Here is a 57,671-nt window from a genome sequence, read left to right as displayed (position 1 = left end):
GGGGAAAACCTTTGACCATCTGGTTGGCCATGGCAAAGCCCATTCCCAGTCCGATGCCCTCTCCCGCGGTTCCCCCGGGGTTTTCCGCCGCGCTCTCCATGGCGTTGGCCGACTGGTATTGCATGTAGCGGTCCAGGTTGCCGATCACGCCCATGCTGCTGCGTTTGTCGATGGCTTCTTCCACTTCCGGGGGAAACGAGATGTTTTCAACCAGGAACTTGGTCAATTCAATGCCGTATTCCTCAAATTCCGCGGCGATCTTTTTATGGACCAGGGCCGACAATTCATCGTACTGGGTGGCCAGATCGAAAGCGGGGATGGCGCTTTCCGCCAGCAGGTCGGAAAACCGCGTGATAATGATGTTTTTCAATTGCTCGGTGATTTCATCGGAGGTGAAGCGGCTTTCCGTGCCCGCCACCTGGCGGATCAGGTCGGCCGGGTCCTTGACGCGCAGGGCGTAGTTGCCGAAAGCCCGCAGGCGGATGGGGCCGAATTCCGGATCCCGCATCATGATCGGATTGCTGGTGCCCCATTTGCGGTCTGTATACTGCCGGGTGTTGGCGAAATAGACTTCCGCCTTGAACGGGCTGTGAAAACCGTATTTCCAGCCCTTCAACGTGGTCAGGATGGGCATGTTCTGGGTTTCCAGGGTGTAGGTTCCCGGTGAGAACAAATCGGCGATTTGTCCTTCGTTGACGAACACGGCTATCTGGGATTCCCGGACTACCAGCTTGGCGCCGTACTTGATTTCGTTTTCGTACCGTTCAAAGCGGTACAACAGGGTGTCCGGAGAGTCATCCAGCCACTGAACAATGTCAATGAACTCCCCGCGGATCTTCTTAATCAGGCCCATGGTCTTCTCCCTTAGTGCATTCTCGTTTTCCGGCACCATTCTGCCAAAAGGGAACCGCAAAGTCAATCGCTTTCTTGATCCCCCGGAAGGGGTGTGGTATAAGGCGGAATAATGGTGCAATCCCGTTTAATCCAACCGGTTTCTTTGGGCGTGATCAGCATTCAGATTCCTTCGTTTCCCGTATACCTGCTCCGCTTCGATCGCTCAGTGCTTGTCGACAGCGGCATTACCACCGGTGTCTCCACCCTGAGTACAGCATTACAGGAGCTGCTTCCCGAAACGGACTTGGACACTTTGCTGTTGACCCATTCCCATTGGGACCACGCGGGCGGAGCCTTTGAACTGCAACCGCAAATGAATTTTTCGGTAAAAGCTTCCCATCGCGCCGTGGAGTTGCTGCAGAAGCCGCGGGTGCGTGAATTTATCCACCACTTGAACCGCGAACACGCACTCCAGAACGGAGCCGAGCCTCCGGCGCCCTACGAACCGCTCAAAAGGCTCGAGGCGTTGAAAGAGAACGACCGCCTGGACCTGGATGACAAACACTGGATACAGGTGTATGAAACGCCGGGACATACCCGTTGTTCGCTGGCGTTTCTGCTGTATCCGGAAAAGGTCCTTTTCCCCGGCGATGCCGTGGGTGTCGTGGAACGCGACGGTTCCATCAAGCCCCTGTTTTTGTCTGACTACGGAGCATACGAAGCTTCGCTGGAAAAGCTGGGGCAACTGGATGCGGAATGTCTGTGTTTTGCCCACAACCGGGTGCTGCGGGGCAAAGAGCGGGTAAAGAGCTTTCTGGCCGCGTCCCTGGAGCGCACCCGGCAGGTTCGAGACGTGATCCGGCAGCGCCTGGATGCCGGCATGGAGCGGGAAGAGATCGCCGATGTGCTGTACGCGGAAGAATTTCCCCGGCCCACGGTTATGGGGCCCCGGGAAGCCCTGATTATCAACCTCCGGGCCATGGTCCTGGCGGTAGAGCGGGAAGTTGGGGCTTCGTAGCATGATTCCGTTCCGGAAAAACCCGGCCGAGGGCCGTTGGCACCGGGAGGCCTGATGAGAGCCATCGTCATCGCCGTGGGCAGTGAGTTGCTCAACCAGGAGCGCCTGGATACCAATTCCCTCTACATATCCCGCCGGCTACGCGAAAAGGGAATTCTCACCGATATGAAAATGGTGGTGGGTGACAACCGGGAATACCTCTCCTGGGTTGTGCGCCAGGCATGCAAACGCGCCCAGATCGTGATCACCACCGGTGGATTGGGACCCACCGCGGATGACCTGACCCGGGAAGCCGTGGCTGAAGCCCTGCGCAAAGAGATGATCTTCCGGGAAGAGATCGTGGCGACCATCCGCGAACGTTTCCGCCTGATGGGCATGGCCATGCCCGAAACCAACACGCGCCAGGGGTTTGTGATTGAGGGGGCGGAAGTGTTGCCCAATCCGGTGGGTACGGCCCCCGGATTGTTCCTGGACACTGAACCCTGCCGGGTTCTGCTGTTGCCCGGTCCGCCGGCGGAGCTTCAGCCCATGTTCGATGCCGTGCTCGAGGCGCGCATCGGACCTCTTTCCCGTTTCCACGTCCGCTCCGCTGTCATGCGCATCGCCGGCCTGTCGGAGTCTGAAGCGGATGCGCGCCTGACGGCCGCGCTGGGCCGCGTTGCCAACCTGGATGTCACCATCCTGGCCAGCCCCGGGCTGATTGAGATCCGTCTCATGGGAAGGTCGCGAAAAGATAAGGCCGAAGCGGAAGAAGCGGTGACCATTGCCGCCGAGCGTGTCCGCAACGAATTTGCCCGGCACCTGGTCACCGAAAAAGAGGAATCCTTTGCTGCGGCCATGCTGCGCCGCCTGCGGGAAAAGGGGCTGACCCTGGTCGTGGCGGAGAGTTGTACCGGGGGGAAAATGGCTGATTGCCTGACCGATGTCCCTGGAAGTTCCCGGTCTTTTATGGGCGGGGTGGTGGCGTATGATGACGCCCTGAAGCGGGATTTTCTGGGAGTATCTCAAGCGACCCTGGGCCGGTACGGCGCTGTTTCGGCGGAAACGGCGGCGGAAATGGCCCGGGGCGTACGGGAAAGAACCGGTGCGGATATCGCCGTGTCCATAACCGGGATCGCCGGGCCCGGTGGCGCCACGCCGCAAAAGCCGGTGGGCCTGGTATATTTTCACCTGCATGCCGCTGACGGGGATGTGGGACAGCGGCGGTTGATGACGGGAGACCGCGGGGTGATCAAAGTCCGCAGCGTGCATTACGCCCTCAACATGATTCGGGAGTATCTGGATGGAAGGGCATGATGCCGACCAATTCACGCGGGACCATTTTTTTCGCGGCAAACTGACGGTCCTGCAACCGCGCCGTGGTTACCGCTTTTCCCTGGACGCGCCCATGCTGGCGGGATTCCTGCCGCTGATGCCGACAACCGCCGCCCTTGAGGTGGGCACGGGATGCGGCATCATCTCTTTAATGGGACTGGCGCTGGGGCGTTTCCGCAGCGTGCGGGCGATCGAAGTGCAGCCCCGGTTGTGTGACCTGGCGGTTCGAAACGCAGGCCTGAACGGGTACGACGAACGCATGCAGGTGATCTGCGGGGATTTCCTCTCAATGCGCGACGGGCTCGAACCTCAAGCCCTGGTTTTCTCCAATCCTCCCTATTTTCCCCTGGGACGGGGGCGGTTGAGTGCCGTGGAAGAGGTCCGGGACGCCCGTTTCGAAACGCGCCTCTCCCTGGCTGACTTCATGGAGGCGCTGGCTTCGCTGCTGTCCGGCGAGGGCAAGGCGTGCCTCATTCTTCCGGCCCTGCGGGAAAAGGAACTGATGGACCTGGGAGTACAACTTGGCCTGTTTCCACGTCGACTGCGGCGCGTCCACTCCTTTGCGCATGACAAGCCGGGGCGTTTTCTGGTACAATTGGAACGTCATCGGGGAGACATCGACCTTCTGCCGCCCCTGGTGGTTTTCCGCTCCGAGGGTGAATATTCCCGTGAAATGGAGTCTCTTCTTTCTGGACGTGACTATGATAAACAAGATTCGGGAACTGGCTAAATATCGCCAGTTGATCGTCACCCTGGTCAGCCGCGAGTTGAAAGCGCGCTACCGGGGCACGGTGTTCGGTTTTTTCTGGAGTTTTCTCAACCCGCTATTGCTGCTGGCGGTGTATTCGATTGTGTTCGGGGTGATTCTGCCCACCAGCAGCGGCCGGGTGGAAAACACCATGATTACGGGGATGAACTACTCGATTTTCCTTTTTACCGGCCTGCTGCCCTGGATCTGGTTCAACTCCTCGGTGCTGGAATCGGCCAACGTGTTGTTTATCAACAGCAACCTGATCAAGAAAATCAAGTTCCCCCTGGAAGTATTGCCCATTACCACGGTGCTTACCAACCTGATCCACTTTCTCTTGGGCCTGCCCATCCTGGTGCTGTTCATCCTGTTTTTCGGCAAAGACATGCCCCTGACCTGGTGGGTGTTGTTTCTGCCCGTGGCCGTGCTGGTCCAACTGGTCTTTACGCTGGGCATGAGCTTCCTGGTGGCGGCCCTGACGGTGCATTTCCGCGACCTCAAGGACATTCTTTCCAACCTCTTGACTTTATGGTTTTTTGCCACCCCCATTATCTATCCCTTCATGATCCCGGCCATCCAGCAACACAAACCCCTGGTGATGGTGCTCTCGCTCAATCCCATGACCCACATCATCGAGGCCTATCACTATACCTTTGTGTTTGGTTCGCTGCCCCATTGGAAGAAATTGCCGGTAACACTGCTGGTCGGATTGATACTGCTCTGGGTCGGTTACACCGTGTTCGACAAGTTGCGGGACACATTCGTGGAAGAGGTCTGATCATGAACGCCATCGAGGCCCGCAACATTCACAAGTTCTACCGCCGCTATGCCAACCGCCACAAGTTCCTGACCCTCAAGAGCGCCCTGGTCAACCGTACATTGCTGCAGGAATTGCGCAGCCAGGACCATTTTGAAGCCCTGCGCGGGGTCGATTTCGAAGTCTCGTCCGGCCATACCCTCAGCATTATCGGCGAAAACGGCTCCGGCAAAAGCACCTTGCTGAAAATCCTGTCCGGGATCAGCAAACCCTCGATGGGGGAGATGATCACCCGCGGACGTATTTCCGCCCTGATTGAACTGGGGGCGGGATTCCACCCCGAGATTTCCGGGCGGGAAAACATCTTTATAAACGGCATCATCCTGGGCCTGACCAAGCGCAAAATCCAGGAGAAGTTCGACGAAATCGTGGCGTTCGCGGAGCTGGAGGATTTTATCGACAGCCCGGTAAAAACCTACTCTTCCGGCATGTACATGAGGCTTGGCTTTTCCATCGCCACCCACGTGGATCCGGATATTCTCCTGATCGATGAAGTCCTGGCCGTGGGCGATGCCTCATTCGTACCCAAGTGCCTGGACAAGATCAACGAATTCCGTCGCAAAAACAAGACCATCGTGTTTGTTTCCCACGACCTGGATACGGTGGAGCGGATCAGCGATGAAGTGATCTGGTTGAAGGACGGCCGCATCAGCATGCGCGGTTACCCCAAGCGGGTGGTGGACGCCTACTTGCAATATATCGGTAAAAAGGATGAAAAAAAGGCGGAAGAACGGCACCAGGCGGAGACGGAAGCCGCAGAAGAGCCGACTGCCGGAATCGAAAAGCGCTGGGGATCGGGAGAGGTTGAAATCTCGAATGTGCGCATGCTGGACGCGAAAGGATGTGAAAAATACATCTACGAGGCCGGAGAAGGGTGCGAAGTGGTGTTCGAGGTGACGTCTCCCGAAGCCCAGACCGATTTTGCATTCGGTATCGGCATTTTTGATGCCGGAGGCACCTGCTGTTACGGAACCAATACCGTGATCGAGCGGTTCGTATCCAAGTCATTTCGTGGGCGGGGAAAGGTCCGGGTGAGTATTCCCCGCATCGATCTCGTGAACGGCACCTATTTCCTGGATGTGGCGGTGCACAAGCGTGACGGATATCCGTTTGACTATCACCATTTCCAGTACACCTTCCGCGTGACATCGACCCACCGCGACGTAGGCGTGGTGCGTATTCCCCACCAGTGGAGTTTCAGCGACAACATTCTGCTGAAAACCGGGAATTCTACTCCCCGGATGGAAAATGAAGATCCTGAAAAGCCGTGATGAACTCGCGCGCCGAATAGAGAAGAACGCCGGGGCGCGGGTGGTTTTTACCAACGGAGTTTTTGACCTGTTGCACGGCGGCCACATCGAATTGCTCTGGTTTGCCCGCCGCCAGGGAGACATCCTGGTGGTGGGGGTCAATGACGATGAGTCGGTGCGCCGGCTGAAAGGGCCTTCCCGTCCGGTTTTTCCCCTTGAAGAACGCATGGAGATCCTGGCGGCGCTGAAGCCGGTTTCTTGGGTAGTCCATTTTGCAGAGGATACTCCCCGGGATTTGATCCGATCCATGCCCCGGCTGGATGTCCTGGTCAAGGGCGGAGATTATCCGGCCCGGGAAGTATCGGAATACCGGGAAGTCGAAGCGCGGGGAGGGCGGCTGTTGCTCTTTCCCATCCGCACCCGGAACTCCACCTCGAATATCCTCTCCAAACTGGGCCGCGCATAGAGGGCAGCTCGCGAACCGCCCCTACCCCTGTCGCCTGTCTCTGACTCGTTCCTGTGATGAAGTTCTTGAGGTCCTGGTGATGAGGGATCTTCCGGGTTCTGTGATGAAAATCAAGGAATAACGAATAAGGAAGAACGAATAAAAAAACCGTGATTTTTTCTACCTTCTACGAGTACCGAAAGGGGCCAGTGGCGAGGGGGAGGTGCTAGTGGTGGGCGGACCCTCCCCGCAAAGGCATCCCCGCCCGGGTACTCAACGCGCTCGCTTGTGCCCCTCCCGTGGAAATGGTCATCTTCTCATGCGACTCGGCCACATTCAGCCGAGACCTGGGATTCCTGCTTGAGCGGGGATTTGTCCTGATGGAATGCGCCTTAATCGACAACTTCCCCCAATCGGATCACATGGAGATCGCAGCCCGCCTGCAAGGCCCGATAATTGGAAAAACAGGTCAGGATCGGCGAAAATCCGGCCAGAACACGAACCGTTTGCCGGAAAAAATGAGGTCACGGCCAAAGTAATCCCGATACACACCTTCCTGATCAAAACCCTGGAATTTGCCGTCACTTCCGGCTGAGGCAATCCAGAAGCGCGCCCCGTCGGACCGATAGTAAAGATCATTCCCCCAGGCGTCCTTGATTATCAGGTTCCGAAAATAGGGGGCAAAACGGGGGTAGAGGTGCAAGTCATTTATGGAATCAATCTCCGGGGCGTAACCGTATTCCTCAACATATTGAGCCAGCGCTTTACCCAGTTCGGTAAGGGTGTGCATGGTGATTTTCAACTTGGATGTCAGGCTGGCCCGGCCCAGGTGGCGAGATAGATTTGCCAGCGCGCCATCTCCGTGGATTCGCCCTTCCAGCAAATCGTTATAGGCCTGACGAATCCGTTCTTCCTTTACCGGCAGATCCGCGACATCGATTTGTTGATAGGCTTCCACCAGCGCGGTCTGCATTTCGGCAATGCGCGAATGGTTCCCAAAACGCTGAAGCTCCATCTGAACAAGATGCTCCATGAGCCTCAGAATGCTGACCATTCTGGCCAGAGCGTTTTTCTGTGGATCCTTCAATGCATTTCCGGACCGTCGTGCCGCATCAAGATGGAGGTTTATATCCGGGGTAAGGCGATGAATGCCGGATAAATATTCTTGCATGCGATCCGTCACATCCTCGAGCTTGCCGGCCATCTGAATGCCGTCGATGTATTTTTGAATCAGGATGCTCTGATCTTCGAGCAGGTTCTCTACGCGCTCCACGTCCAGGGTGCGATTGCGACATCCGGCAACCATCAATAACACCGCGGCAGTCCACCAGATCGCACCGCCACGCATCCATTTCATGCAACCTCCCCGGACGGGTTTGTAAATTTTCTCCGCCTCAAAGTCCACGTTATAGCAATTCCTTTGAGAAAAATCAATGCCGGAGGGGAAAAGCGATATACTCACATGATTCAAGCTGAGAGAAAACGGTTACCGCGTTCCGGTTGCCTGGTTCTTTCGATGTGGTTGGCTCCTCATCGGGGTCTGGTTGTGCCGCCAACTCAGAAAATAACTGAATTCCAGACCCATGAACTCATCCAGCTTCAGGGGCAAGCGACGCCCCGCCAGGTATTGATCCAGATCGCTGTAGTATTCAGCCGGTAAACCGTTTTCAAGATTGTTTGCATAACCGGTCATACTTGTCCTCACACACCAAACCTAAAACAGTCTGATGAATTTCTTGTGAAAATCAGGTTAAAGCAACGTGAATTCCGAACTCGGCTTGCGTCTGCGGTTGCAATCCCAAAGCGCCCTGGACTAAAATGCCAGAGGTCAAACCGATGAACAGGTATCCATTGCTGCGCACGAAATTCTTTCTGCGCAGAGATGTGTGGTTTCGCCGCAAGCCATCTCTGCGGATCATCGCCGCACTGTTGTTTCTATCCGGATTGGCGGCGGCCGCTCCCATTGTGTTTACCCCACTCAGTTGCAGACGTTTTGTTCTGCAGTTTTTTCTCGCCGCTGCCTGCTGGCTGTTTGCCATTGTGGTAGATACCGACTCTCCCCTCATCCACCATTCCCGTTTTCTCTGCGACCGGCCTTTGAAACTCTGGACGAAAGTTCACGCCCTGATCCTGATCTTTGCCCTGCTGGTGCCGGCAGGTTTCCAGTTTTACCACGCATTGCACCAAAGGAGCACCAATGCGTTTCGTATTGTGGTGACGGGGTTTACAGGACCCAGCCCGGAACTCTACCCGGTATCCGCCGTTCTGATGGATCACATCAGGCGCGAAACCATTGACCAGCCGAATATCCGCCTCATCCACCTCGACAAACCGATCGCCGAGAACCTGGACGGCGATTCAGCCAGCACCCTGTTGAGGCGGCATCGAGCCGACATGGTTATCTGGGGCTGGTACGGGGCAACAGCAGACGCGGTCGTCGTGGTCATGCACGTACGCCTTGCCGAAAACACCATCCGCACTGCCGCAACAAAGCAACGTCTCCACAAACAGTTGCGGCCGGCTACATGCCCTCTTCCGGGACGTTTCACCCTGCAATCCGACTGGAAACAACATTGCCGTGACCTGGCGCTTTTCACAAGCGGGATCTGCCATTTTCTGCAGCATCGCCCACGCCGGGCCGTCCCGGCATGGAGTACGGCACTGAGGCATTCACCGCCTTCACGCAATGGAATGATCACCCTGTTCCGCGGCAATGCCCTGTTGTCACTGGCGCGGGCTCGTCAAGCGGGAACAGACACCATGGACGCGGTTTCCAGAGCCCCGCAACTTGCGGAAACCTGGAATCAACAGGGTGTTATTGCCGCCCTGCAAAAGGATCACGGGACGGCGCTGCAATGTTTGGATCGGGCAAAAGAAATCGATCCCGCCTGGCCGGAGCCGCTTGTTAACCGAGGCATCGTTCTGGCCGTCAAAGGAAAAATCGATGCCGCCGGCCAATCCTTTGCGGCCGCACTAGAGCGAGATCCGCATCATGTTGATTCGCTGTTTAATCAAGGCGTCATCGTCATGTTCCAGGAAAAATGGCGCACGGCGATACGCTTTTTCACCCGCGCGATTGACAACGAAACAGATGCCGGCGACGCCTGGTATTTCAGGGGTGTCTGCCATTTTCACATCAACAATCCGATCTCGGCGCAAAGGGACCTGACACGCGCCGTACGGCTGAAACCCACCTGGTCCAGCGCATTGCACGATCTCGGAGTGGTGTATGCCCGACAGGGCAACCTTTTCATGGCCATCCGCTCTTTCCACCGCGCGCTGGCCCGACACCCGCGAAGAAGTGATTCACGCCGTCAACTGGCGGCGGCCTTCTACCTGAACCGTGATTTTGCCCGGGCCGCGCAAGAGTACAGCCGAATTCTCAAAGTCGACCCGGGTGATTCAAGCGCCTTGTCCGACCGCGGACGGGCCCGATTCCACATGGGGAACCTGCCGTCCGCGAAGAGTGACTTTTCCCTCCTGATCAAACGCCTTCCCCTCAACCCCGAGCCCCTTATCATGCGCGGCAAAGTCTCTTTGGAAACCAATGATCCCGAAGTCGCGGAAGCGGATTTTACCCGCGCACTGGCATTGGACCCGGGAAAAGTACAGGCCTGGGCTGGACGAGCCATGGCCCGTGCAATGCAGCAGCGTCTTCCGGAAGCTGTTTCCGACCTGAAACACGCCCTGGCACGCGAGCCAGACAATCCCCATTACTGGATGGTCAGTGGTTTGATTCACCGCTGGATGCATCAATACGAGGCGGCGGTCATTCACATCCGCAAAGCGGTTGAACGATCACCCGGTCTACCCGAACCGCTTTTTCAACTGGGATTGACCCATTTCCTGGCCGGGGAAAATCAATCGGCCCTAATGCAATTCAACCGGGTGCTGCAGATCCGACCGGACCATCATGAGGCCGGCCATTTCCGCGGCATCGTACTCCTGGTGTCCGGTCACACCGCGGCCGCAAAAAGGGATTTCCTGCATGCCGTGAACCTGGTTCCGGAAGAGGCGGCCTATCATCTCTCCCTGGCCAACGCCCACCTTATCGCCGGCGAAACGGAAGCAGCCGTAAGGGCGTACCTGGCCGGAGGAAAATTGGTTCCGTATGATCCGATCCCTTTCCTTTTCGCCGCCCAGGCTTTGGAAAATGCGGGAAAACCCCACGCTGCCCTTGAAGTCTACAACCAAATCCTGAATGAGGCGGAGTCTGATGCCCCGCCCCTGTTCCCGGCTTTAAAAAGGCGCATCACGGAACTCCAACGTGAACTGCGGCGCTTGCATGCCGAAAAGCCGGTGGATCAAGGAGATGGCGCACCATGAACCGCCACGACTCGTGGGATCGGAGTGAGCCATCACTCACAACCCCACCGCAATGTCCGTTCAAAGAGCAACGCGCATGAATCCATCCGAGCGAAACAAGCCGCAGCCGGGAAGTCAACCCAACGACCCTTCATCGCGTCCAAACTATGATCACAATACAGAGGAGGTCGCCGGATTGGTTTATCTAGCCAAAGCCGGAAATCACCAGGCTATGAGACAATTGTACAGCATTCATCGCCCGATGGTCCAGGCGTTGATCTGGCGTTTCACCGGTGGCGGTGCGGAAAGTGAAGACTTAATCCAGGAAGCGTTTTTAAGGGCTTTCCGCAATATAGCCTCTTTCCGGGCGGAACGGGCCTCATTCCGCACCTGGTTGTATCGCATCGTATCCAATGCCTGCCTGGATTCCATGCGCCGCCGCAAAACCCGTCGCATCCATATGGAAGAGTTCTATCTGCTTGATTCCGAACAGGTATCTGATCGCTTCGATTCCCCGGAATCCCTGGCCGAAACAGAGCAGAGACGAAAGCTTTTGCGTGCCGCTTTGACCCGCCTGCCGGCCAAGCAACGCATGGCCCTGGTCCTCAAACACTTCAACGGCCTGCCCATCCGCGAAATCGCCGTTATCATGAAATGCACGGAAGGAACGGTTAAACGCCACCTTTACCGCGCTGTCCGGCGGCTGCGCCGGGAGATCACAAGCCCTGGAGATACCGATGAAGTGTAATGCCGTCCGCCGCAGGATGCATTTGTTCTACTACCGTGAGATTTCCGCCAATGAGAGGGAAAGGATCAGCGAACACCTGCGCGATTGTGCACAATGCGCCAAAGCGTACACGCACACCAGACACCTGATGCATGAACTGACACAGGCGCTCATGGAACCCCGCGCCGTCACTGGAGACGCCACCTGGAGGCGGATCCGGGCAAACCTGGAAAAGCCGCTACAAACCCGGCCCATCCACCTGCTGCGTTTGGCGGCCGCTTTTTTGATTTTCGCCATTGGTTTGGGAGCCGGGCTCTGGTTGAACCGCCGGCAGGCTCCCCCGTCAGCGACAACACTGCCTCAAGCGGTCGTGACCCGGAGTGAATGGAACCAGTACCTCGGGGACCTGGAACTCCTGCTCCTGGACACTGGAAACAAGGGACTTCCCGTCACTGTCGCATCCGTACCCGGAAAACAAACACTCGACCGCCTGTTGTTTCAGAACCGTTGCTTGAGTGGAGTTGAACACATCTCCCCGGAAGCGCAACTTATACTGGAAGAAACATCCCTGCTGTTGCAGGAAATCCGTAACCACTCCGCGACATTCCAGTGGGATCCGGAGTGGTTGCCACGAATCATTGCCGAGCGACGCATGTTGGAACGCATCCGCCTGTTGTTATCCGGCGATGGCCCTGATTCCCGTTTGGAGGCTGAACGTGCACCGGTTATCTAGCTTTATCGCCATCTCAATTTTATCTGGATCCGTGCTGGCAACCGCCGTTACGAATCCAGCCACGGAACCGCGGGTTGCATTTGATCTTCGCGGCCGGGTGGAAGACGCCAACGGCGCGGCCGTAACCGGCGCCCGGGTCATACTGCTGAGCGCTTCCGGTTCAGCTGCCAATCCCCGCCAGACGCGGTCAAACACGCTTGGGGAATGGCGGTTTCGCCAGGTCAAACCAGGCAAGTGGAAAATCCAGGCCGTGAATCCCAACGCCTTGTCCGAGATCTACCACCTGACCATATCATGGCAACAAGATAAAAGAGAGTTGATGCCGGTCGTTCTAAAATTGGAGATCAAAGCGCCTGATATCCTGGCTGAAGGCAAAGTCCACCTGTACAACCACCAGTGGGAATCGGCGCAACAGGCGCTTGATTTTTTCATTATGAATTTCATTGAAAGCCCGCTGCTGGAAGAAGCTCTTTTCTGGAATGCCTATGCCTGTTTCCGCCGCTCCAGGAATCAACGGAACGAGGCGTCGGTCATGCGCCGGCGGGCACTGACAATGCTCAGCCGCCTGCTGGAAAATTACGCTGAGGGGCCCTGGTCGGATGATGCCCGTGTCTTGCGTCTGGATCTTTGGTGCGATCAGATCCGCGCCGGTGATCGCAAGCACCTGAAGCACTTGATAAACGCCGCGGATCCTGCATTGGAAAGCGACGCCCACGTTCGCCGTGCCGCCATTGAAATCCTCACCAGCATAAAACCAGGGTTCGCCTGGGAAGCATTGCTGCGGGAATTCGCCGCCACCGAGTCGGCGAAACTGCGGGGAGATCTTCTCGTGCTGATCACGCGTTTCCATTCCAGCCGGGCCGTTCCCGAACTCAAACGCATCGTTCGGGTGGATCCGGATTCCATGGTGAGGGCCAAAGCCGAATACTGGCTGCAAAGGCTGAACCGTTTACCCGGATCCGGCTCAACCGGCCGTGAAGCTACAGATCAACCATGAAAGGGGCTCTGGAGACCATAACCAAGAGAGGTACCATGAACGCAATTTTTCGCCACCGTCGGCTCGATATCCTGTTGTTTTTCTCTCTCATTCTAATGATCACCACCGGCGCCGCTTTCCCTCAGGAACAGATCCGCGAGTATGTCCGGGTCAACCAGCTGGAATTAATCGTACGGGTGATTGATCCCCGGGGAACTCCCTTGTCCGGATTAACGAAAAAGGACTTTGCCATCAGCGAGAACGGTCTTTCCGTCCCCATTACCAGTTGCGTTGAAGTCAAGCGCCGCATCAACAGTGATTCAACCGCAATCGGCCGGTTTCCGCAAACTCCCCGCTTCTTTCTCGTCTACTTCTGGGTCTGGCAGGACAGCGAAGTGTATGCCAAAGCGTTGGACAGCATCTTTGATCAGATCTATCGCGAAGGGGATACCCTGGTGCTTTCCCTGCCCACCACTACCCGCGTGATTCAGCATCGCAATGATATTCCAGCTATCCGCAAAGAGTTCGAACGTGACCTGCAGGAATGGACCCGGCAGCGCTCACGGAGCCTGGAAAGCATTGTCGCCAACCTGAACCGCCTGCTTCGCGATTTAGTCGAGAATGAAAGGCTCATGCGGACGGCGGACAGCGATTGGGGATTCAGGCGCGCTTTCGAAACATTCAGAAACTCGGTTTTGGGTGATTGGCAATTTTTCCGCGGCAGTTTCCTGAATATCCCCAACCGCAATTTCAAGCGTTTGGCCGAACTGATGCACGGCATCAAGCACCAGAAATGGGCCATCGTTTTTCTTCAGCCCCCCACATTCCCCACCATGCACCCCAACGCGCTGATCTGGACCCGGTTTGAAGATCCCGGACAGGCCGAACAACTGAGAAATTTCTCAAATGAGATGATTCGCACCATGAACTCACCCCATGAACCGGAAGTCCAGCTCCAGGCCATTGAACAGGCTTTCCTCCGCTGCAACACCACTTTTCACCTGATTCGCATGGACACCCACAACGATAAAGCGGACGCTTATCCGGATCTGACCTTGAGAGAGGTTTTTTCGGATCGGCAATGGACATTTCAACGCCTGGTTGGGGCCACCGGCGGAAAAATCATCAGCGACAACATCCCCGACCGCGGCCTGCGGCGAGTGGCGGATGCCGAGGATGTTTACTACCGCCTGACTTACCGTCCCGCCCTGGAGGGAAACGAAAATGATAAGGATCAACGCCGCCTGGTCATCACTTCCAGCCGCCCCCGGGTCCGCATCCACCATGTACGCAGCATACGCTTGAGCGAAGTGGAAGAGATCCGCCTGGCAGAATTCCACTGCGATGCCACCCGCCTCAAATTCATACTGACCGGATACGCCGTGCGCCTGGAAGGCGAACATTTGCAATCAGATGTCCGGGTTCGCATCACCGCTGAATCCGGGAAAAAGGAGATCCAGACATTTACGCGTGATTTCAATACTGCTGAACCCTTTCTGCAGGTTTCCATGGCCATCCATTTCCCCCGGTCCGGCCATTACCGGCTCCATTTTCACGCGGAAGATCGATTCACCGGCCACAACGTGGAAGAGAATCAGGTAATCCAGGTCATCCTGCCCGACAAGCGCCTCGTCGAACCTACTGGAGGCGAAAGACCGTGAAAATTGTCCGCTTGCCTGTCCTGTTGGTCATGCTGACCATAATGTCGACGGCACGCGTGCCTGTGACCGACAGCGATCAAATAGAGGAATACGTCCGGGTCAGTCGGATGGAGTTGATTGTTCGCGCCTTAACCCGGGACGGTATCCCCAGGGCCGGCCTGAAAGCAGAGGATTTCACAGTCTTTGAGTACAAAAGACCCGTACCCATAACCAGTTGCACGGAAATCCGCCGGCGCCTGGGTACGGTCGACCTGTCCGGCAACGATGCATTTCAGAAAAAAGCCCCCCGGGTGATACTGGTCTACTTCTGGATCTGGCAGCAAAACGACTCGCTGACCCAATCGTTGAATTACCTGTTTGAACACGTATACCGTGACGGAGACACCGTCATACTGATGCTGCCGACGGTATCCCAAATCATTAACAATCGGGATGAGGCGGCGCAAGCCCTGGGGACATTCAATCAGCATGTCGTGCAATGGACCCGGCGCATTGAGCAGGACATCACCGCCACGGCCCGTCATTTTAAGGCTTTGTGCGATGACTTTGTGCCGAAGTTCCGCAGCCGCCAGGGTTCGGACGAACCCGAATCCCTGACCTTCCAACGCGTATTTAACGAATTCACAAACAGCATTGAGACGGAATGGCGCAGCTTTCAGCAACGCCACCTGGAAGCCGGTCAACGCAGGCTGGGCAATCTGGCCAATGCCCTCAAATCCATGAAAAACGAAAAATGGGCCCTGGTCTTTTTCCAGCAGCCGGTTTTTCCGGCCCTGCACCCCTATGCAAACCTGATGATGCGCTTTGAAAACCCGGATTACGTTAACCAGTTGCGTGGATTCGCCCAGAAAATGATTCGCGCCATGAACAGCCCTCGCAACACCACCACGCAGTTGGCCGATATTGAGCAGGCATTCATCCAGGCCGGGGCCACTTACCAACTGGTAAAAATGGATTCTCGTTCCCGTGGCGTCGACCATTCTCAATACCTGGTCATTCGGGATGTGTTTTCGGACTGGAAATGGGCTTTCGAGCGCATCGCCCGCGCCACCGGAGGCCGGATTGTCAGCGACAACCAGGCCGACCGGGCCCTGGCGCGATTGGTAAACGCGGAAGATGTATATTATCGCATTACGTATGCCCCCCAACGCATGGAAACAGAAAAGGTCCGTGACCTCAGGCAAATCGACGTGCGCATTCAAAATGAAACCCTGGAGGTATTTCACCAGGAACGTCTCCTGCTCAGTGAAATAGACGAAATTAAACTGGTGGATTTCCAGTGCCGCCCCGACCGCCTGAATTTCGTGCTCTCCGGATACGCGGTACGCATGAATAACGGCGTACTTCACTCCTCCGTCCAGGTCTGGCTCACCGCGGAGTCCCTGGGGGGAGGAACCCTTGAATTCGAGCGCCGCTTTTCCGTCCCGGATCCCCTGCTGGATGTGTCGCTGGCATTGAAATTCCCGCGACCCGGTCCCTATCGCATCTACTTCTCGGCCGAAGATCGCCACACCGGACTGTCCGTTTCGCGCAGCCAACGGATTGTCGTGCCCAAATCCCAAGAATAAAAAAAGTTGAAGAGTTGAAAAGCTAAAGAGTTGAAATACCCTTTCGGGCACAAGAGGGAAGAAGTTGAAAGAGTTGGAAAAGGGTGGCAGTTATCAGGAGGGAAAGCAGTTGAGAAGTTGAGGAGAGCCTCTCCCCAATAGCCATTCGCCGGCATTACTTTTCACTTTCCTCCCTCAACTTCCTCAACTTGTTTTTCCTTGACAGTTCTTCCGCCAGTTGATATATCAGATATCAGAATGCCCTCAATAACCGGTTGGATTTTCGACACAAAACGCTTTGCCGTCCACGACGGGCCCGGAATTCGCACCACGGCTTTTTTTCAGGGCTGCCCCCTGCATTGCCCCTGGTGCCACAACCCGGAATCCGTGCCCCTTATCCGTCGCGGCCGGCCCGTACCGCCCGGCGCGCGACAGTTAACGGCCGCTGAACTGATCAGCCGGGTTGAAAGGGACCGGGTCTTTTTCGAGGAATCCGGCGGGGGCGTGACCTTCTCGGGGGGTGACCCCCTTTCTCAGCCCCGCTTCCTCGATGCCCTGCTGGCAGATTGCCGTGAAAGGAGCCTGCACACCGCCCTGGACACCTGCGGACATGCCCCCCCGCAAAAAGCCCTGCCCCTCTTGCTCCGCGCCGACTTGGTTCTTTTTGACATCAAGTTTTTCTTTTCTCGCGACCTGCTTCGCCATTGCGGCGCGACAGACCGTTACATCTTTACCAACCTGGAGCAATTGATGGCCGGCCGTTCCCGCCTGTGGTTGAGGTTTCCCCTGATCCCCGGCTACACGGACACGCCCGATAATCTCAGCGCGCTTAGAGACCGGGTGCGCGCCTGGGCGGATCGCATCGAACGCGTCTCCATCCTGCCTTTTCACCCGGCGGCAGCCCACAAGTACCGGCGCCTGCAAATCAGGAATCCCATGCGCGAGGTTCCAAGTTTGCCCGAAGCGAGTGTTCTGGCCCTTGCGAATCGGCTGAAAGAGGTACATCCGCAAGTACGCATTGGAGGTTGACATGAATGAACGCATCCGCCGCCTGCGCAGACAAAGCCAACGCACACACCCCTGCATTTCTACGGAACGCGCCCGCCTGCTCACAGAGTTTTGCGCCGATCCCATGCACGCGGCAATGCCGGCCGCGGTGCTGCGCGGGTCCGCTTTCCGCCACATCATGGAAAACAAAACCCTTTTTCTGGACAAGGGGGAACTGATTGTGGGGGAACGGGGTCCGTTTCCCCGGGCCACCCCCACCTATCCTGAAATCTGTCTGCACTCTCTTCAAGACCTTGATACACTGCATTCCCGCCCCAAAGTCTCGTTCACGGTGGATAGTGAAACCCGGCGCGTGTACGAGAAACAGATCATCCCGTTCTGGAAGGGGCGCTCGTTGCGCGAACGCATGTTCAAGGAACTTTCTTCTGAATGGCGCCATGCATATGAAGCCGGCGTTTTTACCGAATTCCAGGAACAGCGCGCCCCGGGACATACCGCCGGTGGCGCCCGCATATTTGAAAAAGGCTTTCTGGATATTCTTGGCGAGATCCGCTCCAACCTGGAGCAACTAAACTTCGTCACCGATCCGCGCGCCCTGGAGACCCGTGAGAACCTGCAGGGAATGGAACAGGCGGCGTTGGGAATCATTGCTTTGGGCCAACGCTACGCCGACCTGTTAAAAAAGCAGGCAGAAAAAGAAAGCGATCCGGCGCGCCGCCAGGAATTGCAGACAATGGCCGTCATCTGTTCCCGGGTTCCGGAACAGGCGCCACGAACTTTCTGGGAAGCGTTGCAACACTACTGGTTTGTTCACCTGGGAGTGATCACCGAGTTCAACACCTGGGATTCCTTTAATCCCGGTCGATTGGATCAGCACCTGCTTCCCTTTTTCCGCCGCGACCTGGCGGAAAAGCGCTTGACCCCGGAGCGCGCCAGAGAGTTGCTGTGCGCCTTCTGGATCAAGTTCAACAACCAGCCCGCCCCGCCCAAAGTCGGGGTTACCGCCCAGGAAAGCAACACCTATACCGATTTCTGTTTGATCAACCTGGGAGGGCTGACACGGGATGGAAAAGACGGGGTCAATGAATTGACCTACATGATCTTGGACGTAATCGAGGAAATGCGCATCCTGCAGCCCAGCTCCATGGTGCAGATCAGTTGCAAGAACCCGGATCGATTTGTGCGCCGGGCCCTGAAGATCGTGGCCACCGGTTTCGGCCAGCCCTCCATGTTCAACACCGAGACCATTATCTCTGAACTGTTGCGCCAGGGAAAAAGCCTGGAAGACGCCCGCGAAGGCGGCGCCAGCGGCTGCGTCGAGTCCGGCGCTTTCGGCAGAGAAGCCTATTTCCTGACGGGTTATTTCAACCTTCCCAAGATCCTTGAACTGACCCTGCATAACGGCAGGGATCCGCGCACGGGGATCCAACTCGGGCCGCGGACGGGAAAAGCCGGCGATTTCAGTGATTTCAAGCAGTTGATACAGGCTTTCTCCCGCCAGGTGGCTTTCTTTGCAGACCTGAAAATCCAGGGGAACAACCTGATTGAACAACTCTATGCGCGCAACATGCCGGCGCCGTTTCTATCGCTGGTCATCGAGGATTGCGTAACCCGCGGCCGCGACTATCACAGCGGGGGCGCGCGCTACAACACTTCCTATATCCAGGGCGTGGGCCTGGGCTCCATCACGGATTCCCTGTCCGCGATCCGTCGCCACGTATTCGAGACCGGCGCCGTCACCCTCGAAGAATTGACCTGCATGCTGGAGCGTGACTTCGAGGACCACGAACACTGGCGCCAGCGCCTGCGAGACCAAACCCCGCGCTGGGGCAACGATGACGACGCAGCCGACGGGCTGGCAACCAGAGTGTTTGAAATCTTTTTTGCGGCGGTCGACGGCCGCCCCAACTCCCGAGGCGGGGTTCATCGCATCAACCTGCTGCCCACCACTTCGCACGTCTACTTCGGCAGCATAACCGGGGCCACCGCCGATGGACGCCGGGCCGGAACACCCCTTTCCGAAGGCATTTCACCCGTGCAGGGTGCCGATCGAAACGGACCTACCGCGGTGCTCCGTTCAGCCGCACGCATCGATCACCAGCGCACCGGCGGCACCCTTCTGAACCAGAAGTTTTCCCCGGACCTGATGCAGAACCCCGAGAGCCTGGAAAAGGTTCTCTACCTGGTACGCGCCTATTTCCGCCTGGGAGGACATCACGTCCAGTTCAACGTGGTGGACGCGAATACCCTGCGCGAGGCGCAAAGGGAACCGGAAAAGCACCGCGATCTCATCGTGCGTGTGGCCGGTTACAGCGACTATTTCAACAATCTCGGCCGCGACCTTCAGGATGAAATCATCCAACGCACCGAGTACCAGGGATTCTGAACCATTGTGCCTCATGTCCCCTTCTTTCTCTGCAACTCTCCAACCTTCCAACTTTCCAACTCTCCAACTTCACAGCTCCACCACCACCCCCAGGTGGATCAAGTTGGTTCCCCGCACGCGGAACTCCTTACCCGGTTGCAAACAGGCTATGGTATACTGATTTCATGCCGGAGTCCAGCCCCATTGCAATTGAAGCCCGGATCGACCGTTGGCTCTGGGCCAGCCGCATTTTCAAGTCCCGTTCGCAGGCCACGCAGGCATGCCGCAACGGCCGCGTACAAGTCAACAAGCGCACGGTTAAGGCCAGCCAACCCGTGACTCCGGGCGATGAGGTCGACGTTCGCATGCCGCCCATTACCCGCTGTTGGCGGGTCCTGGCCCCGGCCGTCAAGCGCGTGTCCGCCCGACGGGCCGCGGAATTAGCCGAAGAGATCACCCCGGCCGAGGAGCTCCGGAAACTGGCCGATTTTCGCCGTGATCCCGTGGGCTTCATCGTGGCTGGACGCCCGCCCGGAAGCGGCCGCCCCACCAAGAAAGAGCGTCGCCAGGTGGAGCGGATGCGACGCTGGCAATAGACATCCCCTCTTGATAAAGCGGAACAGGCTTGGTAAAATCTTGCCATGAAAAAAACCTTGATTCTGATCGCCTTGTCGCTGTTGCTGTTTGGTTGCGGCGACCATTCATCTAAAAAGGAACTCCCCAATATCATTTTACTTACCCTCGACACGCTGAGAGCCGACCACCTGCATTGTTACGGCTACGAATACGAAACTTCACCCCACATTAACCGCTTCGCAGCGCAATCAACATTGTTTGAATATGCTTACACCCCCATCCCCAAGACTTCAGCCGCTTTCTGCTCCATGCTGACCGGCCTCCATCCCTTTATCCACAAATGCGCCCCAAACCGCGGTACCGTGAACGCAAAGCTGATTACCCTGGCCGAGGCCCTGAAAGCCAAGGGTTATCATACCGAGGCCGTGGTGGCGAATGCCAACCTGGCCAGGGTTTTCCAATTCGACCAGGGTTTTACCAACTATACCGAAGTCTGGAACGAGGTCGAAACCAAAGAGGAAACAGCCCCCTTCATAACAAAAAGAGTCCTTGATTTTCTGAAAACCCCCCCCGGGAAGCCCTTTTTCATTTGGCTCAACTATATCGACCCACACACTCCCTACATTCCTCCCCAGGAGCACATTCAACCCCGACCACAGGGACGCGATATCCGCGAGGTCAAACCCAGGTTGGTCGCCGGCATGCAGCGGGAAATGAACCAGAAAGGTCATTTTCATGAAGGCCACTTCACCGCCCTCTACGACGGTTCCATTCACTACGTGGACAGCCAGGTCGGCCGCGTCCTGGACCAGATTGAACAATCCGGTTTACTCAAGAACTCAATCATTATTGTCACCGCTGATCACGGCGAAGACCTGGGCGAGAACAATTTTTACTTTAATCACGGGCCCCTGACTTTCAATGCCGCGTCACGGGTTCCCCTCATGATCCGCTGGCCGGGCAAACCACCGCGCCGCGTGCGCAGGGTCGTCAGCATAATGGACATCACACCCACACTGTTTGACGCATTGGACATACCCGCTCCCAAATATCCCATGCAGGGACGCAACCTGTTCACGGACCGCACCCAGCGTCGCTTGAAGCTCTTTGGCCAATTGGGTACTTTCGGCATGGTGGCCGGTCATTTCCACTACATCGAAGTTATGCCACAATTGCAACGCCAGTTGGGATTAGAGCCAAAATACATCTTTAACATCCTCAAAGACCCGTATGAAAAAGAGAACCTCGTCGCCGATTTCAGCAACCTGGCCGAGTCGTTGTCCAAGGAATACAAAGCCTATTTCTCACGTCACGGCTATATGAACAGTGCAAATAAAGCACCCGCCCCCGAATTATCGGAAAAGGAAAAGCGAGACTTAAAAACCCTGGGCTACCTGTAAGCCGGCCAGGCGTTGCCGGGCCGCGGCGGCCAGGGCCGTATGGGGATTGGCGGCAATGCAGGCTTCGTAGCCCCTGCGGGCTTCCTCGCGCCGACCCAGTTCATCCATGACGCGTCCATACACCCAGGCGTCGTAAAACCACCAGAAACGGGCTTCCATATCACCCCGGATTCGTTTCTCGAGGTCCGTGAACGCTTCACTGGCCATGCGCTCCGCCTCGTGCCTGCGATTGTCTTTCAGCGTGTACCAGGCCAGGGACATGGCGGCCAGATGCCGCCGTACTCGTGAATAGGCATTTACATCATGGAAACAGAACTCGCCCCGACCGGATCCGTCTCCGGCCAGCAAATGGGCCCGGCCCTCCAGCAGGCGGTATTCCTCCCAGGTATAGAGCAGAGACATATTCCCGTTGTCGCGGGGAAGGTCCGCGACAATGGCATCGCCGCACATGAGCCCGGTCAGTGAACGCAGCAATGCGGCGTTTCGGGGCTCGTCCTGTTGCATGCGCTGGGAAAACAGCCGAGCGGACTCAAAGTCTCCCTTCTGCAGCAGGCACAGAGCTTTAAAGAAATCCCTCCCCCTGGTCAGTCCCCAGAACCGGTCAAATTTTCGAAATTCCGCCTCGATCAGGTGCAATGCCTCTTCCGGACCTTTTTCAAGAAAGGCGGTTTCCAGCAGTCGCAGGACCGCATCATTGCTTTGCGGATACAGGCCCAGGGCACGGCGCAACAGGCGCCGCCCGCTGGCGTACCGCCCGCGGCGCACTTCCACGTCTCCTCTGTAAAGCGCAATAACCGATTGCAACCAGGGATTTTCAACACCCGACTCAGCGGCGCGTTCCAGGCGTGCGGCCGCTTCTTCCATTTGAGAATGAAGGTCGCAGGCGATCCGGGCTTTCTGGATCTCTGTGTACACATGCCGCAACCTTTCCGGCGGGTCCACAAACACTTGCGCTTCAACACCTGTTCCCAACCGCATGGTACCGTCCTCTTCAATGCGCAATCGGACACCTGAACGATTGACCATTTCGATCGGCCCCTGATGCGGCATTGAACCTTCGTCTTCGTACAGGAAACCCTGGGGAAAATACGCAAGCAGGTTTAGTTGATGCGCGATTTCTATTTTGTCCTCGTTTAAATGGGGAATCAGCCCGATATGTCCTCCACGCGAATCTTTACCAAAGTCAAAGACAATACGGGCAACGAAATCAAGATGCCCCATGCGGTTCGCCCTGCCGGAAAAAAAGAAGCGCCATCTGTGGTTTTCTTCCGGCACAGCGGTCCATTTGCCGATATGGCCGGGAGAATTTATCCAAACCAACCGGCCGTTGGTCAAGAACAAAAATGCGGAGGGAAACATGCCCCTGGCGTGAATCACGCGCGCAATGGTTTCGACTGAACCGTCTCCGTCCAGGTCCCGGGTCTGGAACTCCTCGATGTAACTCCGGGGAATAAAACCGTAATCACCGGCCCGAATAAAGACAGATAGCGGACGGTCCAGTATCACATTGCCCGCGGTATCAATCTGCATCATGCGCGCATCACTCTCGGTGCTTCCCAAAGTGGGTTGGCTGTCCTGATCCATTCCGGCTTCCGCGGAAAAAAACACGGTTACCAGGTGATGGATGGCATGATTGCTGCGAAACAATTGCAAGGGCGGGCGGCATGGCTGCAGCACGGCCCGGTAAATCGAACGGGGGCTGAAATCCTTGGCCCACATGATTGCGCCCCGCTCATCCAGCAGTTTCAGGAGATTGCCCTCGATTCGCACCCGGGCGGGAATGGCGGGCTCACGCGAAGTCCAGAACAAGGCTCCGGCCGCGACTCCCAGCATGAGCAACAAGGCCGCACCGGGAGCCAATTTGCGCAACCAGGTACAAATCACGCGGCGACCGACCCGGGAAGAAGAGAAATAGGCATGCATGGCCGCGGCGTCGCGGAATCTGCCCCCGGGCAACCTGCGCAAAGATCGCTCCAGTCCCAGCCTTACCTGCGTGGGAACCCGCAGTCCCTCCAATCTCAGCGCGACCGGAGTTCTGCCCATGCGGTGGGCCAGAACGGAAAGCGTGTCCATGCCCTCCAGGGGCGAAGAACCACGCAGTACCGTCTGCAGCAACAAACCCAACTGGAACACATCGGAGCGAACACCCACTTCCACACCCTGGAGCTGCTCCGGAGAAAGATAGCGGGGAGTTCCAACCACTTCATTCAAATTGAAACTTCGTTCCGGGTCACCCAAGTCCTTGGCCAATCCGAAATCCAGGATCTTGACTCCCCCGCCTTGAACCAGCATGATGTTGGAGGGCTTGATGTCCCGGTGAACAAAGTGAAGGGCATGCAAGGCCGAGATCCCGGCCAGGATTTCCAGGAAAACCGGCTGGAACGCCTGCCATGACCCGGCTCCCTCACGGTCCAGGCGTTGTTTCAGGGTCTCGCCTTCAACCAGCTCCATAACCAGGAACCAGCGGTCCAGCCAGCGGTCCAGAGAGAAAACCTTGACCACCCGGGGGTCGGCAATGCGCCGTGAAAGGCTGATCTCACGCTTGATGCGCAGCATGCTGTTGCGATCAAGGTTAACGCCCTGGTGAAATACCTTGAGCGCCACTTTTTCATTCAGAATCTCATCAACCGCCTCATACACGGTGGCAAACCCGCCCTTCCCCAGAAAGCGCACCACCCGATAACGCTTGGTGATGCGCGTGCCGGCCGGCAGGGATACAAATTCATGGTCTTCTGCATGGGTACGCCCGGTAAGGACGGATTGAGAGTCATCCTGGCTACGCTTCATGCCGACAAATTGTTTGTTGAATCGGTTACCGTAAGGGCTTTCGCTAAAAGAGTTTCTATTATAGATAGGAGCCGGCCATGAGTCAAGTCGGGCCATGGTAAACCCTCATGTGAAAAACTGTCGGGAGTGAAATGCGACACCAGGCGACTTGGGGCGGCTGAACAGGAGGGGCCCTTTCCAAAAGGAAAACGCTCCCGGAGGGACTCGAACCCCCAGCCTACTGATTAGAAGTCAGTTGCTCTGTCCGTTGAGCTACGGGAGCATTCTCGGGACATCGGGGCGAGAGGATTTGAACCTCCGACCCTCGGTTCCCAAAACCGATACGCTACCAGACTGCGCTACGCCCCGGCAATCCCGAATGTATGAGCTACGGACGGTGGTTCGATGCGATGGCTTACAAGTCCGAAAATTCGCGTTTAAGCCGTTTGCGCATACGTTTCTTGGCCTGGGCTTCTTTCAATCTGCGCTTTTCGCCCGGCTTGAGGTACACGGAATGCTTCTTGATTTCCTTGATAATGGCTTCCTGCTGTACCTTGCGCTTGAAACGCCGCAATGCGCCTTCTACGGACTCGTTGGCATTTACTTCAACATACGCCAAAGGTATCACCTGCCTTATGTGGAAAATTCCGTTGTCAATATACCTGAAAGAGGCAGGTATGTCAAGGCCCATCCTCGGATTCAAGGTGGGCGAGTTTGCGGGTCAGGCGCTGCAGGCGCCGCTCGAGATCCAATTGTTGGACGGCGGACAAATCGCTTGTCTCTAAAGCGTCGCGCACCAGGCCCAGGGCGCGGAGAAAATCCCTTTCCCGATGCTCGTAGTGAATCGACAACTCACGAACGGCCCGCGGGTCTCCCATTTGCCGCAATTCCTCCCATATGGTCAGGGCCTCGTTGTATAGCTTCTTTTTCTTGCGAATTCGCGACAACCGCCTCAAGGCCAGTGCCTGAACATCCAAGCGCTCCGCTGTAGCCCGAATGGTTTCCAGGCGTTCCGCCGCTTTATCGAGGTCGCCGGCATTTTCCAGCAAGCGCGCGCTACCCAGGATTTCGCCTTCATCCCGGGTATGGGAAACATCCTCAAGACATCGCGCGCCCAGGTTCACCAGCATGGCCAATCCCAGAAGGTCCAGGGCGTTGTGTTCCATTACCGCATCCAGAATGGAAAGCTCTCCGGTGCGCAGGAAATCAAAGTACAAGCGGGGGATCTCCGATCCGTCCACATCCTCTTCCCGGCTCAACCCCAGCAGCATATCTCCCAGATACCCCAGCTTGCGGGATGGAAAAGTGTGGCGCCACAGCGTGCGGGCGGGATAAAGAAAATCCAGGTGCGGCAGAGAAAGCAGGGGAAATCTTCGCCTTTGCAGGATGTAACGCGTTTCCATCAGCGGGTAATCAAAACACTTGCCGTTGTACGTCACCCCGGCGATAGGAGACCGTTCCCGCAGAAAATCGTCCACACGCTCCAGGAACTCATTCTCGCGGTTCAAATCGGAGAGCACGAAGATACGGACCTGGAAGCCTCCATTCGCCAGGAAACCGAATCCCAGCATAAAGGCCACTGTACCGGTCCCCCCGGCCAGGCCCGTGGTTTCGGTATCAAAAAAGAGCATGCCTTCAGCATTAATTTTTCTCCAGGCAGAGTCTCCAGCCAGGATTTCCAGCTCCCCGGATCGGACTTTGCGCAAATCACCGATGGTAAACCGGCCCAGCCGGGTTGTATCCGCATAGAAGTACTCCCGTTCCATGAAAGGCGGAATCTCGCGGGGGAAAACCGCGGGGGATTCGAGAGGATGGGCCAGGCAGGCCTTGTCCGGAATGCGGGAACGAATAAGACGGTCCAATTTCTCGCGGGTGGTTAACGCGGGTTCCGATTCCAGCCTCGTCCACTGCTTGCGGATGGATTGATCCAGTCGATCCAGTTTATCTCGCGTTTTCGCCAATGGATAGCCCCCTCCGCAGGGGGTGTCAATCGATCATGTAATTGAGGGGATTGCGGGGTTTCCCGAAAACCCGGATTTCATAATGCAGGTGGGGCGCCGAACTCATCCCCGTGTTGCCAACGTAACCAATAACATCCCCCCGCTTGATCCGTTGGCCCTCGCGAACGTTAAAGGAAGCGAGATGACCATAACGGGTGGTGAACCCGTAACCGTGATCAATGATGATCAAGTTGCCGTAGAAGGAACGTTTCTCCGCGCACAACACCAGGCCGTTTGCCGGGGCGATCACCCTGTTGCCCAGTTGGGTCGCGATGTCCAGGCCATAATGAAAATCCCGTTTGCCCGTGATGGGATGGCGCCGCTGTCCGAAAACGTCGGTCAAATATCCGCGGGTCGGCCATATGGAAGGCGTGGATGCCAAACGCATCTTTTGTTTATCTATCACGCTGCGGACGTACTTCAGGGTGTTTTCCAATTCCCGGGACTTGGTGTTGAGTTGAGTGGCATGCCCAAGGATGTCTTTGCTCCTGGGAACAGTCACAGGCTCTGCGGCGGGAAGGATGGGATCCGTGCGAAACTCCACCGGACCTCCACTACCCACTTCCCGTAAAGCCAATGGAGATTTCAGCCCCGCCGCCACCAGGATCCGGTCCGTGTAGATCTCCATGCGCTGAATACTGAGGTCAAGGGTTTCGACTTTTTTGCCTAAATCGTCAATCAGGCGGTCTTTTTCAACCATATCCACTTTTAACTGACTCAACTCGCGCTGATCCGAAACGGTATTGAGGTAACCAAAGATGGCGAATCCGGATATGGCTAAAAGCGCCAGAACAACCACGGCGGCGTTACGCAGAAAACGTCCCGATACCGAGAACTCCCTGCTGGAAGTGGTCGCTCCGGAAACCACAATAACGGAGTAGACCTTGTCCTTTTTTCGCATACCAATTACACGCAATACAACAAATCAAATCAAAAGTCAACCACTTTACGCCTTATGTCTGCGTTTCCGGGCTCAGTCGCATGCGTTAACTTGACTTTCTGAATCAAACTTGATACACAAAAATCAGGGTCACAGGAGGATGAATGAGCAAATACAGAGTTTTACTGGCTGACAGCAGTTATACCATCCGCCGGATCGTTGAATTATCGTTCTCTGAGGAATCCGATATAGAACTCATCACGTTTGAAAGTGGCACTCCTTTGCGGGAAAAATTACTCGAGTTGACTCCCCATATTGTATTGGTGGACATCCGCCTGCCCGAATTCAACGGTTACCAGGTTTGCAAGTTTGTCAATGGGAGCGAAGCCCTTGCCCACACCCGCGTTTTCCTTTTAAAAGGGGGGTTCGAACCCATCAACGAAGAGCTGCTCAAAGAATTGGAGTATCAGGAAATCATTACCAAACCTTTTGATTCCAACGCTTTGGTGAAAGCGGTCAAAGAGATCCTGGAAGAAGACCGTCCCGAAGCTCCGGCGCCAAGAGAAGAAGCGGACATCTCCGACTCATTTCCCGAAGACCTGCCGGAGATTTCAGGCTTTGAAGAGGAATCCGTCGAAGATATCAGCTTTTCAGATGTCAGTGATGAGGTTTCCTCGGACCAGGCACCCAAGGTGGCACAGAAATCCGACACCTCGGACACCGATGATTTCATACGTGACGAGGTCGTCCCTTCAGAAGAGATTACCCAGGGAGCCCAGCCTGAACGCGATGACTCACTAAGACCTGACGACAACGCGGAAGAGATCCCCAATCCGTTCCAGGAAAACTCGCGGGAAAGCGATATCGACGAATTGCTGGAAAAAGAAATCGAACGCGAACGCCAAACCCATCAAGATGAGCCCGATTTCGGCGCTCCGCAAACGGGCGAGTTCCGTTTCGAGCCCATGGAACCCGCCGACTCTTTGCATAAAGAAGCCGAGGATTCAGAAACCGGGGTTGAGGAAGAAAAGCCGGAGCCATCATCCGTGGACGAATCCGGGGCGGATGCGGAACCACCCTCGCCCCAACAGTCCGGCAGTCCCGATACACTTTCTGAAGCCGAACTTGCCCAGGCATTCGCCGAAGCGCCGGAACCGCGCCAGAGAGACGATATTTTCGCACCGCTTGAGACAACTGAGCCCGAGTCAGAAACTCCGCCCCCGATTCCGGAGCCGGAACCGCCTGCGGAACCGGAGCCAACGACTCCCATTGAAATTGAACCCACTTTTCAATCCGATACGGAAGAACCCACTTACTCAATCGACGCCGACACCGATGCCGAACGCATATTGGACGATTTAGACAAACTATCCGCGCAAACAAAGCCCACAGAAGACACGGCAACCGCAAACAAAGACCAGGATGAGGGAGAATCGGAGCCTCAGACCGGCGCCATTGATCCCCAACAACTCACCCATCGTCTGGAAGACAAGCTGAGTATCGCAGTCAAAGAAATTCTCTGGGAAGTGGTTCCTCCACTGGCCGAAAAGATCATCAAAGCAGAGATCCGCCGTTTGGAATCCGAGGTCGAATCCGGCGAGACCTGATCATCGAGCCGGCAATCGCATGTTCCGCTTCCTGTTGCCGAAGCATTGCGATCATCATGCGCTTGAAAGCCGGTGGGGGAATGTCTGGAGACAAATCGACTCTTCACAACCGGCAACTCGAGAAGATATCAAACCTGGGGACTTGTCGACATGCATTCACAAAGATATCCTCTTAAGACACCGCATTATGCGGGAAATCTCTTTACAGGAAACAGGCGGGGCACCACCCCTCACCAAAGAAATGTACAGCGAAAACGGGCGCAAGTTGCTGGATTTTTCTCTCTTATTGCCCTTTGGCGCTTGCGACGACGCTGATTCAGATTCCCAAGATATGCTGAGGATTTACGGTACGGATGCACTACGCTTTGCCATTGCCATGCAACCGGGATGGCCCCCTGGTCCAAGTCGCCTGCAAGGGGCCCTTACCCTGGCCAACAAATTCTGGAATTGCCTGCGCTTTGCCTGCATGCATTTGCAAGGTGATGAACCCCTGTCACCGGATCTTCGCAGTTCCTCGGACATGGAACGCTGGTTCCTGCAACGGCTCAACACCACCACGGCGCAATTGAACGAGCATTTTGAGCGCAACCAGTTGTCCTCGGCCTGCGCACGACTGCAATACTTGGTCCGGCATGATCTGAGTGGATGGTTCCTGGAATCGATCCGTCTCCACATCGGCAATCCGGCATCACGCCAGTGTGTCCGCTACGTCATGCTGCACATCGCCCACCTGCTTCATCCCCTGATGCCCAATATCACCCAGGAAACATTTTTTCGGCTGTCGACCTCACCACAAAAACTGTTCCTTCAACACCCATTTCCGGAATTCCGCAGTGAGTTGATCTTTCCTCAGGCCACGCGCAGGGTGGAACAGCTCCGCAAACTGGTTCATAGCATTCGCAGCCTCATGGGTCTGCATTTTATCCCCGCCCCCAGTCGCATCACCGTGATATTGACCAGCAACGAGCCGGAAATACAGCGCCTGATTCTTGCCCATGCGGAAGATATCTGCCACCTGGCCGGAATTAGCAACATGAGGTTGGATGATCCCCCTCCCGGCCATGCCATCAGAACCGTTTCACGCTCCTGGTCGATCTCTATTCTCCTGGATGATTCCCGAATTCACGACTCCATTCGGGTTAGCCTGCTAAAAGAGAAAGATGATCTCAGCCGCCGTATTCTTCGCATGCAGCACAAGCTCGGGAATCGAGGCTTTATGGATTCCATTCGCACGGATACGGCCCGACGGTGGAAAACACGCCTGCGGCGAGACCTGCGCCGCAGGGAGCGGGTTATCCGCACCCTCGGCATGTTGACCGCACCCCAGTCCGAAACCATGAGAAAAAGATGAAACCCAAAGTCGCCGGAATCCGATGTGTTCACCTGGCCACATGCCCATCCACGCAGGATTACCTCTCTAATCACCTGGACGAATGGTTGCCAAGGCTTCCTGTTTGCGTCACCGCCGATCACCAGAGCGGGGGACGCGGACGCGAGAACCGTTCTTGGCATTCCCCCCCCGGTCTCGGACTGTACCTGTCGTGGGGATTCCGGCTGCGACAAAAAAAATCATTGCCCTGGGTTCCCCTGGCCGTGGGTGTGGTGGTCGCGGAACTCCTGGAAACCTACTGCGGCAAAAGAACGGTCCGACTCAAATGGCCCAACGATGTGCTCATCAAAGGGCGTAAAGTGGCCGGCATCCTAAGTGAGAGCCGCCTCACCCCGGAAGGCGCCATCTGTATCTGCGGAATCGGCATCAACCTGAACCATTTGGAAACGGATTTCCCCCCGGATCTGGCGCAATCGGCCACATCCATGCGCCTGAGTTGCAACAGATATCCCTCGCCTGAAACGTTGTTGACCCTGACCCTGAACCGCTTGACAGGGGTTGTCGACGACCTTGAAAAGCAAAGGATCCGTGGTTTGCGCGCCCGGGTCCGTCGTTTCACAAGCTGGATGCGATCCGGTAATATGGAATTTCACCAAGGGAAAAATCGCCATCAAGGCCGGTTCAAGGGAATCGCCACGGATGGGGGAATGATCCTGGTGACGAAAAAAGGCAAAAAAATGATTTTTTACAGCGGTGAAGTAGAAATGACTGATCCCGGCAACAATTCAACTACTCACCGTTAAAAATCTTCATCCACTGATCCACTTCCTGATCGGAAAGACGGGTGTCGATGCGTTTCTGGGTTTCTTCCTTTTTTCCCGTTTCCCGGTATTCCCGTTTCAGCTTAAAATAAAACTCAATGGAGTTGACGGTTCTGGCGCCCAACTTGCGGGCAAAGGATTTCAGTTCGCGATCCGAAGTAATCAGTATTACATCACGAAAATCGTTGTACGCATTCAGGATTCGTTTGATTTCATCATCCGCGCTGCGCCCATAACGGGGATACAAAACCAGAAATTTCGGACTGATCTCCTGTCTGTGCGCCGTGCCTTCGGGTTCACCGTCAAAAACCACGATAACCTTGCTCTTGCGGTTTTGTTGAAATTTCAGCAAGACATGCAGGATCTTCTGCCGGGCGCCCTCTTCAGCCAAAGAGATGTCTGGAGAACTGCCGATCAGGTTGTTTCCGTCAATCACATACGGCATGGGTGCAGACTTCAGCCCGGCGGCCAGGTCATGGGCCGCCCACCCAACAAGTGGATGTGAAGATGGAAAACACTCTGTCCCGCTTCCGCGCCCGTATTGATCACATAGCGGAATTGTTTTAACCCAGCAACTTCCGCGGCGGTATTGGCGGTTTGAAAAAGCCGGCCCAGCAATTCGGCGGAAGCCGCGGTGATATCCGCCACATGTCGGCGTGGAACCACCAGGAGGTGGACCGGGGCCTGGGGTGAAATGTCTTTAAAAACCACGGCGTCCGGGTTCTCAATCACAAACTCCGTTCCCATTTCGCTCTTTGCAATGCGACAAAAAAGACAATCATCCATGGTGACTTTCCTCCACGCGAATCAACGCCCCCAAACCGGCAAGTTTCTCCGGCAAGCGCTCATAGCCGCGAAACAACTGCTTGGCATTCCCCACAACCGTCTCACCTGAAGCTATCAGTCCACCCAGTACCAGGGCGGCCGATGCCCGCAGGTCCGTTGCGCGCATGAAACATCCCTTCAGGGGGGTTGAACCGTGAATTTGTGCGGTATCACCGTTTACGGAAATATCCGCTCCCATGCGACACAGTTCAACGGTATGTTGGAAACGGTTGTCGAAAATGTTTTCTTTTACGCGAGACACGCCGGGAACCTGGGTCAACAAAGTGGTCATCTGGGCCTGGAGGTCGGTGGGAAACCCCGGAAACGGAAGGGTTTCCACATCCAAGGGACGAGGCGAGGCCGCCGCACTGACGCGAATACCGTTTTCATCCTGTATCCACGGGATTTGCGCCCGCTCCAATGTGCCCAACAGGCTCATGACATGACCGGGATCTCCGCCTTTCACGGTAATGTCATTCTCTCCCAGGGCTCCGGCGATCAGGTAGGTCCCCATTTCAATGCGATCGGCGATCACGCGGTGAGATGCACCGCAAAGGCGTCCGGTTCCCCGAACCCGCAGGCAACGTCCACCGTCATCGCTCTCGATTCGAGCCCCCATGGAACGCAGCAGGGTGATCAGGTCTTCCACCTCGGGCTCACGGGCGCAGTTACGCAACTGCGTGTCACCTTCAGCCAGTACGGCGGCCATGAGAAGATTTTCCGTTCCCGTAACCGTAACGCCCGGAAAACTGAAGTCGATGCCTTTCAGCCTCTGAGTGCGGCCGACTATATGATCTTTTTCAATACGGATCTCAGCCCCCATGCGCTCCAATCCAATCAGGTGAAAATCGAACTTCCTGTCGCCGATGGGACAACCGCCGGGGAGAGAGACCCTGGCTTCGCCGGCTCTTGCCAACAAAGGGCCAAGTAAGAGAATCGAAGCGCGGCTGGTCCGAACAATTTCCGGGGGAACGAGGCTTGACGCAACAGAGGGAAGGCGGAGCGAAACTTTGCCGGCATCGAATTCGGCTTCTGCCCCCAGACCCTCCAACGCGCGCAGCATGACATGAATGTCCGCCACATCCGGCACGTTATTCAGCATCAAAGCATCTTCGGTCAGCAGCGCGGCGGCGAGTTCCGGCAACGCGGCATTCTTGGCGCCGGCAACAGTCACACTGCCGCGAAGGGGTCTTCCCCCCTGGATTCGGATCAGTTGAGATTGCATGAAAAGCCATTATACCCACAAAAAAACGGTTTTTCAAGGATGAGGAAAACTCAATTAAGGGCGAGTGGCTATTGGCAAGGGGGAAGATAAAAACTGGAGTTCTCATCACTGGACATTTCTATCCCAAATCCTGGTCTCCGGATGCTTGCCTTGTTGACGGGGAGAGCATACAATCATGGTTACCCGGTTTTCAACAAGGAGGAGATCATGAAACGGATTCTGATTGTGAGCATGCTGTTTTTGGCATTACCGGCTTTCCAGGCCTGCGGGGGCAAAAGCAACGACCCCAAAGCCGTGACGGGAGATTACCTGACCGCAACCGAAAATTATGTGGATGAAATGGAGAAATCGGAAAGCGCCAATGACGTGGTTAAAGCCACCAACAACTATACCGACCGCATTGAAGCGCTGGCCCCGCGCATGAAAGCCATGATGGAGGCACATCCGGAATTAAAGGGCATGAAGGGAAATGAACTGCCGGAAAGCTTCGAGATGTTCAAAGAACGGTTCGAGTCCCTGGGCCCGCGCTTCATGGGAGTCATGGGCAAGATGATGCAATACGGCGAAGACACGGCGGTTAAAGAAGCCCAGGAACGTCTGCAAAAAATGATGAGTACCATTGAAAACTGAGCTTTATTAACAAACCGGGACGATTTACAAAACCGTCCCGGTTTTTTTTCCCCTGTCTTGAAGTGCCAGGTGAATACGAATCGCCGTAACCGCCGCCGGCGTAACCCCGGGAATATCCATGGCCTCACCCAAGGTGACGGGCCGGGCATGTTGCAGTTTCTGCCGGATCTCGGTGGACAGGCTTTCAACCGCGGCGTAATTCAAATCCCCGGGGATCGGTTGTGACCTCACCCGCGCCAGGCGCAGGGCTTCTTCTTTCTGGATGTGGATATAACCTTCGTATTTCACAACCGCTTCAATATAGGAGGCATCCGTTAGATTGAAGGGCTTGAGCAGGGGTTCGTTCCACAATGATTCCACCTGCTGGAATCCCATTTCCGGTTGCTTGAGCAATTGGATTAGGCTGCGGCTTTCTCCTTTGAAATGGACGCGGCTGTTCGCCATTTTGCTCACCAGGGCATGCAAGCGCCGCAAGCGCCGGATTTGTTTGCGATAATGGCGTTCCTCCACCAGCCCCAGTTTCCGGGCCAGACCCCCCAAGCGTTCAAAAGCGTTATCTTCGCGCAATTGCAGGCGGTATTCCGCCCGCGAAGTAAACAGGCGGTATGGTTCATCCACCCCTTTGCGCACGATGTCGTCGATCATCACACCGATATAGGCCTGATCCCGCCTCAGCACGACCTCCGGTTCACCACGAATGTAGGCCACGGCGTTGATTCCGGCCAATAAGCCCTGGGCCGCAGCCTCTTCATATCCCGAAGTTCCATTCACCTGGCCGGCAAAAAAAAGTCCGGCAACCCTTCTGGACTCCAGGTTGGGCTTGAGCTCGGTGGGCTGGAGGGAATCGTACTCGATGGCATATGCCGGGCGCATCATTACGGCATGTTCCAGCCCGGGAATTAGAGCAAGAAATTGCCGTTGCACGTCCACGGGCAGACTGGAAGACAATCCGTTTGCATACACTTCCCGGGTATCCACTCCTTCCGGCTCCAGGTAAATGTGGTGCGCATCGCGTTGCGGAAACTTAACGATTTTGTCTTCAATGGACGGGCAGTAGCGGGGACCGATGCCCTTGATTTGACCGGAATAGAGCGGAGAACGATAAAGGTTCTTTCGAATTACGCGGTGAACATCGCGATTGGTGTGGCCCAGGTAACAGACCACCCGATTGCGAACCTTGTGCCGCGTGTGCGCGGAAAAGGGAAGCGGCGGTTCATCTCCGGGCTGGAGAGAAAAAGAACCGTAGTCTATGGAATCCGCGTGCAGGCGCATGGGGGTCCCCGTCTTCAAACGCAGCACCTCGAAACCCATTTCGCGGATTTGCCGCGCCAGGTCCAGGGATGCCGGCTCATTTGCCCGCCCGGCGGAGAACACATTTTCCCCAATGGTAATTTTTCCTTCCAAAAAAGTGCCGGCCGCCACCAACACGGCCCCGCAGTTGATTTCATCCCCTTCCTGCAATCGCACCGCCACCACTTTATTCTTGCGCACCACCAGTTCACGCACGGTTGCCTGGTACAAAGACAGGTTCGGAATACGTTCCAGTCTGCGCCGAACCACTTCCCGGTAGGCATTGCGATCGTTCTGGGTACGGGTCGCCCGCACCGCCGGCCCCCGGCTGCGGTTCAGTACCTTGAAATGGATGCCGGTATCATCGGCGGCCCGTGGCATGATGCCGCCGAACACGTCAATTTCGTGTACCAGATGTCCCTTGGCAATACCCCCAATCGACGGGTTGCAGGACATCTGGCCAATGCTCTCCAATTGCTGGGTGACCAGCACCGTGGAGATTCCCATCCTGGCCGCGGCCGCCGCGGCCTCAACGCCCGCGTGACCGCCGCCGATCACCACCAGGGTTTCAGGCCGTTCCATGGCTATTTACCGATACAAAAGCGGGAGAACACCGCGTTCAGAACATCCGCGGATGTGATTCCACCGGTCAAAAGACCGATGCAGTCCATCGCCTGGCGCAACTCCTCGGCCAGCAACTCCGCTTCGGGTTTTGTGTTTTCCAGACCGCCACAAATCCGGGTTAACCGCTCTTTTAACTCACGCAGCAACTCCCGTTGTCGCGCGGACACGGCAAAGTCGCTCTTTCTGTGGGTCAATCCATGCACGCGGCGCCGCAGGTAATCCCGGATTTCAGGCAAGTCGGGCTCACCCAGTGCACTTGCTTCACAATATTCTTCTCGGGCATAGCGTTTGCGAATCCGCTCCAGGGTACCGGCATCAGCCCGATCCATCTTGGTTGCCACCACCAGCCGGCAGTGCGCGGCGGTCAATGTGTCCACCTCATGGTCCGCCTCGGTCAGCGGCTGCGATGCGTCCACCAGGAAAAGCACAACGTCTCCCGAGTTCAGGCGCTCAACACCGCGGCGGATTCCTCTGGATTCCAGTTCATTCTGAGGCCCGGCGTCCCAGCCGGCCACATCCGTCAAGTCCACTGGGAAACCATCAATGTAGAGGGTGTCGGTTAAAAAATCCCGGGTGGTGCCGGGTTGTGAAGAGACGAGCGCACGATCATGCCCCAGCAGGGCGTTGAAAAGGGTGGATTTCCCCACGTTGACACGCCCGGCGATTACCACCTTCAATCCGCGACTGAGAATCTCGTTGAAGCGGGCATGTTCAAGAATCAAATGGATTTCGTTCAAAGCGGATTTCACTGCGCCCGCATCCACAACCTCCCCGATATGCTGATCTTCGCCAAATTCGATCTCGGTTTCCAGTACCGCCCCCAGTTCCACCAGGTGTGTGCGCAAGCGTTGCATGCGCCGCGACAACGCCCCCTCCATAGAGGAAAACGCCATGCGGGCGCCCTCCACAGTTCGGGAATGGATCAACTCGTTTACGGCTTCCGCCTGCATGAGATCCATGCGTCCACTGCGAAAAGCCCGCAAGGTGAATTCCCCCGGCTGCGCCCGGCGTGCGCCGGCCGCACACAAGGCCGCGATCAACCGATCCACCAGAACCGGGGATCCATGTAACGAAATCTCCACCACATCTTCGCCTGTATAAGACTTTGGCGCAGAAAAAACCGTCACCAAGCCGCGATCCAGAAGCTCTCCGCGGATTTTCAACTCGACCAGGCCGGCATGGCGGACCGGCGGGACCCGGGGCAGACCGGGGGCGCAAGACCGGACCGATGCTAATGCCCGCGGCCCGGAAATCCGTACTACCGCAAGCCCCCCGATCCCCGGCGGCGTGGACAATGCCACGATGGTGTCACTATCCAGCCAGGGATCGACTTCTTGCGTCACTTGGGACGGATGGTGATGATTTTCAGGAAGTTGTCACCGTTGCTGATCGATTCCAGGTCAGCGTACTTGTTGATGGTCATATGCACAATGCGTCGCTCAAAGGGGTTGAGTTCTTTTAGTTCCAACGGTTGTCCGGCGCTCTTTACTTCCCTGGCAAATCGATGGGCCAATTGGGTGAGTTCGCGCTCACGCTGGCGACGGAAGTTCTCGCATTCGCAGAATATCTTTTTCTCTACGGCATCCGAGAAAAGGCGATTCAACAGGTACTGGACGGCATTGAGCAGGTTGCCGTTCTGGTAGAGCATTAAACGGTAATCCCGCCCGGTGAAATGCACCAAGACGTGCCCATCGAACTCCTGGACAGTGAACTTCAGTTGCAGACCCATGGCGTCAAGCATCCGTTGCACAAAACGTTCCAGATTCGGCAACGCCTGTTCTTCCACCGCCCAGGCACGGATGCATATCTCCCGTTTCTGGCGGCCGAAAAAGCGTGTCTTTTCCGTCACGATCTCGTACTTCAGATCCTCTTCAGGCACACCAAGATCAATCGAGGCCTGCAACAAGGCATCTTTCAACGTATGGGCAAAAAACTCCTTTTTTTCACTCATTTCTTTTTCGTTCCTTTCCTGCGTTTTAATGCTTTCTGCTGGTGCTCTTCCTCTTTTTTGCGGGCGTAAATCGACTTGTTGATAAAACGCTGTTGTCCCAGTTGAAGGACGTTCGAAACCGCCCAATACAAGGTCAGGCCGCTGGGAAGATTGGCCACGAAAATGGTAATCACCACCGGCATGATGTACATCATCTTTTTCTGCATACCTTCACCGGTGGATGGCGTCATCTTCTGCAGAATGATCTGGGTGACCCCCATCAAAATCGGCAAAACGTAATACGGATCTTTTAAAGAAAGGTCGCGAATCCATAAGATCCACGGTTCATGTCGCACCGAGATGGATACGGCCAGGAGTCGAAACAATCCCCATAGAATCGGGAGTTGCAACAGCATGGGCAGGCACCCGCCGGCGGGATTGACTTTCTCCTGCTTGTACAACGCCATCATTTCCACATTCATTTTCTGGCGCTGTTCCGGATCCTTGGGATTGCGGTATTTCTTTTTGATGGCCTTGATCTTGGGTTGCAATGTCTGCATCTTGGCCATGGATACACTGGAAGAATAGGTGAGGGGGAAAAGCACGAGCTTGAGGAAAAAAGTAAAGATTACGATGGCCCAACCGTAGTTCGGCACGAAACCGTGGACCAGGTTGATGCCTTTGAGCATGATCTTGGCGATTGATCCAAACCAGCCGTATTCAATAACCTTGTTGGCGTGATAAAACCGGTCGGTTATGCCGGCCAGGATTTCTTCATCCTTGGGCCCCATGTAAACCGGGCCGGGATTGACCACGGTCATGTAGGCGTAAAGAATTGGTTGCTCCTTATCGGATCGATCGCGGATCAGGTTCCAGCGAACCTCCGAATCTTTACTGGAGGTATCAAAAATAGCGGCAAAATAGGTGGTTTCATAGGCCGTCCAATAATAGTGGCCGTTCAACACCCCCTGTGCGGTTTCGATCTTCGGGTTGTCCGTGGTGGGAAGGGCTTTCTCTTTGGCGAACACCACCGAGGTGATGTCGGAACCGTCGTAAGCGCCGATTTTAAGGCCCGCCTGCATGGCACGGTCGGGATCGCGTTCATTTTCCAGGTCCGGGCCGAACACCAGGGGCACGTCCAGTATCTTGCCGTTGCGCACCACCTGAATGTCCAAATCAATCACGAAAGTATCCGGCTGAAACCGGAAGGTTTTGCGCACGAAGATACCGGCAGCGGTTTCCGCAAATTCAAAAACCACTTCATGGCCTTCCGCGCCCACGCGGACCGGCGCCGGGTTGGATACCCGGTATATTTCGTTGTTCAACCGCCGGAACATTTCGTCCCCGGAAAAGGGCTCAAAATGGAAAGGGTAGATACTGAAACGATCCGCGCTACGGGCCACCAGGTCCAGGGGTTTCTTTTCATCATCCATGTAGTTCTTTAACACCAGTGACTTCAGGGCCGCTCCGCGAGAGGTGAATACCGCGGAAAAGAGATCGTTTTCCACGACGACATCTCTTTCCACTCCGCCGCGGATATCCGCCTCAACCTGCGGTAAGGGATTCTTTTCCGGGTCGGTGGGATCCTCTTTCTTTTCCCTGGCGAACAGGGAAGAAACATCACCATTCCTGCGCGCTTCGCGTTCCGCGGGGACGGCGGCGGCGCCGTCAGGGGACGCCTGTGCGGTTTCACCGGGAGCGGCGGACCGGTCCAACTCCACCGGTCCACTTACCGGGGGTTTCGGACCCAGGAAATACTGGTAAACCGAAATCACGATAATCGACAGGGCAATCGCCAGTATCAGTCGTTTTGTATCCATGTTTGACTCACCTCAATTTTCTCGGGAACGGGATCAAACCCGCCGGAATGGAAAGGGTGGCACTTGAGCAAACGAGTCAGGGCCAACCAGGTGCCGTGCAGGGCACCGAATCGCTCAATGGCGCCGGCCGCGTACTCTGAACAAGTCGGCACAAACCGGCAATGCCGCCCCATGACGGGCGACAAGACTCGTTTGTACACTTTCAGAACAGTCAGTAACAGAGCTTTCATTCGCGGTAATTGGCGTTGATCAGGGCGTCGACATAGAGACGCTCAACCTTATCTCTCTCATCACGATTGAACCGCTTCTTGATGACAACCCACAAATCATAGGGAACTTCAAGCAATCCAGCGTGATGCCGAAACAACTCCTTCATGACGCGTTTTGTATAATTGCGTTGTACCGCGGTACCCACCCGTCGGTTTACCGATACGGCAAAGCGGTGATAAGGCCGGGAACTCCGCAGGTAGTACAAAAAAAAATCTGGTTCCGCGCCCGGCGGGCATGCTTCAGCATCCAACGGAATTCATCCCCGCGATGAATTCTCCGGCAACGAGGCAAACGGCGCGATTCCATTACAACGCCAGCCGTTTGCGTCCTTTGCGGCGGCGGTTGTTCAGAACGGCCCGCCCCCCCCGAGCGGCCATGCGTATCCGGAAACCATGGGTCTTTTTCCGCTTCAAGTTATTCGGCTGGTATGTTCTTTTCACAATTACCTCTCAATCCTGCGATTGTAAGAGTTTATATTACTGAAAAGCGTGCGTTTTGTCAAGCTTGAGACAATGCTGTTTGAGACAATGCGTGCAGGTGGGGACAGTCAGTAAGATGCTCCGAATCTTTTGTTTCGGGATTTTTCAATGTGTTCCGTAGAATTCCCGAAAGCACTTTCCACCCCTCCAACTGCATCCTGCCTTCCTGTCATCTGTCCCCTTTAGACTTCTTCCCTCTTCAACTTTTCAACTCTTCAACTTTACACATATCATTATTCGTGCGCTTTGAGCACAAGCAGGGTGAAATCGTCCCGGTAGGCACAACCGCCGGCAAAAACGTCTATTTCGGCAAGGATACGATCAGTCAAATCCCGGGCGCAGAGCGTGCGATTGGCGGCCGTGAGCTCTTCCAAGCGTTTGCGGCCGAATTCGTTGCCGGCCGCGTCTTCAACTTCAACCACACCGTCCGTAAACGCAACGATCACTTCACCCGGCTGCATCTCCAGCTCTTCCTGTTCGTATTCAGCGTCCGGCATGAATCCGGCCAGAAATCCGCCGCATGACAGGTGGTGAACGCGGCCCCGGGCATCAACCCGGAAAGGTGGTTCATGACCGGCATTGACATAGGTTACCCGGCGACGCGCACCGTCCACCAACATCCAGAACACGGTAATGAAACGGTTGCAATGGGTGAAATCACAGATCAGCGAATTGGCTTTGGCCATAAACCGCGAAGAAGACGAAAGAAAAAGGTCGTTTACCACGTGAAAAACCGCTTGTGAAGACGCGGCCAGCAAAGCCGCCGGCAACCCCTTGCCTTCAACGTCGGCGATCAGGATGGGGCAACCGTCCCGGCGTCGTCGCAGGATATCGTAGTAATCCCCTCCCACTTCGTGAATGGGGCGGTACTCAACACAAAGGTCAAAATTTTCCAGCGGGGGGATCTCTTGTGGCAGCAGGGAATGCTGGATATCGCGTGCGATACCGATCTCGTGCTCAATACGCTGGCTTTCTATGATGCGGTTGACCATGATGGTGTTGTTGACGGCAATCATGGCAAAGCGGGCGACAAAAGCAGCCAGGTCCAGGTCTTCGCTGCCGAGGTCATGGCGATTGAAACGCAAACCCAAACCCATGACCACGGTTTCCCCTCCAGACTCAACCCGAATCAGGTAATGAATCCGGAATTTCAGCAGTTTTTCCCGGACCGCTGTTTTCTCCGGCAACTCCTCTACCCGCTGAACTTCTTTTTTCAGTTTTAATCCATTCAACCCGATAGCGAATGGGGCTTCTTTCTCTCCGGATAAGGAAAAACCGCGCTTGCGGAATATGTCGTTCTCCCGATCGTAAAGAAAAATACGAGAAACCCCCAGCTGGCCCATGATGGTAGAGAAAAAGACCCTGATAATATGGTCGATATCAAAAGAGGAATAGAGGGTGGAAGAGAACTCCGATATGGAATTGAATTGCAGGCGCTTGAGCTTGAGCTCGCGGATCAGCCGACCGTTTCCCGCTTCTTCCATTTGATCATTTCACAGATGTTAAGTCCGTTGCTGGTAGAGTATTCCACGGAGTCCATGATTTTGCGCATCAGCTGAACGCCCAATCCGCCCTTGCGTTTCTGTTTGATCAGCCGCTCAACGCTCACCGTCGCCGGATCCAGCTCGGGGGCAATGCCGGCATAGATGATGCGGATCTTCAACCCGGCCTGCGCGGTAAAAAACTCGATGCGGATATCCCGGCCCTTCTCATAGCGGTAAGAGTGTTTGATCACATTGGTGATTGCCTCGTCAACAGCCAAAGCGATCTGTTGGACTTCCTTGTCGGGGAACTCAAGGATTCCGACCACATGCCGGGTCAACTCCACCACCATTTTCAGCAGTTCCGTGCTGGATGGGATGGTGGCAATCAGATCCGCTTCAGCTTTAAACATACTATGCAAACGCCTGAAGGGCCGTATTCTCGTCCTTTAAAAAATCGTAGATATCGGTAAAACCCACCAGGTCAAAGATATCGTACACCTGGCTGTTGACGCAACAGAGTTTGATGTCTCCCCCCTTTTCCCGGATTTCATCCAGGTATCCCATAATAACGCCCATTCCGGCGGAACTGATATAGTCCAGGTTCTCGCAGTTGATCACAATCCGCAGGACTCCGTTTTCCAAAATGCGCCGGATCTCCTGCTCAAAACGCTCCACGTGATGGGCGTCCAGGTGACCACGCGGGTAGATCACGGCAACTTGATCCAGAGTCTGGGATCTCAGTTGAAAATGCTTCATTGATTCACCTCAAACCGGCTGTCCGCGGCCATTGTAATGAATTGGCCCGGGGATTGCGATCACATTACTCAACCACCACAACCGCCACCGCCTGGTTGCGCTCATGAGAGATTGACAGGTGCAAGTGGCACAGGTTGCGGCGTTGAAATTCCACGGCCGTCCTGCCCGTCAGCGCCAATTCCGGCCTGCCCAGCGGATCGTGGCGGACTTCCACTTCATGCCAGCCCATTCCCAGCCGCCAGCCGGTTCCCAAAGCTTTAAAGAACGCTTCCTTGGCCGCGAACCGAGCGGCATAGTGGATTTCCCGCCTGGCCATCGATTCACAATAGCTGATCTCATCCGCGGTAAAGAGCCTCTCAGCAAAACGGGGATTGCGCTCCAGGGCCTCCCGTACACGCCGGACCTCAACCATGTCCATTCCCAATCCGCGCACAGCCATTGTTTGATTATATCTCAAGCTTGCCGACGACTCCACCCCTGTCATCCAAATGGGGCGGGAACACGTCCAATCAACGGCAATTGCCATGCTACGAAAAAGGCGAAAAGAGAAATCTGTCTGTTTTGAGTTATAATGACAGCAAGGCGCACCTGAAAGAATAAAGACCGGAGGTGAATGTGAAAAGCGTCACCTTGTTGATTGCCGTATTGTTACTGGCCACGGCCTGTTCCGTCCCGACCCCGCGCACAGAAATGCAATTCGCGAACCGGTTGGCGGAAGAAGACCTGTGGGACGAAGCCCGTTACCGCTGGGAAAAACAATTGAGAGAGAACCCGGAGTCCCCGGCACTGCTCAACAACCTGGCTGTTGCCATGGAACAATTGGGCAAACGCGAACAGGCGGAAAAATTGTACCGCAAAGCATTGGCGTTGGCTCCAAACAACACGATGATCCAGCGCAATTTCAACCGCTTCAAAAACCCGGACTCAAGCGAACCGGAGGATCAAGATGAAAAACCGCAACAATCTTCCCCGGAAACGGGTACTGGGCGCTAGCCTGATTCTCTTTATCGCCGTGAGCGGATGCATGGATCGGTTTGTGCGCGTTTCCGTGCCCATGCCCCTGGAAGAACCCCTGCCATTCAGACAATACTCCCGTATTATTCTGGGAGAATTCAAGGAAATCGTGGAGCCGGAAAACTACGCGCCAACCGTTCACATTCAGGATTTCTTTACCCGGGATGTGGCGACACTGATCCAGAAACCGGTGGAACTCCTCCCGGAGCTAACCCCTGAATCATCACGCCTTGGCACCTTCGGGCCCGCGCTTTTAATCACGGGCAGCCTGGAGACCAAATTCAACCGCCGCAATGTGATAGATGAAACCCGCGGCCGCTACGGAGACACCATTCGCAAGTTCAAGGACATTCAGAATTGGCGCATGCAATTGGATGTGATCCTGACCAATACGCAAACCGGAGAGAAAGTGGCCGAATTTTCCACCGCGCGGGAGTTGCGAGGAGTAGAGAACACCGACATTGAGTTCAACTACCGCAAATTGTACAACCAGGTCACCGACCGCTTCGTCAACCGGCTGACTTCAGAGGAACGCCGGCACGACCGTTTTCTACTTGTGGAATAGGTAAAGAACATGAAAAAAGGCAAAACAGCTGTCTTTTTGGTTTGGTTTGTGGCCTTCGCACTCGGTCTTTGCGCTCAATACGGATACTATGGAAAAAACAAGGTGAGGCTCTCCCAATTCAACTGGCAGTACGTGGAATCGGAAAATTTCCGCGTATATTACTATACGGAACGTTTGGATCTGATTCGCTTTATCACCCGCTCCGCTGAAGGCGCCTACAGCCGCATCTCAAAGTTTCTAAACGTCCAGGTTGAAGACAAAATCCCGCTTATTTTTTACCGATCTCACATCGATTTCGAGCAAACCAATCTTTTCCCCGGCTTCCTGCCCATCGGGGTTCAGGCCTTTGCCGAACCCGTGGCTCAGCGCGTGGTGTGTCACGGCGATATGGCTCCCGAAGAACTGGCGCGCACCATTACCCATGAACTGGGGCATATCTTTGAATTTCAGATCCTGTTCAAGGGAGTGACCCATTCCTCAAGGGCACTGCGTGCGCCGCCGCTGTGGATCATGGAAGGTTTCTCTGAATACGTCACCGAAAACTGGAACAGCTTCAGCCTGATGACCGTGCGGGATTCCGTGCTGAACGACAACATCGCGGAACTGGAGAAAGACTGGAACCTGAAGTCCGCCAGCGCTACCGGGCGTACTCCCTACGACATGGGACACCTTATATACGAATTCATTGAACACCGCTATGGCAAACGGGCCATACGCAACCTGCTGGAATCGATCCGTCCCGGTTCCCTGCTCGGAAAGCGGCGCGACCCCTTCAAGTTTTTCGGCACCTCTTCCAAGGAGTTCAACTTTGAATTCAAGAAGTTCGCCCGGGACCGGTTCCGCGACTTCATGAACCGCGAAAACCCCGAAGATTACAGCTTCCCCATAGGGCCGGAATACCCCCCTTATGCGTACGCGTTTTCCCACCGTATCTCGCCCACCGGCGAACTCCTGGCCGTGCTGACCGCCCACATGAAACGCCGCAAACTGGAGATGGTGCTGGTCTCCATGAAAGACGGCAAGGTGATCAAAAATATCACGCCCGGATTCACGTCAAGATACGATTTCATTGAGTACCAGTTCGATCCCGCGGATGGGCCATCCTTTACCTGGGATCGCCGCGGAGAAAAACTCGCGTTCTTTGCCCGCAAGGAATTCAAAAACTATCTGGTGGTCATGGATGCCGCCAGCGGAGACTTGATTTCCCAGTTGCCCCTACCGGAAATCGACGCCCCCTCTTCCCCCACGTTTTTGCCCGACAACCGCACCATCTGGTTCACCGCGGTCAAAGACTCCATTGCCCGGATTTACGAAATCAATATCGAAAAAGGCGTTCCCCGCCCGCTTTCCGACAACAGCCTCTTCATCCGCGCGCTGGACATCTCTAAAGACGGCAAAGAAGTCGTTTTCTCGGCACGCTCAGGGCAACACTTCCACATCTACACGGCCAAGCTAAACAATTTGTCCGCGCCCGTGCAGTTGACCCGGGGGAAATCCAATGACATCTCCCCTTTCTTTTCGGAAGACGGCAGGTTCATTTACTTTAGTTCCGACGACCGGGAAGCCTTCAACATCTGCGGTATTGATCGCGTCACCCGCATTCGGCACCGTTACAGCGACGTGCGCACCGGCAACTTCTTTCCCATCCAGATCCCGGGAAGCCCCGCGGAAGTGGTGATTTCATCTTTTCATAAAGGCTTGTTTACCCTCTATCGCAAAAACATCGCCGTCAGCCTGGAGCAGGAGCCCCTACCGGACCCGTCGCCGCCGGCAAGCCAGGGTGACGAGGACACGGACCGGGGAACCATCTACACATCGCGGCTCGGTCCGGCTTTCCGCACCCCGGAAATCGAGATCGAAGAGAAAGGCGACTACAAGCCGTTCAAAGAGCTCTATATCGACTCTTTGCCGAATATCGGGGTGGGTTATTCCACAGACGGCAACTTCCTGGGATACACCTACCTCCAGGCCAGCGACCTGATGGGCGACCACAACCTGAGCCTGTTCCTGGCCACCCAGTACGGATATCGTTCATTTCGCATGTCCTACATGAACCTGACCCACCGCCTTCAGTACTATGCCAGCCTTTTTTCCTGGAACGACGGCTACTACTACTATACCACCCGTTCCTATTTCTCTTTGCGCAAACGCTTCGGCCTTGACCTCGGCATCCTGTATCCATTCAGCCGTTCCACGCGCCTGACGGCGGGAGCTTCTTTCTACCGCCAGGAAGAGGATTCCGACCTGATCTACCTGCAGCGCAAATTGCCTTATGGACAGTATTTTTCCGGCTACGCCATGCCACTCACCCTGTCGCTTACCGGGGAAACCACCCGCTTCGCCGCTTTCGGCCCCCTCATGGGGCACACTTTTGACATCACGTTCCAGAAATTCCTTAATATAGGCGATTCTTTTCAAGACGCCTATACCCTGACCGCCGACTTCCGCAAGTACCTGCATCTGGATACCCAGACCCTGCTGGCATTCCGCTTGCGGGGATTCACCTCAGGCGGAGAGAACCCAATGCTCTTCTGGATGGGCGGCGACAACACCATTCGTTCCTCGGAGTACGCCCGTATCACCGGCAACCACGGATTCCACTTTAACGCGGAGTTCCGTTTTTCATTGATTCACCTGGCCGCCACTCCCCTGGGACTGATTGGTCCCGTCCGCGGAGTGTTCTTTTTCGACCTGGGCGGCGCCTGGTACAATGATCAGGACTTCCGCCTCTTCAAGCCGGACGGTGGTCTGCAGTTGCAAGATGGGATCTCGTCCTACGGGTTCGGCATCCAGGCGTTCCTTTTTGGGGTTCCCATGCATTTTGAGTGGGTGCGCCGCTGGGATTTCCGCGAATCGTATTACTACGGGTTCAACTTCTGGATCGGGTTTGATTTTTAAAACCGGAGTTGGAAGTCGTGCCTTCTTCGTTCTTGTGATGCGGAATTTTGGGCGCTGGTGATGGGGACTCGGGAGAACTTGTGATGAGAACTCCCCAGGAATGGTGATAAAAACCCATCACATAGCCTACTGGCATGTATCATCATCACAATACTTGTAAGCGCATCATCACATTTCGGACAGGCGATTCTGAACTGAGCTGCCTGGCCGGATTCATCATCACCAACACTCCTTAGTGTATAAGGTGGCAGGAGGTAGGAGACAGGAGACAGTGTACGGGCGGTTCGCGAACCGCCCCTGCTTTTTAAACATCTTCCCTTTTATGCCCGAAAGGGTACTCTTCAAAAGCCTTTCCCTTTTTAAACCAGAGTGACGTGCAAACCCACACAAAATGGAAGAGAACCCAACTTTTCAACTTTAATTGAATCCTGAACGGTTTTTGGTTACAATGCCCGCATGGCACAATTGATTGAAGTGGATTGCCCGTTCTGCAAGTCCAGGCTGTGGATCGACCTGGAAACCCACCAGGTAGTCCAGCATCAGAAAGCCGTGCGCAAGGATCCGGCCGACCTGGCGGACCTGCTGGAAAAAGAAAGAGAAAGAAAGCAAAAAGCCGACCTGCGCTTTTCCCAGGCCAGGGAACTGGAGAAAGCCAAAAAAGAAAAAGCGGCCCGCCTGTTTGAAGAGCAACTCAAAAGAGATCCGGGAAAGGAATCCTGACCCCGCCCTTCCCCTTGGAGGAAATACCCATGGAATTTAGCGAATTGAAAAAACGCATCGCCACGCAGATGAACACGGAAAAACCTGAATTCATTCAAAATACGGATACAAACGTCAACATCGGGTTCATCGACCTTTCCGCCACTCAGAAGCTGATTTTCTCGGTTTCCCAGTTTCGCAACCGCGACTACCTGGATATTCGCACCTGGTTCCAGGACCAGTCGGGAGAATGGAAGCCGACCAAGAAGGGAATTCACCTGAATCTTGAACTCTTCAACGATTTCCAGGGCATCCTTGAAAGCCTTTCCGTGGTCCTGAAAACGGACGCATAAACCCGGAAACAAACCGCACCCATGCCCCGACGCCTGCTGTTGATCCATACCGGCGGAACCATCGGCATGGTGCGGGACCAGGCCAGCGGGGTGCTTAAACCCGATCTCCTCTACGACAGCCTGACCGGTTTCATCCCTGAGTTGAAGCACTTGGCGGACATCCAGATTGAGATCCCTTTCCTGCTGGACAGTTCCGACCTGACATCAACACACTGGCAGGTCCTGGCCGAATTGATCCACGCCAACCACAACCACATTGAAGGCGTGGTGATCACCCACGGAACAGACACCCTGGCCTACACGGCATCCGCCCTGTCGTTCATGCTCGCAAATCCGCCTTTTCCCGTTATCCTGACCGGGGCGCAAAAACCCTTGAGTGAAATCCGCAGCGATGCCCGCTCCAACCTCATCAACGCGGTGGAGCTGGCGTTGTCTGAAATCCGTGAAACAGCCATCCTTTTCGACCACCGCCTGATGCGGGGGAACCGCACCGTAAAGAGCCATATCAACCACTTTGACGCTTTTTCCTCACCCAACTACCCCCTGCTGGCGCGAGTGGGCATGGACATCGAAATCTACCACCGCAACCTGCTTTCCACCGCCGGAGGATTATTTCACATCATGACGGAAATGGATAATTCCATTGACGTTTACCGCCTTTTCCCGGGCTGCCGTACCACTTCTTTTACACCCGGCCAGGACACCCGGGCCGTGGTGCTGGTGGCTTTCGGCGCCGGAAACGTTTCTCTTAAAAACGGCAACCTGATTGACCGGGTCAAACAGTGGCACCGGGAAGGCCGTCTGGTGGTGATCCTGAGCGAATCCGGAGCCGGGCGACTGGATCCCGGCTTGTACGAATCAGGGGCGCGCCTGCTGGATGCCGGGGCCGTTCACGGCGGTGACATGACCTTTGCCGCCAGCATCACCAAGCTGATGTTTTTACTGGGGCATTGCGATGACCCGGCCGGCATTCGCAAAGGGTTTCTTTCCTCCCTGGCCGGAGAACGCAGCGAGTAGAAATCAATGCACCGGCCCAGTTCGCCCAGTCCAGCATTATACGCCGAATCTTTTGTTACGGGTATTTTTTCAGTGTGTTCCGTGGTTTCTACCAGAAGAACTTCCCAACCCCCAACTGCTTTGGTAGTCCCTTAACCTCTTGCCACTGGCCATTTACCTGCATTCTCTTTTCGTTATCCAAAAATCCGTATTTACATATTTACAAGCACCGTCCCCAGTTTACAGGAACTTTTCGCGGATCAGGTTGACCATACGGGCGTTGTCCGCGTGGCCGGTTCTCTGGGCCGTGATGCGGCCGCGGATGGGCCGCCCCAACAGATAAAAATCACCCATGATGTCCAGGATTTTGTGGCGCGCCAACTCATCGGGAAAACGGAGTTTCGTGTTGATGACTTCTCCCTTGTCGATAAGGATGAAGTTGTTCATGCGTCCCCCTTCGGCGAGTCCCAGTTGAGACAACTCGTTCATTTCGTGGACAAAGCCGTACGTGCGCGCCGGAGCAATCTCCTTTTCGAAACTCTCGGGGCTGTTGAGAACAAAGTGGTGAAAAATCCGCCCCAGGGGTTTTGGATAGATCAGGGTGTAGTGCACTTCGAATCGATCTGCGGGATCCACCCGGATATAGCGTCCCTCCGGTGATTCCTCTCCAACCACCAGGGGCCGGTCGATCACGACTTCGGGAATAAATCCTTCCTGGTCCACCACACCGCTGCTGCGAATAAAATCGCAGAACGCCGAGGCCGATCCATCCCCGATCGGGACTTCCTTGTTGATCTTGATGGCCAGGTTGGTGATTCCGAATGCGTGCAAGGCGGCCATCAGGTGTTCGATGGTCCGCGCTTCGAGGCGGTCCTTTTTTACCGACGTGGCATGGTTGGTTGAATCCAGGTACTCCACCCTGGCGGGGACATACCCCTTTTCCGAGATGTTCTCAAAGCGGATGCCCTTGCCCAGTGGCAACGGTTTGATCACCATGCCGGTTTTTTGCCCGGAATGAAGACCAATGCCGTAAAAAATCCCGGACTCCCGAACCGTGCGCTGGGGCCGGGAAACATCCGGATCCGTATAGTCAAAGGTCAACACACCTGAACTTTCACGCTTGCGTCCGGGATCTTCCGGCTCCCGCTCCACTTTTCCCGATTGTTTCTCAAGCATCGACCTGAGTTTGATGTTTTCTTCCAGAACCTGTTTGTGCTCCAGCCCGCGTTTGAGTACAAAGATCACCTTGTCCAGACTCAGGGGTTTTTCCAGGAAATCATAGGCCCCGATTTTCACCGCACGCACGGCGGTGGTGATACTGCCGTGGCCGGAAATCATGATCACAATCTGGGATGGATCCAGGGTAAGGATGCGGTCCAGGGTTTCCAGACCGTCTATGCCGGGCAGCCAGATATCCAGAAGAACCGCATCCGGATTGATGTTGGCGATTTTTTCCACCGCCTCTTCTCCGGAAGAAGCAAAAAAAGTGTGGTATCCTTCGTCTTCCAGAATGGACGCCAGGGAAACCTGGATGTTTTTTTCGTCATCAACCACCAGAACCTTTTTCATGTTGTTACCGACTCCTTCTCAACCAGGGAATGCTTATCCACGGCTTCTTCGGCCGCGTTTATCCCCACATTAACCACAATCTCATTTTTTTGTAACACGCATTCCACCTTGCCGGCGTTTGCCCACTCCGCTCCCAGTGCCACCCGGGAGATGGGCTCCAACAACCGATTCTGGATCACCCGTGTCAGGTTCCTGGCACCAAACTCCAGGGAATATCCTTCGGCGGCAAGAACTTCCAGCACACCGTCTTCGACCACCAGGCACTTGCCCTGGCGTTGCAACTGCCGGCGCACGGGTTCCAGTTGCAGTTCAATAATCCGCAGGATGTTTGCCTTGTCCAGGTGGCGGAAATAGACGATTTCGTCCACACGGTTCAAAAATTCCGGGGTAAAGAAACGCCGCAACGCTTTCTCCCGTGCCGCTCGCGAAACCCCGCGCCCGGAGGAATCCCCCTGGAAACCCAGGCGTTCCGCCTGGAAAAGCGAGGTGCCGATGTTGGATGTCATGATAAACGTGGTATGGGAAAAATCCACCACGTTGCCCCGGGCATCCGTCAGGCGACCGGCGTCAAAGACCTGCAAAAAGATATTCAGCAGCTGGGCATCCGCTTTTTCTACTTCATCCAACAGGATAATAGAGAAAGGGTTCTGGCGTACCCGGTCGGTGAGTTGGTTCGTATCCTGGTAACCCACATACCCCGGCGCGGCGCCCACAAAACGTGAATAGGTGAAACGCTCCATGTATTCCGACATGTCAATGCGGATAAGATGATCTTCCGAACCGTAAAGGGCCCGCGCCAACGCCAGCGCGGTCTCAGTTTTTCCTACCCCGGTGGGACCCACGAAAAGAAACACGCCGTCGGGTCTGCGGGATTTCACTCCCAGGTCCAGCTTGTTCATGGTCACCACGGCGGAAAGTCGCCGCAATGCGTTATCCTGGCCAACAATCTGCCGGCTTAAGCGATTTGGCAGGTCGGAGAGCACGAGGTTCATAGAGACGGAAAGCCGGCTCTGGGGCAGGTTGAGTATATCCGCCAGGGCTTCAGTGACGTCGTCCTCGGTCAACTCCATGCGCCGGGAGTATCCGGCATGGACTTTGAGTTTTATCTTGGCGAAACAACGTTCCAGCAAAAGCAACGCGGACAAGGGCAAACGCCGGGACTTCAAGTGGCGTCCGGCGCTCTCCGCCACGATTTCAAGAACGCCGTCCTTTACGTCGATACGCAGATCCCGGGCCGCCGCATCCGCTCTGCGGCGCAGAATTATTTGTATGTCTTTGTTGGAGAGTTCAGAAACCTGGACACTCTGCAGATAACCCATTAAGGTATGATCCCTCTCCACCGTGTTTTTCATTTCCTCGTAATTGGTGGTGGCGATGACCTGGATAGAACCGTCGCGCAGGAATGGCTTGAGAATGTTGACCAGATCCAGTGAAGTCCCCCGAGCTCCGCCCGGAGACATCATTAAATGGATATCCTCGAGTACCAGGATGTCGTTGCAGCGAGAGAAATCGTTGAGCAACTTCAGCGCCTTTTCCTCGAACTGGCCCCGATACTTTGCGCCGGCCAACAGGTGCAGAAAATTGATCTCCCGCATCCCCCGGGCTTCTATCATGCCCGGGACATCACCATCAACCATGCGGCGGGATAATGCCGAGATCAGGGCGCTGCGACCGACTCCGCTCTCTCCCACCAGCAGGATATTGGAGCGGCTGCCGGAAATCAGGATCTCCATCATCTGGCGGATTTCCCGCTCACGCCCCACCAAATCGGGCAACGCCGTCTCGCTCGACGGACTGATCTCCAGGAACGGTTCATCCGGACGGGGTTCCTTCGGCTGCTCCGTTTTCATGCGTTCCCGAACGGCTTTCACCTTTTCGGTCACACTGTTTGAATGGGAAAGACGCAGAAACTTTTCGTAGAAACCAACCGCCCGTTCGAACTTTCCTTCCAGGCGCGATGCGTCCCCCATTAACTCAAAGGTATCGGCATAAAAGGGAAAAAACAGCACGAACTTCTGTAGCAGGTGCCGCATCTCGGCGAATTGTTTTAAGGCAAGATGACAGCGCGCTTTCATCAGCACCAGGAGCGGGTAGTGCATGCGTTCCGGTGACAAACGCTCAAGAATTTCCAGGCAGGTGGGAAAAGCCCGGTCTGCATACAGGCTGATTGCCCGCTCCAGCAGATCAAGTTTATCCGTCAGTTCGTGGTCCCCGGGAGTCAACCGCGACGCCACCAGGCGGGCACTCTCGATATCCAGGAGCGAACACAGGTAGGTAAACACGGGGATATCCAGATCTTTGCGGGTAAACCGGCGGTGATGGCCCTCCGTGATATCCAGGTATTCCAATCCCCCGGGAATCATCCGTTCCAGAAACAGGCGGCGTTGATCCCGTATCAGCACAAAGGGATAGAGGGGAATGCGGATGGCATCACTTTCAAAGCGCAGGTATGGCCTTTCGGTCTCGATCTCCTCTTCATCATCCACCTGGACAATCATGCCCGTCAGCTTCTGATCCAGAATGGTAAAAAAGTTTTCCGCCCAGAAACGGTAGTCACGGAATAATTGCTGCCGCTCACGGTCACTGCCGACCCTGTCTCGCCGATAGAGATATTCGCCCAGATTCTCCAGCACAAACCCAAAAGTCTGGCGTTCCGAGCGACCAAACAGAAACAACTTGGAATCGAACCGGGCCAGATATTTGCGAATTCTGGCCAACGCGGATACCGGGTCCGGATCAAAAAGGGCCACGCCTTCTTTCACCGCGTAATGCTTGAGTTTATGCAGGCTCTCCGCCCGGATCAGGGCATCCAGCATGTGGATATCATATTGGAGCAACTCCTCGGTGGTCTCCCAGTTCAGGGTGCGATCATCCAGTTTCAGATCCGGGAAAAACACCTGGCGGAATTCGTTGGTGTTTTTCAGTTGACTGACTTGAAGCGTCATCGTCTTTCCCGCTGTCCCGAATACCTGCCGGCCACGACGTTTGCGCAGCCGCAACGGAGGTAAAGTCCCCGGCTACGGGAACATGGCTGTTCCATCCTGTTTCCCGCACTCATCAAAGATAGCGGCGCAGAAATTCCAGGCTGGAATTGGCTTTCATTATATGAGTTCAGCCGGCGAATGTCAATTCAATTGATTTTTGATTGGGCCTTTGCTATACTTTTCAGCCCAGGCCGGCATGGACGCAATACTGGACACAATAAAGAACCACCGAGAGATCAAACTCGTCCTGATCCTGATCGCTGTGGTGGTAGCGCTAAAACTCGTCTATGAACTTCTAAAGATCGCAAAAATCCTCAATGTGCAAGACAAGTCCTTTTTTGATGCCCTCTATTCCATGCTTTTTCGCAGATACTACCTCGTTTCCCAGGCAAGAAAGACCGCAAAAGAAGGCAATTTCCTTAAAGCCGGAAAAATCTACGAAGAGATTGGAGATTTTCGCAAAGCGCTGAAAACATATGAAGACGGACAGCTGTTTACCGAAATGGGGGAATTAAACGAACGCCTGAACCGCGAAACCCAGGCCATTGAAATTTACAAGCGGATCGGCCACCTCGACGGCATTATCCGCTTGTACCTGAAACGCCGCAACATCGAAGCGGCCTGTTCCCTGTTGGAATCCAACAACCGCTTTCAGGAAGCTGCTGAGATTTATTACAACTATGAACGGTTTGAGAAAGCCGCCCAAATCTATGAACGCAAAGGTTTTTTTAAAAAAGCGGCCTATATTTACGAAAAAGACGGCAACCTGAAACGTGCGGCCATAAACTTCGAGAAATGGTTCCTCTCCAACGCGGACACAAGCGGAGGTTTCCATAAGGATTCGCGCCTGGAACAGGACCTCATGAAGGCGGTGGAACTGTATACCCGGGTGGGAGAAAACGAACGGGCATTTAACTTGCTGGTGCAGCAGGACAAGTTCGACAAAGCCGCTGAACTGGCGCAAAAGATGGAGCGGATTGAAGAAGCCGCCAAATTGTACGAGAAAGCCCAGATGCCCATACGCGCGGCCGACCTGTACGAAAAACTAGGTCAGCACCGCGTGGCGTACCAGCTACGGGGAGAGGATTCCTTTGCCCGGGGAAATACCCGGGAAGCCGCGGAATGGTACCTGAAGGGAGAAGATTACACCCGGGCCGCGGAGCTGTTTGAATGGGATCGTAGTTTTGAGAAAGCCGCATATTGCTATTTCATGAACCAGAATTTTGCGGCCGCTGCGGAAAATTACCTGAAAGCGGAAAAGGAAGAGGAAGCGGCCAAGATGTTCGAAATGGCACATCAGTGGAAGCCCGCCGCGGACATCTATTTGAAATACAAACGCTTCCAGAAAGCCGGAGAACTCTTTGAAAAAGCCGGGGAATATTTTAAGGCGGGGGGATCTTTCCTCAAAGTGGACGATGAGAAACGCGCCCTGGCAAACTTCCAGCAGGTTCACCCCAACTCACCGGATTACTTGGCCTCCATCACCCAGATGGCGACCATTTTCCTGAAACATCGCAAGCACCAACTGGTGATTGAAAAACTCGGCAAGTTGCTTGCCGACCAAACCATCTCGCCCAAAAACATCGACTGGTATTACCTGTTGGGACAGGCGGAAGAAAATGCCGGTGATTTCAAGAAAGCCCACTCCATCTACCAGATGGTCCTCAGCGAGAATTACTCCTACAAAGATGTCCACCAGCGGCTCAAAGACGTAGAAAACCTGATCCAGAAATACAAAGAGATGGCCCTGGTACAAGAGGATTCCTCCCAGCGGTATCGAATTATCCGCAAAGTGGGTGAAGGCGGCATGGGAACCGTGTACAAAGCCGAAGACACGGTTCTGCAACGCATTGTGGCACTCAAGGTCCTGAATGCCAGCCTGATCAAGGACAAGCGCAGCTTGGAACGGTTCTACACGGAAGCCCGCTCTACGGCCTCTCTTTCCCATTCCAATATCGTCACTGTCTATGACGTGGGACAACTGGGAGACGATCATTTTATTTCCATGGAGTTCATTGAAGGTGAAAACTTCATGTCCCTGATTCGCAACAACCGCCAATTCTCTATTCCCCAGGTGTTGTATATCACCATCAAGGTCCTCAAAGCCCTGGATTATTCGCACCGCAAGGGCATTATCCACCGCGACATCAAGCCCCACAACATCATGATCACCCGTCAGAAAGAGATCAAGATCATGGATTTCGGACTGGCCGTGATCCGCGGCGATATGAAAAAGGGTGAAAGCGGCATTATTACCGGAACCCCCTACTACATGTCTCCTGAACAGATTCAGGGACAGCCCACCGACCACCGCACCGACATCTACTCAGTCGGGGCCACCGTGTTTCACCTGATCACCGGTCGAGTGCCCTTTAAGGGCGAAAATGTTTTCTATCAGCACCTTTTCGAAGGCGTCCCATCCATGCGGCAGTTGCGGCCCGATACCCCCGACCGCCTGGAAGAGGTGGTTGAAAAATGCATGGCCAAGAAACGCGAAGAACGATATCAAAGTGCACAGGAAGTGTTAAACATAATCAAAACCCTTCACACCCAATAATCAAAAAGGAGAGGGAATCATGGATTTTTCCCTGGACGAAGAGCAACTTGAATTGCAGGAATTGACGCGGGAATTCGCCCGCAATGAGATCCGCCCCGTAGCCGGAGAATACGACGAAAAGAACGAGTTTGCCATGGAAGTCATGGAGAAAGCTTTCGCCGTCGGATTCCTGACCTCCGGAATCCCCGAAGAATACGGCGGCACGGGATTCTCCAGCCTTACCAACGCCGTGGTATGCGAAGAACTGGCATGGGGCTGTGCCGGCATGTACACCTCAATGATGGCCAACACCCTGGCCACAACCCCAATTGTCCTGTTCGGCACGGATGAGCAGAAACGGCAATGGCTTGAGCCCATGACCCGCGAAATGACTTTCGCCTGTTTCGGATTGACCGAACGGGAAGCGGGTTCCGATAATGCCGCCATCAAGACCACCGCGGTTAAAAATGGCGATGAATACGTGATCAACGGTTCCAAGACCTTTATCACCAACGCGGGAGTGGCCAAATTCGGCGTCATGTTCGCCTCCACCGATCCCACCCGTGGAGCCCGCGGGTTATCGGCTTTTATCGTGCTCATGGACGCCCCCGGCGTCACTGTGGGCAAACACGAAAACAAAATGGGGCACCGGGCATCCAACACGGCGGAAATCTTTTTTGACGATGTCCACATCCCGGCTGCCAACCTGTTGCGCAGGGAGGGCTTCGGTTTTATTATCGCCATGAAGACGCTCGACTACGCCCGCCCCGCCGTGGGTGCCGGGGGCGTCGGCGTGGCGCGCGCCGCCTATGAGGAAGCTTTGGAATACAGCCGCAACCGCATCCAATTCGGCCAACCGGTCGCGCACTTTCAGCACAATGCCTTTAAACTGGCCGACATTGCCACCCAGATCGAGAGCGCCCGTCTGATGGTTTACCGCTCCGCCTGGATGCTGGACCAAGGCATAAAGGCATCCAAGGAATCCGCCATGGCCAAGGTTCTGGCAACGGATGTGGCCATGCATGTCACTGTTGAAGCGGTCCAACTCATGGGCGGCTACGGATACATGAAAGAATATCCGGTGGAAAAAATGATGAGAGACGCTAAACTCCTGCAGATCTATGAAGGCACCAACGAAATCCAGAAACATGTGATCTCTCTGGAAATTCTGGGCAAACACTGACCATGGCACCTGGTTCGGGAGAGAGGTGAGAAACCATGGTGTGGCTGCGCCTGCTTTTTTTCGCACTGGCGATCTACCTGGCCTGGCGTTTGCTTTTTCCCCGTTCCGGGCGACGCCGGGAGGCAGGAAAATGGGGCCGAGGGGGCAAGCCCCTTCCGGAAGAGATGAAACAGGATCCGGTTTGCGGCACCTGGGTGCCGATCACCCAGGCCGAAAAGGCGGAAATCAACGGTGAAACCTATTATTTCTGCTCCAGGGCCTGCCGGGACCGATATCTGGAGTCAATAAAAAAAAGTTGAAAAGTTGGGTTCTATTACGTTTCGTGTGGGTAAACATATATTGGGAATCAGTAAGCAGTTGTGAGGAAGAGTACCCGCAGGGCATAAAGCATAAGCGAACGCAAACGGCAGGTT

At 55.3% G+C, this 57,671-nt stretch carries 53 protein-coding genes and 2 tRNA genes (1 of these 55 running past the window's edge); 30 read left to right on the top strand and 25 right to left on the bottom strand.

From position 1 onward, the window contains the following. A protein-coding gene (locus ENN40_06980) for an SPFH domain-containing protein (GenBank protein HDP95086.1) crosses the window boundary here: on the bottom strand, positions 1 to 853 show its 5' portion. 263 nt of this gene lie to the left of the window's left edge; only the first 853 of its 1,116 coding nucleotides appear in the window; the start codon lies at positions 851 to 853; the stop codon falls past the left edge of the window. 111 nt (positions 854 to 964) lie between these two features. On the opposite strand from ENN40_06980, the gene ENN40_06975 reads away from it, so the two are divergent. The 7 genes from ENN40_06975 to ENN40_06945 all read left to right on the top strand — a co-directional run bounded on the left by ENN40_06975 (position 965) and on the right by ENN40_06945 (position 6,965). Beyond that, positions 965 to 1,852, top strand: coding sequence for an MBL fold metallo-hydrolase (locus ENN40_06975; GenBank protein HDP95085.1), 888 nt, complete (start codon positions 965 to 967; stop codon positions 1,850 to 1,852). 54 nt (positions 1,853 to 1,906) lie between these two features. Further along, entirely contained in the window at positions 1,907 to 3,148 is a 1,242-nt protein-coding gene (locus tag ENN40_06970) for a competence/damage-inducible protein A (protein HDP95084.1), read from the top strand. Beyond that, positions 3,135 to 3,896 carry a hypothetical protein gene (locus ENN40_06965; protein HDP95083.1) on the top strand — a complete coding sequence of 254 codons (762 nt, stop codon included), beginning with the start codon at positions 3,135 to 3,137 and terminating at the stop codon, positions 3,894 to 3,896. Before ENN40_06970 ends, ENN40_06965 begins: the two co-directional genes overlap by 14 nt. Further along, positions 3,868 to 4,692: an ABC transporter permease gene (locus ENN40_06960; protein ID HDP95082.1), complete on the top strand. Its 825-nt coding sequence runs from the start codon at positions 3,868 to 3,870 to the stop codon at positions 4,690 to 4,692. Before ENN40_06965 ends, ENN40_06960 begins: the two co-directional genes overlap by 29 nt. Before the next feature lie 2 nt (positions 4,693 to 4,694). Then, entirely contained in the window at positions 4,695 to 6,002 is a 1,308-nt protein-coding gene (locus ENN40_06955; protein HDP95081.1) for an ABC transporter ATP-binding protein, read from the top strand. Beyond that, positions 5,980 to 6,447 (top strand): D-glycero-beta-D-manno-heptose 1-phosphate adenylyltransferase, encoded by a 468-nt coding sequence (locus ENN40_06950; protein HDP95080.1) that lies wholly within the window; start codon positions 5,980 to 5,982, stop codon positions 6,445 to 6,447. The genes ENN40_06955 and ENN40_06950 overlap by 23 nt, the downstream gene beginning before the upstream one ends. Positions 6,448 to 6,683: 236 nt before the next feature. Further along, on the top strand, positions 6,684 to 6,965 hold the full coding sequence (locus ENN40_06945; protein HDP95079.1) for a hypothetical protein: 282 nt from the start codon (positions 6,684 to 6,686) through the stop codon (positions 6,963 to 6,965). Here the strand turns inward: ENN40_06945 and ENN40_06940 are convergent. Continuing rightward, on the bottom strand, positions 6,896 to 7,783 hold the full coding sequence (locus ENN40_06940; GenBank protein ID HDP95078.1) for a hypothetical protein: 888 nt from the start codon (positions 7,781 to 7,783) through the stop codon (positions 6,896 to 6,898). The genes ENN40_06945 and ENN40_06940 overlap by 70 nt on opposite strands. A gap of 129 nt (positions 7,784 to 7,912) precedes the next feature. Beyond that, positions 7,913 to 8,119 carry a hypothetical protein gene (locus ENN40_06935; protein ID HDP95077.1) on the bottom strand — a complete coding sequence of 69 codons (207 nt, stop codon included), beginning with the start codon at positions 8,117 to 8,119 and terminating at the stop codon, positions 7,913 to 7,915. Positions 8,120 to 8,244: 125 nt separating this feature from the next. Here ENN40_06935 and ENN40_06930 point away from each other — a divergent pair, with 125 nt between their 5' ends. The 10 genes from ENN40_06930 to ENN40_06885 all read left to right on the top strand — a co-directional run bounded on the left by ENN40_06930 (position 8,245) and on the right by ENN40_06885 (position 21,724). After that, on the top strand, positions 8,245 to 10,752 hold the full coding sequence (locus ENN40_06930) for a tetratricopeptide repeat protein (GenBank protein ID HDP95076.1): 2,508 nt from the start codon (positions 8,245 to 8,247) through the stop codon (positions 10,750 to 10,752). 52 nt (positions 10,753 to 10,804) lie between these two features. Further along, positions 10,805 to 11,479 (top strand): RNA polymerase sigma factor, encoded by a 675-nt coding sequence (locus tag ENN40_06925; protein HDP95075.1) that lies wholly within the window; start codon positions 10,805 to 10,807, stop codon positions 11,477 to 11,479. Then, complete coding sequence (locus ENN40_06920; GenBank protein HDP95074.1) at positions 11,469 to 12,191, top strand: hypothetical protein; 723 nt, start codon at positions 11,469 to 11,471, stop codon at positions 12,189 to 12,191. The genes ENN40_06925 and ENN40_06920 overlap by 11 nt, the downstream gene beginning before the upstream one ends. Then, on the top strand, positions 12,145 to 13,188 hold the full coding sequence (locus ENN40_06915) for a hypothetical protein (protein ID HDP95073.1): 1,044 nt from the start codon (positions 12,145 to 12,147) through the stop codon (positions 13,186 to 13,188). The genes ENN40_06920 and ENN40_06915 overlap by 47 nt, the downstream gene beginning before the upstream one ends. Before the next feature lie 35 nt (positions 13,189 to 13,223). Continuing rightward, positions 13,224 to 14,828 carry a hypothetical protein gene (locus ENN40_06910; protein HDP95072.1) on the top strand — a complete coding sequence of 535 codons (1,605 nt, stop codon included), beginning with the start codon at positions 13,224 to 13,226 and terminating at the stop codon, positions 14,826 to 14,828. After that, positions 14,825 to 16,396 (top strand): hypothetical protein, encoded by a 1,572-nt coding sequence (locus ENN40_06905; GenBank protein ID HDP95071.1) that lies wholly within the window; start codon positions 14,825 to 14,827, stop codon positions 16,394 to 16,396. The genes ENN40_06910 and ENN40_06905 overlap by 4 nt, the downstream gene beginning before the upstream one ends. Positions 16,397 to 16,633: 237 nt before the next feature. Beyond that, on the top strand, positions 16,634 to 17,404 hold the full coding sequence (locus ENN40_06900; protein ID HDP95070.1) for a radical SAM protein: 771 nt from the start codon (positions 16,634 to 16,636) through the stop codon (positions 17,402 to 17,404). 1 nt (position 17,405) lies between these two features. Next, the gene (locus tag ENN40_06895; GenBank protein HDP95069.1) at positions 17,406 to 19,769 is read left to right on the top strand and encodes a glycyl radical protein; all 2,364 of its coding nucleotides are present in this window, start codon (positions 17,406 to 17,408) and stop codon (positions 19,767 to 19,769) included. Between the two features lie 164 nt (positions 19,770 to 19,933). Continuing rightward, entirely contained in the window at positions 19,934 to 20,344 is a 411-nt protein-coding gene (locus tag ENN40_06890; protein ID HDP95068.1) for an RNA-binding S4 domain-containing protein, read from the top strand. A 45-nt stretch (positions 20,345 to 20,389) separates the two neighbouring features. Further along, complete coding sequence (locus ENN40_06885; protein ID HDP95067.1) at positions 20,390 to 21,724, top strand: DUF229 domain-containing protein; 1,335 nt, start codon at positions 20,390 to 20,392, stop codon at positions 21,722 to 21,724. Here the strand turns inward: ENN40_06885 and ENN40_06880 are convergent. The 6 genes from ENN40_06880 to ENN40_06855 form a co-directional block, all read right to left on the bottom strand. After that, a complete protein-coding gene (locus ENN40_06880; protein HDP95066.1) occupies positions 21,701 to 24,607 on the bottom strand; it encodes a serine/threonine protein kinase in 2,907 nt (968 codons plus the stop codon). The two genes, ENN40_06885 and ENN40_06880, sit on opposite strands and share 24 nt — an antisense overlap. Positions 24,608 to 24,700: 93 nt before the next feature. After that, positions 24,701 to 24,773: transfer RNA gene (locus ENN40_06875), tRNA-Arg, on the bottom strand. A gap of 12 nt (positions 24,774 to 24,785) precedes the next feature. Further along, positions 24,786 to 24,859: transfer RNA gene (locus tag ENN40_06870), tRNA-Pro, on the bottom strand. 46 nt (positions 24,860 to 24,905) lie between these two features. Then, complete coding sequence (locus ENN40_06865; GenBank protein ID HDP95065.1) at positions 24,906 to 25,181, bottom strand: 30S ribosomal protein S21; 276 nt, start codon at positions 25,179 to 25,181, stop codon at positions 24,906 to 24,908. Next, a complete protein-coding gene (locus ENN40_06860) occupies positions 25,171 to 26,451 on the bottom strand; it encodes a hypothetical protein (GenBank protein HDP95064.1) in 1,281 nt (426 codons plus the stop codon). Before ENN40_06860 ends, ENN40_06865 begins: the two co-directional genes overlap by 11 nt. 25 nt (positions 26,452 to 26,476) lie before the next feature. Beyond that, the gene (locus ENN40_06855) at positions 26,477 to 27,391 is read right to left on the bottom strand and encodes a M23 family metallopeptidase (protein ID HDP95063.1); all 915 of its coding nucleotides are present in this window, start codon (positions 27,389 to 27,391) and stop codon (positions 26,477 to 26,479) included. A gap of 143 nt (positions 27,392 to 27,534) precedes the next feature. On the opposite strand from ENN40_06855, the gene ENN40_06850 reads away from it, so the two are divergent. Genes ENN40_06850 through ENN40_06840 form a run of 3 tightly spaced genes read left to right on the top strand, consistent with a single transcriptional unit; the run spans position 27,535 to position 31,110 of the window. Then, positions 27,535 to 28,977 (top strand): response regulator, encoded by a 1,443-nt coding sequence (locus ENN40_06850; GenBank protein ID HDP95062.1) that lies wholly within the window; start codon positions 27,535 to 27,537, stop codon positions 28,975 to 28,977. A gap of 19 nt (positions 28,978 to 28,996) precedes the next feature. Then, positions 28,997 to 30,328 carry a hypothetical protein gene (locus ENN40_06845; protein ID HDP95061.1) on the top strand — a complete coding sequence of 444 codons (1,332 nt, stop codon included), beginning with the start codon at positions 28,997 to 28,999 and terminating at the stop codon, positions 30,326 to 30,328. Then, positions 30,325 to 31,110 (top strand): biotin--[acetyl-CoA-carboxylase] ligase, encoded by a 786-nt coding sequence (locus ENN40_06840; protein HDP95060.1) that lies wholly within the window; start codon positions 30,325 to 30,327, stop codon positions 31,108 to 31,110. The genes ENN40_06845 and ENN40_06840 overlap by 4 nt, the downstream gene beginning before the upstream one ends. Here the strand turns inward: ENN40_06840 and ENN40_06835 are convergent. Genes ENN40_06835 through murA form a run of 3 tightly spaced genes read right to left on the bottom strand, consistent with a single transcriptional unit; the run spans position 31,097 to position 33,178 of the window. Continuing rightward, positions 31,097 to 31,573: a hypothetical protein gene (locus ENN40_06835; GenBank protein HDP95059.1), complete on the bottom strand. Its 477-nt coding sequence runs from the start codon at positions 31,571 to 31,573 to the stop codon at positions 31,097 to 31,099. The genes ENN40_06840 and ENN40_06835 overlap by 14 nt on opposite strands. Positions 31,574 to 31,584: 11 nt before the next feature. After that, entirely contained in the window at positions 31,585 to 31,914 is a 330-nt protein-coding gene (locus ENN40_06830) for an HIT domain-containing protein (GenBank protein ID HDP95058.1), read from the bottom strand. Further along, positions 31,907 to 33,178 (bottom strand): UDP-N-acetylglucosamine 1-carboxyvinyltransferase, encoded by a 1,272-nt coding sequence (gene murA, locus ENN40_06825; protein HDP95057.1) that lies wholly within the window; start codon positions 33,176 to 33,178, stop codon positions 31,907 to 31,909. The genes ENN40_06830 and murA overlap by 8 nt, the downstream gene beginning before the upstream one ends. Positions 33,179 to 33,385: 207 nt before the next feature. Between murA and ENN40_06820 the strand changes: the two genes are divergently transcribed. Next, on the top strand, positions 33,386 to 33,808 hold the full coding sequence (locus ENN40_06820; GenBank protein HDP95056.1) for a hypothetical protein: 423 nt from the start codon (positions 33,386 to 33,388) through the stop codon (positions 33,806 to 33,808). 24 nt (positions 33,809 to 33,832) lie between these two features. Here the strand turns inward: ENN40_06820 and mnmG are convergent, their stop codons facing one another. From mnmG to ENN40_06765, 11 genes are all read right to left on the bottom strand, one after another. Then, positions 33,833 to 35,680, bottom strand: coding sequence for a tRNA uridine-5-carboxymethylaminomethyl(34) synthesis enzyme MnmG (gene mnmG, locus ENN40_06815; GenBank protein ID HDP95055.1), 1,848 nt, complete (start codon positions 35,678 to 35,680; stop codon positions 33,833 to 33,835). Between the two features lie 2 nt (positions 35,681 to 35,682). Beyond that, positions 35,683 to 37,065, bottom strand: a complete 1,383-nt coding sequence (mnmE, locus tag ENN40_06810; protein HDP95054.1) for a tRNA uridine-5-carboxymethylaminomethyl(34) synthesis GTPase MnmE — start codon at positions 37,063 to 37,065, stop codon at positions 35,683 to 35,685. Further along, entirely contained in the window at positions 37,062 to 37,673 is a 612-nt protein-coding gene (locus ENN40_06805; protein ID HDP95053.1) for a hypothetical protein, read from the bottom strand. The genes mnmE and ENN40_06805 overlap by 4 nt, the downstream gene beginning before the upstream one ends. Then, positions 37,670 to 39,472, bottom strand: a complete 1,803-nt coding sequence (locus ENN40_06800) for a membrane protein insertase YidC (protein ID HDP95052.1) — start codon at positions 39,470 to 39,472, stop codon at positions 37,670 to 37,672. Before ENN40_06800 ends, ENN40_06805 begins: the two co-directional genes overlap by 4 nt. Further along, the gene (gene yidD / locus ENN40_06795) at positions 39,454 to 39,702 is read right to left on the bottom strand and encodes a membrane protein insertion efficiency factor YidD (GenBank protein HDP95051.1); all 249 of its coding nucleotides are present in this window, start codon (positions 39,700 to 39,702) and stop codon (positions 39,454 to 39,456) included. The genes ENN40_06800 and yidD overlap by 19 nt, the downstream gene beginning before the upstream one ends. Continuing rightward, positions 39,699 to 39,998 carry a ribonuclease P protein component gene (gene rnpA, locus ENN40_06790; GenBank protein ID HDP95050.1) on the bottom strand — a complete coding sequence of 100 codons (300 nt, stop codon included), beginning with the start codon at positions 39,996 to 39,998 and terminating at the stop codon, positions 39,699 to 39,701. The genes yidD and rnpA overlap by 4 nt, the downstream gene beginning before the upstream one ends. A 49-nt stretch (positions 39,999 to 40,047) precedes the next feature. Beyond that, the gene (locus ENN40_06785) at positions 40,048 to 40,182 is read right to left on the bottom strand and encodes a 50S ribosomal protein L34 (protein ID HDP95049.1); all 135 of its coding nucleotides are present in this window, start codon (positions 40,180 to 40,182) and stop codon (positions 40,048 to 40,050) included. 272 nt (positions 40,183 to 40,454) lie between these two features. After that, on the bottom strand, positions 40,455 to 41,705 hold the full coding sequence (locus tag ENN40_06780) for a hypothetical protein (GenBank protein HDP95048.1): 1,251 nt from the start codon (positions 41,703 to 41,705) through the stop codon (positions 40,455 to 40,457). Continuing rightward, a complete protein-coding gene (locus ENN40_06775) occupies positions 41,678 to 42,115 on the bottom strand; it encodes an ATP-binding protein (protein HDP95047.1) in 438 nt (145 codons plus the stop codon). The genes ENN40_06780 and ENN40_06775 overlap by 28 nt, the downstream gene beginning before the upstream one ends. A 1-nt stretch (position 42,116) precedes the next feature. Further along, the gene (locus ENN40_06770; protein HDP95046.1) at positions 42,117 to 42,461 is read right to left on the bottom strand and encodes an anti-sigma factor antagonist; all 345 of its coding nucleotides are present in this window, start codon (positions 42,459 to 42,461) and stop codon (positions 42,117 to 42,119) included. A gap of 64 nt (positions 42,462 to 42,525) precedes the next feature. Then, complete coding sequence (locus tag ENN40_06765; protein HDP95045.1) at positions 42,526 to 42,900, bottom strand: holo-ACP synthase; 375 nt, start codon at positions 42,898 to 42,900, stop codon at positions 42,526 to 42,528. 176 nt (positions 42,901 to 43,076) lie between these two features. Between ENN40_06765 and ENN40_06760 the strand changes: the two genes are divergently transcribed. The 6 genes from ENN40_06760 (at position 43,077) to ENN40_06735 (ending at position 49,007) form a co-directional block, all read left to right on the top strand. Next, a complete protein-coding gene (locus ENN40_06760) occupies positions 43,077 to 43,454 on the top strand; it encodes a tetratricopeptide repeat protein (GenBank protein ID HDP95044.1) in 378 nt (125 codons plus the stop codon). Beyond that, a complete protein-coding gene (locus tag ENN40_06755; protein HDP95043.1) occupies positions 43,408 to 44,040 on the top strand; it encodes a hypothetical protein in 633 nt (210 codons plus the stop codon). Before ENN40_06760 ends, ENN40_06755 begins: the two co-directional genes overlap by 47 nt. 9 nt (positions 44,041 to 44,049) lie before the next feature. Continuing rightward, the gene (locus tag ENN40_06750; GenBank protein ID HDP95042.1) at positions 44,050 to 46,938 is read left to right on the top strand and encodes a hypothetical protein; all 2,889 of its coding nucleotides are present in this window, start codon (positions 44,050 to 44,052) and stop codon (positions 46,936 to 46,938) included. Between the two features lie 456 nt (positions 46,939 to 47,394). Continuing rightward, entirely contained in the window at positions 47,395 to 47,658 is a 264-nt protein-coding gene (locus ENN40_06745) for a hypothetical protein (GenBank protein HDP95041.1), read from the top strand. Between the two features lie 68 nt (positions 47,659 to 47,726). After that, positions 47,727 to 47,990, top strand: coding sequence for a hypothetical protein (locus ENN40_06740; protein ID HDP95040.1), 264 nt, complete (start codon positions 47,727 to 47,729; stop codon positions 47,988 to 47,990). Between the two features lie 21 nt (positions 47,991 to 48,011). Further along, positions 48,012 to 49,007, top strand: coding sequence for an asparaginase (locus tag ENN40_06735; protein HDP95039.1), 996 nt, complete (start codon positions 48,012 to 48,014; stop codon positions 49,005 to 49,007). A gap of 219 nt (positions 49,008 to 49,226) precedes the next feature. Here the strand turns inward: ENN40_06735 and lpxC are convergent, their stop codons facing one another. Together lpxC and ENN40_06725 are read right to left on the bottom strand one after the other, a co-directional pair. Further along, complete coding sequence (lpxC, locus tag ENN40_06730; protein HDP95038.1) at positions 49,227 to 50,555, bottom strand: UDP-3-O-[3-hydroxymyristoyl] N-acetylglucosamine deacetylase; 1,329 nt, start codon at positions 50,553 to 50,555, stop codon at positions 49,227 to 49,229. Further along, entirely contained in the window at positions 50,552 to 53,500 is a 2,949-nt protein-coding gene (locus tag ENN40_06725) for an ATP-dependent Clp protease ATP-binding subunit (GenBank protein HDP95037.1), read from the bottom strand. Before ENN40_06725 ends, lpxC begins: the two co-directional genes overlap by 4 nt. Positions 53,501 to 53,735: 235 nt before the next feature. On the opposite strand from ENN40_06725, the gene ENN40_06720 reads away from it, so the two are divergent. Genes ENN40_06720 through ENN40_06710 form a run of 3 tightly spaced genes read left to right on the top strand, consistent with a single transcriptional unit; the run spans position 53,736 to position 57,557 of the window. Beyond that, positions 53,736 to 56,096 carry a serine/threonine protein kinase gene (locus ENN40_06720; protein ID HDP95036.1) on the top strand — a complete coding sequence of 787 codons (2,361 nt, stop codon included), beginning with the start codon at positions 53,736 to 53,738 and terminating at the stop codon, positions 56,094 to 56,096. A 19-nt stretch (positions 56,097 to 56,115) separates the two neighbouring features. Continuing rightward, complete coding sequence (locus ENN40_06715; GenBank protein HDP95035.1) at positions 56,116 to 57,258, top strand: acyl-CoA dehydrogenase; 1,143 nt, start codon at positions 56,116 to 56,118, stop codon at positions 57,256 to 57,258. A gap of 35 nt (positions 57,259 to 57,293) precedes the next feature. Then, entirely contained in the window at positions 57,294 to 57,557 is a 264-nt protein-coding gene (locus ENN40_06710; protein ID HDP95034.1) for a YHS domain-containing protein, read from the top strand. Positions 57,558 to 57,671 lie beyond the last annotated feature (114 nt).

The sequence above is a fragment of the Candidatus Aminicenantes bacterium genome (assembly GCA_011049425.1).
Taxonomy (GTDB): domain Bacteria; phylum Acidobacteriota; class Aminicenantia; order UBA2199; family UBA2199; genus UBA876.
The sequence above is the reverse complement of the archived record's forward strand: the minus strand, read 5'-3'. Positions and strand labels throughout refer to the sequence as shown.

Coding starts and splice junctions, on each gene's coding strand:
- ENN40_06950 (HDP95080.1), top strand. CDS start 5,980: ATGAAGATCCTGAAAAGCCGTGATGAACTCGCGCGCCGAATAGAGAAG.
- ENN40_06775 (HDP95047.1), bottom strand. CDS start 42,115: ATGTTTAAAGCTGAAGCGGATCTGATTGCCACCATCCCATCCAGCACG.
- mnmG (HDP95055.1), bottom strand. CDS start 35,680: ATGGAACGGCCTGAAACCCTGGTGGTGATCGGCGGCGGTCACGCGGGC.
- ENN40_06820 (HDP95056.1), top strand. CDS start 33,386: ATGAAACGGATTCTGATTGTGAGCATGCTGTTTTTGGCATTACCGGCT.
- ENN40_06975 (HDP95085.1), top strand. CDS start 965: ATGGTGCAATCCCGTTTAATCCAACCGGTTTCTTTGGGCGTGATCAGC.
- ENN40_06850 (HDP95062.1), top strand. CDS start 27,535: ATGAGCAAATACAGAGTTTTACTGGCTGACAGCAGTTATACCATCCGC.
- ENN40_06840 (HDP95060.1), top strand. CDS start 30,325: ATGAAACCCAAAGTCGCCGGAATCCGATGTGTTCACCTGGCCACATGC.
- murA (HDP95057.1), bottom strand. CDS start 33,178: ATGCAATCTCAACTGATCCGAATCCAGGGGGGAAGACCCCTTCGCGGC.
- ENN40_06895 (HDP95069.1), top strand. CDS start 17,406: ATGAATGAACGCATCCGCCGCCTGCGCAGACAAAGCCAACGCACACAC.
- ENN40_06880 (HDP95066.1), bottom strand. CDS start 24,607: ATGGCCCGACTTGACTCATGGCCGGCTCCTATCTATAATAGAAACTCT.
- ENN40_06835 (HDP95059.1), bottom strand. CDS start 31,573: ATGCCGTATGTGATTGACGGAAACAACCTGATCGGCAGTTCTCCAGAC.
- ENN40_06755 (HDP95043.1), top strand. CDS start 43,408: ATGAAAAACCGCAACAATCTTCCCCGGAAACGGGTACTGGGCGCTAGC.
- ENN40_06920 (HDP95074.1), top strand. CDS start 11,469: ATGAAGTGTAATGCCGTCCGCCGCAGGATGCATTTGTTCTACTACCGT.
- ENN40_06720 (HDP95036.1), top strand. CDS start 53,736: ATGGACGCAATACTGGACACAATAAAGAACCACCGAGAGATCAAACTC.
- ENN40_06715 (HDP95035.1), top strand. CDS start 56,116: ATGGATTTTTCCCTGGACGAAGAGCAACTTGAATTGCAGGAATTGACG.
- ENN40_06830 (HDP95058.1), bottom strand. CDS start 31,914: ATGGATGATTGTCTTTTTTGTCGCATTGCAAAGAGCGAAATGGGAACG.
- ENN40_06935 (HDP95077.1), bottom strand. CDS start 8,119: ATGACCGGTTATGCAAACAATCTTGAAAACGGTTTACCGGCTGAATAC.
- ENN40_06740 (HDP95040.1), top strand. CDS start 47,727: ATGAACACGGAAAAACCTGAATTCATTCAAAATACGGATACAAACGTC.
- ENN40_06770 (HDP95046.1), bottom strand. CDS start 42,461: ATGAAGCATTTTCAACTGAGATCCCAGACTCTGGATCAAGTTGCCGTG.
- ENN40_06965 (HDP95083.1), top strand. CDS start 3,135: ATGGAAGGGCATGATGCCGACCAATTCACGCGGGACCATTTTTTTCGC.
- ENN40_06930 (HDP95076.1), top strand. CDS start 8,245: ATGCCAGAGGTCAAACCGATGAACAGGTATCCATTGCTGCGCACGAAA.
- ENN40_06865 (HDP95065.1), bottom strand. CDS start 25,181: ATGGGCCTTGACATACCTGCCTCTTTCAGGTATATTGACAACGGAATT.
- ENN40_06925 (HDP95075.1), top strand. CDS start 10,805: ATGTCCGTTCAAAGAGCAACGCGCATGAATCCATCCGAGCGAAACAAG.
- ENN40_06710 (HDP95034.1), top strand. CDS start 57,294: ATGGTGTGGCTGCGCCTGCTTTTTTTCGCACTGGCGATCTACCTGGCC.
- ENN40_06735 (HDP95039.1), top strand. CDS start 48,012: ATGCCCCGACGCCTGCTGTTGATCCATACCGGCGGAACCATCGGCATG.
- ENN40_06940 (HDP95078.1), bottom strand. CDS start 7,783: ATGAAATGGATGCGTGGCGGTGCGATCTGGTGGACTGCCGCGGTGTTA.
- ENN40_06970 (HDP95084.1), top strand. CDS start 1,907: ATGAGAGCCATCGTCATCGCCGTGGGCAGTGAGTTGCTCAACCAGGAG.
- ENN40_06750 (HDP95042.1), top strand. CDS start 44,050: ATGAAAAAAGGCAAAACAGCTGTCTTTTTGGTTTGGTTTGTGGCCTTC.
- ENN40_06845 (HDP95061.1), top strand. CDS start 28,997: ATGTTCCGCTTCCTGTTGCCGAAGCATTGCGATCATCATGCGCTTGAA.
- ENN40_06725 (HDP95037.1), bottom strand. CDS start 53,500: ATGACGCTTCAAGTCAGTCAACTGAAAAACACCAACGAATTCCGCCAG.
- ENN40_06765 (HDP95045.1), bottom strand. CDS start 42,900: ATGGCTGTGCGCGGATTGGGAATGGACATGGTTGAGGTCCGGCGTGTA.
- ENN40_06910 (HDP95072.1), top strand. CDS start 13,224: ATGAACGCAATTTTTCGCCACCGTCGGCTCGATATCCTGTTGTTTTTC.
- ENN40_06960 (HDP95082.1), top strand. CDS start 3,868: ATGATAAACAAGATTCGGGAACTGGCTAAATATCGCCAGTTGATCGTC.
- yidD (HDP95051.1), bottom strand. CDS start 39,702: ATGAAAGCTCTGTTACTGACTGTTCTGAAAGTGTACAAACGAGTCTTG.
- ENN40_06800 (HDP95052.1), bottom strand. CDS start 39,472: ATGGATACAAAACGACTGATACTGGCGATTGCCCTGTCGATTATCGTG.
- ENN40_06900 (HDP95070.1), top strand. CDS start 16,634: ATGCCCTCAATAACCGGTTGGATTTTCGACACAAAACGCTTTGCCGTC.
- ENN40_06780 (HDP95048.1), bottom strand. CDS start 41,705: ATGGAAGAAGCGGGAAACGGTCGGCTGATCCGCGAGCTCAAGCTCAAG.
- ENN40_06915 (HDP95073.1), top strand. CDS start 12,145: ATGGCCCTGATTCCCGTTTGGAGGCTGAACGTGCACCGGTTATCTAGC.
- ENN40_06745 (HDP95041.1), top strand. CDS start 47,395: ATGGCACAATTGATTGAAGTGGATTGCCCGTTCTGCAAGTCCAGGCTG.
- ENN40_06890 (HDP95068.1), top strand. CDS start 19,934: ATGCCGGAGTCCAGCCCCATTGCAATTGAAGCCCGGATCGACCGTTGG.
- ENN40_06885 (HDP95067.1), top strand. CDS start 20,390: ATGAAAAAAACCTTGATTCTGATCGCCTTGTCGCTGTTGCTGTTTGGT.
- ENN40_06805 (HDP95053.1), bottom strand. CDS start 37,673: ATGAGTGAAAAAAAGGAGTTTTTTGCCCATACGTTGAAAGATGCCTTG.
- ENN40_06855 (HDP95063.1), bottom strand. CDS start 27,391: ATGCGAAAAAAGGACAAGGTCTACTCCGTTATTGTGGTTTCCGGAGCG.
- lpxC (HDP95038.1), bottom strand. CDS start 50,555: ATGAAAAAGGTTCTGGTGGTTGATGACGAAAAAAACATCCAGGTTTCC.
- ENN40_06955 (HDP95081.1), top strand. CDS start 4,695: ATGAACGCCATCGAGGCCCGCAACATTCACAAGTTCTACCGCCGCTAT.